The sequence below is a fragment of the Brevibacillus borstelensis genome (assembly GCF_036700025.1).
Classification (GTDB): Bacteria; Bacillota; Bacilli; order Brevibacillales; family Brevibacillaceae; genus Brevibacillus; species Brevibacillus borstelensis.
On sequence record NZ_CP144922.1, the window covers coordinates 5,172,501 to 5,229,381 of the forward strand.

Genomic DNA, 56,881 nt, shown 5'->3' on the forward strand with positions numbered 1-56,881 from the left:
CGATGGGAAGCTCGCTCTCTTGGCTGTAAAACTCGCAACTCTTCCGAAAGGTTGCGGCAAACAAACACGGACAGGCAGCCATGCAGGTTAGCGAGCTGAACGTCATGATCCAGGCGATCTCCCACATGGGCAATGACCTTGCCTTCCACCATTCGCAGAATAGCGGGATCCGGCTTCCCCGTTCCCGCCCTCTCCGGTGTAACGACAACATCAAAAAGCTCTGCCAGTCCCAGCTTTTCCATTACCGGGTATTGATACTTAAAAAAACCGTTTGTAACGGCCGCGACTCCTAGGCCCCGATTCCGAAGCTCTCTTAAAGCAGGAAGAATGCCGTCTTCAAGCAAGTGGATTTTCGGAACGACACAGTGCTTGATTACGATCTCTTCTATATTTAGCCGTTGGGTAATGTTCCTCTGCTCCAACCATTCAGCCAGCATTCCATCCCAATCGTAGGCCTCCACGTATCGTTCCATTTTCATTCGCTTGTTATGCTCCATTGCGAGTTCGCGTGTCACATCGAGCGAAACGCCTGCCCATTTCGAAACCGTTTCATTAATCTCGGGAAACACCCATCCGCCAAAAGGGTTTTGCATCAACGTTCCGTCAAGATCAAAGGTTACCCACTCTTTCTTCATCACTTGATCGCCCCCGAAGTTAATCCCTCAATAAACTGCCTGGACGCAAACAGAAACGCCACGATCATGGGCAGCGAGGAAATCGTCAAGCTGGCAAACAGCATGTTCCACTCTGTATCGTATTCTCCAAAGAGTGCAAGGACCCCTAATGGAATCGTGCTGAGCTCTTCGCTCTTCAAAAAAATGAGCGGATAGAAGAAGTCGTTCCACACACCAATCAGGTGAACAATGCCGACCGTTGCCAATGCCGGCTTCATCAAGGGCAGGATGATTTTGTAGTACACCTGAAAGCCGTTGCATCCATCCAGACGCGCCGATTGATCAAGCTCGGTAGGCAGCGTACGGAAAAAGCCGTAAAAAACGAATACGGCAAATGGAATCCCGCCGGCCACATAAAGAATCACCAGTGATGTGAGCGTGTCCAGCAATTGCAGCTTGAGCATGATCATATAGAGAGGAAGAATCGCCAGCTTCATCGGAAGCATCAACCCCAGCATAAAGAAGAACAGAATGTAGGGATTCCAGCGAAACTTGTACCGGGACAAATAGAACGCCGCCAATGAGGATAGAAAGATGATCAGGAATACAGACAAACCGCTCACGTACACACTGTTCCATATATAAGCCCCGAAGTTGACTTTGTCCCAGACCATCGTGTAGTTGTCAAACGAAAAAGACGTGGGAAGTGCCAGCGGTGATGTGAGAATCTCCAGGTTCGTCTTGAATGAGGAGCTGATCATCAAGAAGATGGGATACAACGCCAGAAATGAAAAGAACAGCAATACCAGATACTTGGCCACTCGCCCGATCTTTATAGTCATGGATGTCCTCCTACTGTTCGAATTCCTTTCGTTTGAAGAAGAAAAGAAGTACAGCCGTTGCGCTGGAGATCATCAAAAACAGCACAACTGCCAGCGCGGAGCCAAGTCCGATCGACTCTCCGCCCTCTACCGATCCAAAGGCCAGCCGATAAAAATACGTTGCCAGCACATCTGTGGAATAGTACGGCCCCGCCTGAGAGCCTTGCATGGCAAAAATCAGTTCAAATGCCTCGAAGGCGCCGATAAATGTCAAAATGGTCATTACCATCACGGATGGCATCGCCATTGGCAATGTAATCCGAAGCAGCATAGTCAAACCGGATGCCCCATCCATCTTGGCGGCGTCATAGATTTCCGAGGGAATCGCCTGCAAGCCCGCCAAAAAGATTAAGACAGCAAACCCGAGGCCGTACCAGCTGTTCACAAGGATGATCGTATACAAAGCCGTATCCGGGCTGCCCAGCCATGGTTTGGCCAATGCTTCCAACCCGATAAAGGAAAGAAAGGTATTGAGCGCCCCGTATGTAGGGTTCAGAATCAGGCTGAACAAAAACCCGACAACGATAACGGACAAAAGCTTCGGCATAAAAATAACGGCCTTGAAAAATTCCTTTCCGCGAATCTTGCTGTTAATCAGCATCGCCAGGAAAAACGCGACGATCAGTTTGGAAACAACTGTTAGGATAAAGAAAATGACGTTATGTCCAAAACCGCGGTAAAACATCTCTTTAAACGGAGACTCCGTAAACAGGCGGACAAAGTTTTCCAATCCGGCAAACGAGCCCCGCTGCATTCCGTTCCAGGAGTAAAAGCTGTTCCAAAACGCGGAAAAGATCGGGAACACCTGAAACCATACATAGAATATCAAGGCAGGCAGCAGAAACAGATGAACGAGATGCTTTTTCCAGTTCACTCCCCGTTTGACCGACGTTTGTCTCTTTGTTTCCAGTGTTTTTTCCAATTCAGGCACGCTGTTTCAACCTCCTCCTAAGCTGTACTCATCAAAAAGGGTACAGTCAAGCAAGTCGGCCTGACTGTACCGCTGCAATCAACAATCCGTACGCTTTCTGCCTTACTTGGCTGGCTTAAACCATTTATCAGCGGAAGCCTGGGTCTCCTCAGCTACCTGCTCGACTGTCAGTTTGTTGATGTACATCCCTTGCAGAGAGTTCTCAAACAATGTTTTCGTGGTTGGAGTCCCATCGCCGAAGTGGACCAGCATCAGGAACGGCACCATGCTCTTATCACTGAGCTGCGTCATTTTTTGAACGAGCGGATTCTTCGGCTCTACCCCTGGGATCGCGCTGAATCTGTTTAATTCGTCGCTGAACAATTGCCCGAACTCTTTGGAAGCAAGGAACTCCATGAATATTTTTGCTTCTTCCGGGTGTTTGGTCGACTTGAAGATGCCGTACGAGCCGTCCACCCAGTTTACAATCGGAGTATCTCCTCCCTTTTCCTTGGCCAGAGAGGGAATGATGTCAAGCGGCATATCCGGATTTTGCTTTTCGAACGTTTCCAGACGATAGCTGCCGTTGATATACATCGCAGCCTTGCCGGTGTAGAACAGCGCCTGGACATCCTTGTCGTCGAGCGCGATGAAATCCTGCGGGAAGTACTGCTCCAGTTCCTTCATCTTTTTGATCGAGTCAATGAAAGCCGGGTCTTTGAAATTGACCTCGCCCTTCAGCATTTTCTCGATGTACTCGTTTCCGCCGATTGAGCTGGGCGCAAAAACGCTGTGGGTAATGGACAGCAGATAAGCTGCCTTGCCTGATTGCGCAATCGGGATAATGCCTTTCGCCTTCAAAGCATTGCACACCTGGATAAATTCGTCCCACGTTTGCGGAGCCTCCAAGCCATTCTCCTCAAACAGCTTTTTATTGTAGAAGATGACGGCTGAGTTGATCGACAACGGTACGCCGTAGACTTTGCCATCGCTGCCGCGAGCGGCATCCAGGTACGCCTTCGGAATATCGCTTACCCCTTTCAGATCATCGATGGGCATCAGGTAGCCTGCATCTGCAATAGAGGTAGCTCCCTGGTAAGGACGAAGCTGCAATATGTCCACTCCCGTCCCGGATGTCAGCGTATTGGTCAAAATCGTGTTGTATTCGGTTGACTTGAACGGTTTGAACTTTACCTTGATGTTTGGATGCTTCGCTTCAAACTCGGCGATAATCTTGTTGTACGCTTCTTTGTCTTCTGTACGCCAGCTGTACATCGTCAGCTCAACCTGTTCCCCTTTTGGCGCTTCAGCCGCAGGTTGAGTCTTTCCCCCTTCTCCGCCGGAAGTCGTTGCCGGAGGACTGCCGCTACAGGCAGCCAGGAAAAATACCAGCAAAAGAGAAAACAGCCAAACCCCTACTTTTCTCATCGCGAAAATCTCCTCCACGTTTTCCATTTGTCTGTCCTTCTCGTGCACGCTTGCTCTTGAAGTATTATTTTATAATCTATTATAAAATTAGGAAATATTTTTTCAATATAAATATTTACACTTTTCAAAAAACATTTGAGACGAGGAGACGCTTTCCGAAAAAAAGAAGGACGACAACAAGGATGTGCCCCATGGAGAGCACATGCCTTGAACGCACAAAAAAGAGACAGACCCGCAAGTCTGTCTCTTTGCGAAACGGATGGCCGTTTCTTACATCATGCCCATGCCGCCCATGTCAGGCATGCCGGCAGGCGCTTTGTTTTCTTCTGGTTTGTCTGCCACAACTGCTTCGGTAGTGAGCAGCATAGCCGCTACGGATGCAGCATTGGACAGAGCGGAGCGAGTAACTTTCGCAGCGTCTACGATACCTGCTTCGAGCATGTTTACCCACTCTTCAGTAGCAGCGTTGAAGCCGATGCCCACAGGTTCTTTCTTCAGGCGCTCAACGATAACGGAGCCTTCCAGACCAGCGTTGGCAGCGATTTGGCGAACTGGCTCTTCCAGAGCGCGCAGAACGATCTGAACACCAACCGCTTCTTCGCCTTCAGCTACAACTTTTTCTACCGCTTTGATAGCGTTGATCAGGGTAGTACCACCGCCAGGCACGATACCTTCTTCCACAGCAGCGCGAGTGGAGTTGAGGGCGTCCTCAATGCGGAGTTTCTTTTCTTTCAGTTCGGTTTCGGTAGCTGCACCGACCTTGATCACTGCTACACCGCCAGCCAGTTTTGCCAGGCGCTCTTGCAGTTTTTCACGATCGAACTCGGAAGTGGTGTCTTCGATTTGTTGACGGATTTGAGCAACGCGTGCATCGATATCAGCCTTGTTGCCTTCGCCTTCCACGATCGTAGTGTTTTCTTTGGTAACAACAACTTTGCCAGCGCGGCCGAGTTGCTCCAGCTTGGTGGATTTCAGTTCGAGACCCAGCTCTTCTGTGATGACTTCGCCGCCAGTGAGGGTTGCGATGTCGCCCAGCATAGCTTTGCGGCGGTCGCCGAAGCCAGGAGCTTTTACAGCAACAGCTGTGAAGGTACCGCGCAGTTTGTTTACTACGAGAGTAGCCAGCGCTTCGCCTTCTACATCTTCTGCGATGATCAGGAGCGGTTTGCCGCTTTGTACAACTTGCTCCAGAACAGGCAGAATTTCTTGGATGTTGGAGATTTTCTTGTCAGTGATCAGGATGTAAGGGTTGTTCAGAACCGCTTCCATCTTGTCGGTATCAGTGATCATGTAAGGAGAAGCATAACCGCGATCGAACTGCATACCTTCTACTACATCCAGCTCAGTAGTGAAGCCTTTGGACTCTTCAACGGTGATTACGCCGTCTTTGCCCACTTTTTCCATCGCTTCAGCAATCAGGTTGCCGACTTCTTGGTCGTCAGCGGAGATCGCTGCTACTTGTGCGATAGCGGATTTGCTTTCTACCGGCTTCGCGATGGATTTGATTTCTTCAACAGCTGCGCGAACAGCTTTCTCCATACCGCGGCGGATTACCATCGGGTTAGCGCCGGCAGTTACGTTTTTCAGACCTTCGCGAACCATGGCATAAGCCAGAACAGTTGCAGTTGTCGTACCGTCACCAGCGATATCGTTGGTTTTGGTCGCTACTTCTTTAACCAACTGCGCACCCATGTTTTCGTATGCGTCTTCCAGTTCGATTTCCTTTGCGATGGTCACACCGTCGTTGGTGATCAGCGGGGAACCGAATTTTTTCTCCAGAACCACGTTGCGGCCTTTTGGACCGAGGGTTACTTTAACGGCATTTGCCAGTGTTTCAACACCGCGAAGCATCGCGCGGCGAGCATCTTCAGAGAACTTGATTTGTTTTGCCATCAGAACTCAACCTCCTGCGTTATGTGTTTACGGTTCGTACCGGTCTTGCCTTATGTGAAAGAGCCTTAGCCGATGATCGCCAGGATATCGGATTCGCGAAGCACGAGGTATTCTTTGTTATCCACTTTCACTTCGGTGCCGGCGTATTTGGAGAAAATAACCTTGTCGCCTTCTTTTACTTCCAGAGCGATGCGCTCTCCGTTGTCGGAAACGCGACCAGAACCGACTGCGACTACACGACCTTCTTGCGGTTTTTCTTTCGCAGTGTCAGGGAGAACGATACCGCTAGCGGTCGTCTCTTCTTTGGAAATTGGTTCGAGTACTACACGGTCACCCAATGGCTTCAGCACAAAAAACACCCTCCTCAAAAATGTAGGTTCAAGAAGTTTTGCGTTGTTAGCACTCAATCAAAGGGAGTGCTAACACCCAATTCCTATAATAATGAATCGCTATGTACTTTGCAAGTATTTTCCCTCACAAATTTCCAATCTCTTGTTCCAGGCTCGTCACTAGCCAGATATGCCTGGCCCTTCTTCTTTGTTCTATCAATCCGGCTCGTTCATATAAATAGAGAGAACGTAGAATCAGATCCACTCTGAAGGAGGAATACTGCATGCGGAAATGGCTCTGGATCGGCGTGTTCGCTCTCTCTGTGGCAGGAATCGGCCGCCTCTTGTCTCCTGGCTCGCCCTTTATCCTCGCCTCGGTCCAACCGGTGAAGCTCTACTGGGATGGAAAGGAAGTAACCGATGCGGACAAGCCCGGCTACTATCGGGACAAAACCGGATACCGGCCCGCTACGCTGGAATACAAAGGCACCACCTATATCCCTTTGTCGCTTGCCGGCTATCTTGAAGGCAAGCCGGTCCACCTCGATCAAACCAATTCGGCTGCTTTTGTCGGACAAGCTCCGGCCCCAAGGGAAGCTGCTGGCAGCCGGCAGGAGGACAAGCCGCCGCAAAAGCAGCAGCCGGTTCAAACACCTCCGGGTTCTCCGGCTGCAGCGGTGCCAGCATCGGCTGCTGCTTCCGCCCAAACGGCAAACAAGTCCGCAAACAGCCTGTTTGGCATCAAATTGGGCATGCCTGTCGCCCAGGTGACAAAACTGCTCGGCCAACCGGGACGGCAGGAGCCGAGCGGCCTTGGCTATCAATGGTACATCTACAACCAAAATCCGGCTCGCTACCTCCAGGTAGGGATTGCGAACGGAAAAGTGGTCGACCTGTATTCCAATGCCCCGGAAGCAAAGCTCGGCGAGGTGGGAATCGGCACCAGCCTCTCTTCTTTGAGCCGAATGTACAAGCTGCAGCACACTGTCTCTTTCTCTTATCAAAAGGCCAGCGTCCAGATTACCAATCAAAAAAATCAGCGTCCGCTGGTAATTCAGGACGGCACTCCGCGTATCTTTTATCTGGACAACCAGAACAGCGACAAGGTAACGGCCATTCGGCTGATCGATACGCTGATGCTGCTGCGGGGCGGTTTTTACGAAACGCGCTGGACCTATTCCGGGGCAGCCCCCGACTTTGACCCGCCTCCGTTGAGCATCAAGGAGCAGGAACAGGTGGATGCAGCCAGAGAGAGACAAATACTCGACCTGGTGAATGTCATCCGTTACCGCTACAAGCTTTCCCCGCTTCGCTGGAATGAGCAGGCTGCACAGGTAGCCCGAGGCCATAGCGTCGATATGGAAAACCACGACTTTTTCGACCACGTCTCCGCTACGACCGGGATGGACCCGTTTGAACGGCTTCGCAAAGCGGGACTTTCCTACAGCATGGCGGGCGAAAACATAGCGGCTGGCTATCCCGACTCCATCGAAGCCCATGAAAGCTGGATGAACAGTCCCGGCCACCGGAAAAACGTCCTGGAAAAGAACTTTACCCAGCTTGGCGTCGGGGTCGTTGCCGACTACTACACCCAAGCGTTTGTCACTCCCAAGCAATAAAACCGGTAAAATGGCTTTTCAACGCCACAAAAACGCCCGACCAGTCCTTGCGACGGCCGGGCGTTTTGCTTCCCCTTCCGCTTCCTTTCTACTTCGCTGCTCCCCTGTACTGGCACTACGGCAGGAGAAGCAGCTTCTTCAACTTGCCGATCTCCCCCGAAAATTCAACAACCAATGTTTCCGCTTCCTTCGTATGCAGGATCATCCAAGGCCGGCGGCTGCTATCCTTTGGCATGACGACGAACATGTTGGCGATCATCGTATCGATTCCCGCCTGTTTATGAAGCAGCTTTTGCGGCGGCGCCAGCGGGATTTTGACAATCATGGCGTGGGACAGAGCAGGCTGAAGGTCCTGCACCCGCCCGCTGACGCTTTTCAGGAGACTTTGCGCTTCGGTTTGAAATTCGCTCGTATTCTCGAGAGTTTTGATGACGCGCTCCTTGTCCGTATCAAACAGCTCTACCTGCTCGGCTGCCAATGGGTCAGCAGCTTCAGTCCCCTTTTGAATCTCGCCGTTTTCCGCTTGATGCAAAGTAATGGCCCTTTTTACAGAGTCATGCAGGAATCCGATCCCTGCGCCTTCGGCAGAAGCATTTGAAGAAGCGCTTGGCATTGCCGTCAAAAAACTAAATAGCGCCACGATCAAAAAGGCAGCTTTCCACATCTTCCGTCACCTCCCAAACTTTCCCGTTTAGTATGTCCAAGCAAAAAAAAATCTCCCGCCCTGGGGGCAAGAGATTTTTCACGTTCAGCGGACAGCCTCATCCGCTTCCATGTTGTATTCGTTGTTCCACTTCTCTTCTTCCGCAAGCTGCTTACGGTACACGATCTTGGAGAGCCAGATGCTCACCTCGTACAAAAGCAGCAGCGGGACTGTGACCAGAATGTCGCTGACAATTTCCGGCGGCGTCAGGGTAATGCCGACAACCGCAAGTCCAAAGTAGGCAAATCTGCGCATTTTGGCCAAACGCATCGGATTCAATAACCGCAGCCGCGTGAGGAAGATGACGATAATCGGCAACTGGAACAAAATCCCAAACGGAATGACCAGGTTAAACAAAAAGCCGAAGTACTCTGCGATCCCGTAGCTAGGCTTGACGTCCATCCCGAGCGACATGCCTGTCACGAACAGCATGATCATCGGAAAGACGACATAGTACCCGAACAAAACCCCGATGATGAACAAGAAGAAAGCGGCAGGGATAAAATACAGCGTCACCCTGCGCTCATTTACTTGCAGGCCCGGGGAAACAAATCTCCAGATGTGAAACAATGCGACCGGCAGTGTCACCACCGCCCCCACCAGAAAGGCAAACTGCATATAGACGCGCAGCGTGTCGGACGGATGCAGGGAGATAAGCGGAACTCCTTCGGTGATCGGTTTCTCTTTCAAGTATTCGATCAGCGGGCCGGCGCAAAAAAATCCGGCGATCAAAGCAACAAAAAATACTGCCAGCACCCAAATGATCCGTGTACGAAGCTCGGTCAGGTGCTCTACTACCGTCATTTCGCGATCTTCCAACATGGCACCCACCTTGTCCGGCTACGCCTTGTGTTGTGCGTTCTCTGCTTGCAGGCGCTCCTGCTCCAGTTTTTCCCGGATTTCTTTTTCCAGGCGCTCACGTTCGAGGCGTTCGCGAATTTCCCGCTCCATTTTCTCGCGGTCAAAGGCATCCTTCTCTGTGACGACAGCTGTTTTTGCTTGCTGCTGCTGATCTTTAGGCTTAGCCTCTTCTTCCTCGTCATCGTCTCTTGTCAGGCCGCGGGTCGCATTCTTGAACTCCTTCAGGGTATGACCGACTGCCCGTCCGAGCTCCGGAAGCTTTTTGGGCCCAAACAAAACCAGCGCCAGCACCAAAATTAAAATAAGACCAGGAATTCCAATCGTACTCATGCACTTCACTCCTTTTTTCCTGTCATTTGACAGTGTAACCAGCTAACACTTGCGCAATCCGCCATATCCCAAACGGGTCATGTCCTGCTCGACAATTTTTTCCCCGGCCAGAATGCGTGGCAGGAAGACGTCAAATGAAGTAAACGGTTCGTGCATTACCGCTCCCGGCAAACCGAGGATCGGTATGTCTCCTTTGTACGCTACCATCAGCATCGAACCGGGAAGCATCGGCGTGCCGTAGCGTACGACCTTTGCACCGGTTCCCGCGATCGCTCCCGGAGTGCGATCGTCCGGATCCACAGACATGCCGCCTGTCACCAGGATCAGATCGACTCCGCTTTCTAGAAAACGAATAATCTCTTGTTCAATCAGTTCTTTGTCATCGGGAGCAAACCGCTGTTCGACCACGACGGAACCAAGCGCTTCTACCTTGGATCGGATGGCAGGACCGAATTTGTCGGAAATTCTGCCCGAGAAGACCTCGCCACCTGTAGTCACCAATCCGACACGCTTTTTCAGGAACGGCTTCACTTCCACGATCGGGCCGGAAAACTGGCGTGCCAATTCCTCCAATCGCTCAATTCGCGCTTCTTCCATAATCAGCGGGATGATTCGGGTAGCGGCCACCGTTTGCCCCGGTTGCACCACCTGATCGCCGTAAATGGTGGAAAACGCGATGCCCTCCAGCTCATTCAGCGCGTGAACAGCCTCTTCATGTACTTTGGCCAACCCCAGATGCTTGGCTTTCATCGACACTTTGCCTTCGTAGGGCTCCGTCAAGACAAGCCCTCCTCCCGAAACGGCACGGGCAATCCTCAAGCCGGCTTCTTCCTCGTGGATAAACCCTTCCGGCATTTCGAGGACGTAGATATGCTCTTTGCCGATGGAAAGCAGCGGCTCGATATCCGCTTCTGTGACGACATGTCCTTTTTTAAACAAGCGTCCCTTAAACTCTCCCGGGAGAATCTGCGTCATGTCGTGCGGGAGCATCATGCCGATCGCTTCTCGAACAGGCACTTCCTTCAGCTTCGGTTTTTCTACCAACCCAATCCTCCCCAATCTTCATTGGCTCCTCCGGTTCCCTGCAAGATGTGCAAGGCGTCAGACAGCATGTCCCCGATGGCGTTGAAGCAAATCTCGACGCCCTTTGGATTGCCTGGCAGGTTGATAATCAGCGAATTTCCCCTCGTTCCGGCTACTGCACGGGTCAGCATTGCGCGGCGGGATTGCTGCAAGCCGGCGCGGCGCATTTCCTCGGCCAATCCCGGAACAGGTCTGTCGATGACCCACGCTGTCACCTCGGGAGTGACGTCCCGCGGGCTCAAACCCGTGCCTCCTGTCACAATCAACAAGTCGCATTTCTCACGATCTACGCACTCGATCATGTTTTCCTTCAAATCTTCCATATCATCAGACACAGCACGGTAGACAGATACATCAACCTGCAGCCATTCCTTTACAAGCGTGCGGATAATCGGGATGCGATCGTCTTCGCGCTCTCCCCTTGCAATGGAATCGCTTGCGGATATTACACCTATTTTCCAGTTGGTCACAGCCCATTCCTCCAATAGTTCTTGCTACTGTATTGTACACTGTTTTTTTTCACATGTAGATAGGGCAGGGGCAAATGACGCAATCTCGACACAAAGCAGTCACATTTACGAAAGGTCTGGCTGGCCTGTTTCTCTGATCCCTGACTCCGTCGCAAGAAAATCGAGCGAAATGTCGTGAGGTTCCATCGGCACCGCCTTTTGTACCTGCAGGTCAAACGAACAGCCGATCAACAGCGGCCTGTGCGGGAGGGAGGTAAGAAAGCGGTCGTAATAACCGGCACCGTACCCCATGCGCCCACCCCTGCGGTCAAAAGCGACACCGGGAACAAGCACAGCGTCCAGGTCTTCGGCTTTTCCTTCCGCAGCCAGGCCGGGATCGGGTTCGAGTATGCCGTACGTTCCCCGCTTCAGCATATCAGGCCCCGTATAGATGTAGGGAACAATTCGCCGCTCCGCCGGAAGCGTCAGCGGCAGCCATATCTCCTGCCCACGCTCAAGCGCTTTGTCCAGGAACGGGACGATATCCAGTTCTTCGCGAAACGGATAGTACGCCATGACCGTACGGCAGCGGCGCAGTCTGTCAAAGGAAAGCAAATGACGGCACATTTGTTTGGAGCGGGCCTGGCGTTCTTCCGGACTGACAGATGCTCTTTGGGCGAGAATTTCTCTGCGAAGTTCCCTCTTTTGATCGAGAAGCTCCATGTGTTTTTCCCCTCTCTTTTCTCCCGGCCACTCCCATATCGGTCGGGGTTGTCCCTTTCTGGTCTCTAAGCTACACTGATACAGACAGGAGCAGAGCATGCTTGGCCGCTTGCAGAAGCGCCAGGATCAGCAATCTGTGCCACGCAGGCCGACAGATCGTTTACGGTATTGATAAAGAGGTGGAAGCAATGATCTTACTTCAAGCTGAACATATACAAAAAACGTACGGGATTGAGACCATTTTACAGGACATTTCGCTGCAAATTCAAACAGGAGAGCGCGTCGGACTGGTCGGAGTCAATGGGGCCGGAAAATCGACACTAATGAAGATTTTGGCCGGGCAGCTCAGCTATGACAGTGGAACCGTCCGAATTCCGAAGGATGTCACGCTCGGTTACCTGGCGCAAAACGGCGGGCTGGAGTCCGAACGCTCCATTTGGGAGGAAATGCTCTCCGTCTTCACTCATTTTCAAAAGGAAGAGCAGGAGCTTCGCAAGCTGGAGACGCTGATGGGCGATCCGGCCGTTCTGGCTGACGAAAAACGGTACCAGCAGATACTGGAGGATTATTCCCGCCGCTCCGAGGCATTCAAGGAACGCGGGGGGTACGGCTATGAGGCGATGATTCGCGGCGTCCTGCATGGACTCAGATTCGCCGATATGGACTATCAGACACCGATTTTCACCCTGAGCGGCGGGCAAAAGACCCGGCTTGCCCTGGCGAAGCTGCTTTTGCAGGCTCCTTCGATCCTGCTGCTGGATGAGCCGACTAACTACCTGGATATTGAGACGCTCACCTGGCTGGAGGGCTACCTGCAAAATTACCAGGGCGCCATCCTCGTGGTCTCCCATGACCGATACTTCCTGGACAAGCTCGTCACCGTCGTCTACGAGATCGAGCGCACCCGTGCGACCCGGTACACGGGGAACTACAGTCAGTTTCTCGACCAAAAGGCGGCCCGGCTGGAGCAGGAATTAAAGCGCTACGACAAGCAGCAGGAGGAAATTGCCAAGCTGGAGGACTTCATCGCCCGGAACATCGCTCGGGCGACAACGACCAAGCGGGCCCAAAGCCGTCGAAAAACCTTGGAGAAGATCGACCGGCTGGAGAAACCGATCATGAACAACAAGTCGGTCAACTTTTCCTTCGATGTCGCCAAAATGAGCGGCAACATCGTGATGAAGGCGGCCAATGTCAGCATCGGCTACCCGGACGCCGTGCTGTCCCGACACCTCACCTTTGAGCTGGAACGGGAGGAGCGCGTCGCTCTCGTCGGTCCCAACGGAATCGGAAAATCGACTCTCCTGAAGACGATCGTGGAGCAACTGCCAGCTATTACAGGCAGCATCCAGTTCGGCAGCAATGTCACGATCGGCTACTACGACCAGGAGCATCGGAATCTGAATGACCAAAATACGGTGCTCAATGAAATCTGGAACGACTATCCGCTGATGCTGGAGCGGGATGTCCGTACCCTGCTCGGAAACTTTTTGTTCAGCGGCGACGACGTGCAAAAGCGCATTTCCGATCTGTCGGGCGGCGAAAGAGCACGTGTTTCGTTGGCCAAGCTGATGCTGAAGCAAGCCAATTTTCTGATATTCGACGAGCCGACCAACCACCTTGATATTTTCAGCAAGGAAGTGCTGGAAAACGCCTTGTACGACTACCCGGGAACGATTCTGTTCGTCTCCCATGACCGTTACTTCCTCAATAAAATCGCCACCCGGGTACTGGAGCTCTCCCCGGATGGCGTGACCAGTTATCTCGGCAACTACGATTATTACGTAGAAAAGAAGCAGGAGCTGGCCGAGCTGGCAGCTGAACAGCAAGCGCAAAGCACGAAGAAACAAGCCTCCTCTGCTGCAGACCTGCAGGAGAAATCGAGCTATGAGCGCGACAAGGAGGCCAAGCGCCGCGAGCGTCAAAGACTGCGCCGCCTGGAGGAAATCGAAGCGGCGATACAGGAGCGGGAGGCCGCCATTTTGACCTGGCAGGAGGAGCTGTGTCTCCCGGAAATCTACAGCGACCACGTCCTGGCCAAGGAGCGCAACGACAAGATCGAGCAGGCAAAGGTGGAGCTGGAGCAGTTGTACGATGAGTGGAGCGAGCTTTCAGAGAGTTAGCCTGCTCCCGGCTCCCGTAAAAGCAAGACGTTCTCAAGAGCTGGAATAGCGTTCCTCGACTGGCTCGCACAAAGCGGTGTACAGAGTCGGTACGACCAGGTAGATGATGCATGTGGCTGCGGTAATGATGCCGGAATCATTCAGGAGCAGGCCGGCCAGCGAACCGGCGATCACTCCGGAGAAGCCTTTGACCAGCAACGGATAATCGCTGGCGAAATGGCGCAGATACTTGTCACTGCGCAGCGCCAGCAGCCCCAAAACGAGCAGGGACACGACAAAAACCCGGCTCCACACGGAAATACGAATCAGCCTGAGATTCATCTCCAGCTTGCGTTCCACGATATGCATCACTTCCGTCCAGTCACCGGACAAAAGCTGGCTTGCGACTCTCGTAATATGAGTCGGCGGCTGGCTGGACAAGAGACTGACAGATGCGAGCAACGCAATACCGACCAGCATGCCTCCTGCGAGCAGCAGGAGGCTTTTTTTGCCTGGGCGCCACCCCTGCAGCCGAATGAGCACGACAGCAAAACCGATCAGTCCCGCCAAGAAACCGCCCGCGTCCGCCCCCCACGCCGGAGCGGCCATATAGGCAAGGACGAGCAGAAAGAGAGGCACGATTACCCACAGAGCAGACTTATTCTCCCGGCCTGGCGCTTTTTCGGCTGTTTTCGAATCGCTCCACTGGTACAAGGCGGCTGCAAAAAGGATGGTGCATCCGATCAGCACTCCTTCGTATTCATTCCCCAATCCGTAAAAACGAGCGCCGATTACCGGGTCATACCCCAGATACGAGCGGCGCATCGCCGGGGCGCCGCTCCAGCCATCGATCAACAGCAGGGCGACTGTCAACCCGGCCACGACCGCAAGCGCTGCCGGCAGCGGCCTTCCCTCCATCAGCCAGGCACCCGCCATCGCTGCCAAAATGAGCTCGCCGAGAATGACCGGCGGAGATACCCGCCAACCGGCCAAGCCTTCGAGCAGGAACAGCAGGGGAAACCACAGCATGGAGAGGAGAGCAAGACGCATAGCCCTGCGCCCCCATTGCAGGCTCTCTCCGCTTTTCCCCCTTCCCCAAACCCAGAGAGCGGCCGCTGCCGCCAAAATGACGATCTGCAGCATGACGTAGGTGTAAAGCACAGAACTGCGATTGGCGTAAATATGGTGGATTTGTTCCACCTCATAGGCGAGCTCGCCGATCCCTTTTCCCGTTTCCTTTTTCATGACATGTCCAGCCAGCCCATCCGGCACGGAAACCTGCAGAAAGGCAAGCACTGTCGGGAGAATATCAAGCCCGCTGACCAATCCGGATTGCCTCGTTGTCGCAGAGGTGAGCAGCCCTGCCTCTCCCCCCTTCCAAACAAACACAGGCGGCAGCAGCATTTTGGCTTGTACCGCTTTCTGGTTGGGGACCGGCGAGAGCAGCATCACCATTTGTCCGGGCTTGCGCGACGAAAGCAGCCGGTCAAGAAACCCGCCCAAGTCCTTCAGCACCTGCTCGTACTGTTTGGCAAACCGCTCCGGCGCCATATCGTCGGCTACCTGATACAAGCGCGCCAAATCAGCCAGTTGGATCGAGATCAATCCAGAGGCCGTCTCCCTGTCGATGCTCTGGAGCAAGTAATCGTAGTTCGTTTTAACCCCGTAAGGATAAGAAGGCGCTTGTATCGCCGTTTTGTCCGAAAGATTTCCAAACGGCACCCCACCGCGCTCGTCCATCGCGAACAGAACGGCGTGCCGGGTCCTGATGTCATCGTAGTCTCCGCTCCCGTAGCTGATTACAGACAGATTGTGCCGAGCCAGTGTCTCTCCCAGCAAGCCGATTCGGGAGGTAAACGGCTTGTCTCGATTCTCTGCCTGCAGCCGGTAAATGCCGGGAAAAACGATGCGATAGCGCGCTACAGGCTCCACCTCAGGCGGGCTTACTTCCACCATCCGCTCGCCGGCTGTTTCGTACTTGGAAAGATACTCTTCCGGGTGGTAGGCTGTGCCGCTCCGGTCCGTGTAAAGAGCCTGTCCGCCGCTGCCCATCAACAAATAGGAGTTGGCTGCCGATCTCGCTCCGGGCGAACGGATAGACAGCGCTCCGGCCTCGGCTTTTCTCAGCCAATTATCCACATGTGGATACTTCCTGAGCCGCTCAACATCCTGAAAGGAGAGCCCCTCCACAAACAGCGCTATCACCTGCCGCTTTTGGAGATTCTTCTTTGACTCCACAGCAGCACCTGCGTAATCCTGTCCGAGCTGCGACGACCATAGCAGGACAAATAGTGCGGCGAGCAGCAACCATTTTTTCATCAATCTTCCCCCACTGTTGATAAAATTTTCTGTTTATCCACATATTCCACAGATTCATCCACAGAAAAAACGTGATTTTCCCGGTAAATGCCTCGTGTTATCACCAGTATTCACAGGTGTGGGGAAGACAAACCTCAAAAATTATCCAGAAGCTGTGGATAACGATGAGGAAAAGAAAGACTGCTCCCCCAAGTGAGCAGTCAGGATTATGCGTTTTATGACAAGGGCAGGCCCGGCACACCGTTTAAGTCCAGCCGTGCAAAGCGCCTCTTTTGATACGAAATGTATCCCGCTGCGGCAATCATCGCCGCGTTGTCGGTACATAGGGAGAGCGGCGGGATGACAAGTGGAAGGCCTTCCTCCCCGCATCTTTTCGAGAGTCTTTCCCGCAGCCCGCGATTGGCTGCTACTCCCCCTGCAAGCAATACTTGTCTCGCTCTGTATTCCTTTACCGCACGGATTGTTTTTTCCACAAGCACCTCTGTCACAGAGTCCTGAAAGCTTGCAGCGAGGTCTTGCGGACTGATGCTTTCTCCGCGCTGTGACGCATTGTGCAGCGTGTTGAGTACAGCCGATTTGAGACCGCTGAAGCTGAAATCATAGGAATTCGGCTCCAGCCACGCGCGAGGAAGCGGAATGCTGGGAGTTCCTTCGTGTGCCAAGCGGTCAATGTGCGGACCGCCCGGGTACGGTAGCTGGAGGGCGCGCGCAACCTTGTCGTACGCCTCCCCGGCAGCGTCATCCCGCGTCTCACCTAAAATTTCGTAATGTCCATGCTCTTTCATCCAGACGAGCTCTGTATGCCCCCCGGACACGACCAGAGCGATCAAAGGAAACTCCATCTCCGTGACCAGCCGGTTGGCGTAAATATGGCCGGCAATGTGATGCACCCCGATCAAGGGGATTCCGCGGGCATACGAGATCGCCTTTGCGGCAGCTACCCCTACCAGCAGGGCGCCAACCAGGCCCGGTCCGTAGGTGACGGCGATGGCCTGGATGTCATCCAGCGTTTTCCCCGCCTCCTGCAAGGCTTCCTCAATCGTCAGGGTAATGTTCTCCACGTGCCTGCGCGAGGCTACCTCCGGCACGACACCGCCAAACCGCTTGTGTATATCTGCCTGCGAAGCGATGATGTTGGACAGGACTGTCCGGCCGTCCTGAACGACGGAGGCCGAGGTTTCGTCGCAGCTTGTCTCGATCCCCAAAATGTTTACCGGACGACCAGACTGCTGCTGAGCCAGATACGCCTGCTGCACCCGTTCTTCATAGCGTGATGGTTTTCTATTCTTCATGCAATGTCACCCACATTATGAGAGCATCTTCATCGTTATCGGAATAATAACGCTTCCGACGTCCTTGTTCTGTAAAGCCCAGCTTGGTATACATATTCCGCGCCACGGTGTTGGACGGGCGCACTTCCAGCGTCATGCTTCTCGCTCCGAATACATAGGCGAGCCCCATCATCTGCCGCATCAACCGCTCTCCTACCTTTTGCCCGCGGCAATCGGGATGGACGGCCACGTTTGTAATGTGAGCCTCGTCCAGTACAATCCACATCCCGCAATAAGCGATGACCTGGCCATTCATCACGGCTACGACATAGCGGGCATTTGGGTTGATCGTCAGTTCATTGACAAAGGCATCACGCGGCCAAGGTGTCGGAAACGCCAAACGCTCCAATTCCCAGACCGCGTCTACGTCTTCTAGTGTCATAAAGCGGAATTCTATATCGATCTGCTCAGTCATTGCTATTCCTTCACCCCGCATGCGGGGTTTTGGGCCAGCCACTTGGCTTCGGCCTCTGCCAGCTGCAAGTATTCGGGAACCATTTCGTGCGGATGACCACCCTCTGCGAGCTTGCCCAGAGCAGCAAGACCGATGTGGGCAGCTCGCGGATGATTGTGGGTTGCAGGCGCAAAAAGGGCTTGTTCACCCAACTGCTCCGCGATCGTCTCCCGGTGAATGCGCAAATCCTCTCCCATAAACAGAACGCGCTCATTCCCAGCCTGTTCCTTTAACGAAGCGAGCCAATCGCGAAGCAGCACCAACCGCTCTTCGGCTACTACAGACAGTTCCGCCCAGTCTTTTGTCCGGAAGGCCCCTGTATAGACCTGTCCGCGCCTCGCATCGAAGAGCGGGACGATCAAGCCGGAGAAGCCTCGCGCATTCATAGCGACAGCCTCAAGGCTGGAGACGCCGATCACCGGTATTTGAAGCGACCAGGCCATGCTTTTTGCCGTGGCCACACCGATCCGTACACCCGTATAAGAGCCTGGCCCTTTTGCAACTCCGATGCCAGCCAGCTGTTCCGGCAATGTTCCCGTTTCATCCATCAACTCGGAGATCGCGTCCATCAGGCGGACAGAGTGGTTTTTCTGCTGATTCGTCGTCAATTCAGCCAAGATCCTGTCCTCTTCGACTACGGCCACGCTCAACACGAGATTGGATGTATCCATTGCAAGTACCCGCATCACCAATCAATCTCCTCACACAATTTCACATAGCGATCCCCCCGGGGAATCAGTTGAATCCGCCGGGCATCATCGCCTTCCGACCGCAGGATGACAGTCAGCCGTTCCGGCGGCAGCACGTCCTCGATCAGAGAAGCCCACTCCACCACAGTGACGCCTTCCCCAAAAAAATAATCGTCCAGCCCGAGCGAGTCCACGTCCTCTCCCACCCGGTAGACGTCCATATGATACAGCGGCAAACGCCCTTCATATTCCTTGATAATCGTAAAGGTGGGGCTGTTGACTGTTCCTTTCACCTCAAGGCCGCGAGCCAGTCCCTGGGTGAAGGTCGTCTTGCCCGCCCCCAAATCCCCCTCCAGGGCGAGAAAGTCGCCGGGGAGCAAGCGGACACCCAATTTTTCCGCAAAGCGCAAGGTCTCTTCTACGCCTGACGCATTCCATTCGTACTTCATCCTGTCACCCTTTCCTGGCATCGGCCTTGCCAAAATGGTTAAATCCCGCTTTCGCAACCGGCTCCCAGCGCGAATTGCGGTTCATCACTACCGATGGTCCGCCCGCTTCCACCCGCCCGATCACGGTAAACGGGATCCCCTGCTGCGCAAACAGCGCTCCGATCCTTTCTTCTTCCACCGCTTCAATCGTTCCTGCAAGCTGATAGTCTTCTCCTCCGTACAATGCCCAATGGAGAGGATCTTTTCCCTTGTGAGACGCATACATGCGGGTTGTTTCCGCTACCGGGATCAACTCCGCTTCGATCCGCAGACAAACACCGCTGGCTTCGGAAATCTCCCACAATTCAGAAGCAAGTCCGTCACTGACGTCGTTTAGCGCTCCTGGATTCGCAGAGGCTGCCAAAATGCGTCCTGCGGCAACCTGGGCCACCGGTCTCTGGTGAAAAGCAACCAACGGCTGCCACATCTCCTCTACAGCTTCTCCCGTTTTTGCCGTTTGCAACAACAGATCCAGGCCGGCTGCCGACCCGCCTACATGCCCTGTCACAAATACAAGCTGACCAGGCTTCGCTGCTGACCGGAGCAACGCCCGTCCCTTTTCCACCTCACCCATCACCGTAACAGACAGTGAAAGAGCGGCGGGGCTGGACACCGTATCGCCGCCAATCACACGTACGCCGTAGGCCTCGCACGCAGCGTAAATGCCGTCGTAAATCTGCTGACACTCTTTTGCTGTCCAATTTGGCGAGACGGCAATGCTGATCAACGCGTATTTGGGAATGCCCCCCATGGCGGCCACGTCGCTGATGTTGCTGATGACGGCTTTGTAGCCGATGTCGCTCGGGTTCATCGTCTCCTTGAGGAAATGGACAGTCTCTACCATGGCGTCGCAGCAGGCTACCACTTCCCTGTCTGCTGGCAGCGAAAACACCGCCGCGTCATCTCCGATCCCTACGCTGAGCCCGTCGCCTGTTTGGCCGGCGGAGCGGCTCGTCCACCGCCTGATGAGGGAAAACTCGTCGTACGTCACTACTACCGCTCCTTTAGTTTACAGTGCCTTCATTATACCGCCCTGCTTTCAAAGCACGCAAGGAAACGGGCGCACAGCCCGGACAGGCTTTTCCGTGCTGCCGCTGCTCTCCGGCTGCCATCAGCCCTGCTGCTTTGCCGCTGTTTCCAGCTCATACAGCCGCAGCTTTCCTGAACAACGGCCGCAGCGGTAACGGGCCGGATTGATTTTTCGCTTTCGTTTGTACCGCATCTGGCAGGCTTCACACACAAGCTCATAGCGATACGGAAGCCGGGTTCTTCCGCCGCCGACCTCCTGGCAGTAGCGACTTCCCCCCACTTGCTTGAGCAGCTCCTGAAAGTCGCGATCTTTATGCTGGTACCCCTTCTTTTCCAGGTGCAGATGATAGTGGCACAGCTCATGCTTTACGATCCCGATCAGCTCTTCCTCTCCGTGCTGCTCCAGATGGCGAGGGTTGATCTCGATGTCGTGGGAACGAAGCAGGTAACGTCCCCCTGTCGTCCGCAGCCTGCTGTTGAACCTGGCCTGGTGACGGAACGGCCTGGCAAAATACTGTGCAGAGACCGCTTCGACCAGTGCTTGCAACTCCTGATCTGTCATTGTTTTTCTCTCCCCAGCTGAAGCTTGTACCTCGACGATAGCAGTTTTGGTTGAAAAGTGCCAGAGCAATACAGTACACTTATTTGATGAGATCATGAGATTGGTGGGGAAACTGATGCGCTATTTAATCTTGCAGGAACAAACTGGGCTGCGCTTTGTCGCCATGCCGGAATCCCATATGTATCAACTGGTCGCTCTTCTGAAACGGCTTCAAAAGGAGATCGACAAGCTGACCATTGCAGAGCGTCCGCAGCTTCCGACGGTCATCGCGGAATGCGCCGAGCTAGAGCTTCTCTCCGATGCGTTTCAAACAGAAGATGGTCTGGCGTACGTCAGCCGGCTGGAGAGCCATTTCTCCTCTTTGCAGGAAACGGTTTATCCGCTGATCTCGTTGTTGACGGAGATTCGCGCTTTGCAGGCACAGCTTGAATTCCTGCTGGAAGATGAGTAATCTCTTTTCGAGGGCTTTGCAAAGCCTCTAGTACCCAGAGGCCGAAAGTTCCGCTTTCTCACGTGCTTTCACAGTTCTGCTTTGTAGCCATATACGAACAACTGCAAGTTGCCTTTCCGAGTCGTGCAAAGAAAATAGGTACCTCCTGTGTGTTTGCCGCATACATTGCCAATATAGGAATGACACCAGGAGGTACCCTTCATGCCACAATGGATGCGCAGGCAATTGCAGCGTGCCTTCTTCGGGAAGGACGTCCGGCAAATTCGATTGCTCAACAGCTGTTGGTTTTTATACTGGGAAAAACACGGCGGCCGCCCTCAATAGGGTGGCCGCCTTTTATATGCTTACAACAGCTTGTTCTATAAATCCTGTGGCGGGATTAAAGTCAATCCGACCCGTTGCCGTTTTTCATCGATATCGACTACCCATACATCCACAATGTCTCCGACGGTCACCACGTCCAACGGGTGTTTGACAAACCCTTTCCGCAAGCGGGAAATGTGGGCCAGGCCGTCATTTTTCAAACCGATATCGATAAACGCCCCGAAATCGACCACGTTTCTTACCGTTCCCTGCAGCTTCATCCCCGGGCTGAGGTCAGAGAGCTGAAGCACGTCGCTGCGCAAAAGCGGCTTGGGCAGCTCGTCGCGCGGGTCACGGCCCGGGCGCAGCAGACTGTCGACGATATCTCGCAGCGTCGGTTCCCCGATTTCCAGCTGCCGGGCAACCGTCGGCACATCGAGTCCCTGCAGCCGTTCTCGGCAGGCTTCGCTGCCAATCTCTTCGGCAGACAGCCCGATCAGGTCCAGCAGCTTGTGTGTAGCCGGGTATGATTCCGGGTGAATCGGCGTTTTGTCCAGCGGATTTTCCCCGTCCATAATCCGCAAGAAGCCTACGCATTGCTCGTAGGTTTTCGCTCCCAGTCTGGGAACTTCCTTGAGTCCGGCCCGGCTCGTAAATTTTCCGGTCTCTTCCCGCTTTTTGACGATGTTCGCCGCCACCTGCTTGCTGATGCCGGACACGTATTGCAGAAGCTGCGGCGACGCCGTATTGACGTCTACGCCTACGTGGTTGACCGCCGACTCGACGACGAATTGCAGGCTTTCCGCCAGGCGCGACTGGGAAACGTCGTGCTGGTACTGTCCGACGCCGACCGACTTGGGATCGATTTTGACCAGTTCGGCCAGCGGGTCCTGCAGTCTGCGGGCGATGGAAATCGCGCTTCGTTCCGCGACGTCCAGATCGGGGAACTCCTCCTTGGCAAGGGCAGAAGCGGAGTACACGGAGGCCCCTGCCTCATTCACGATGATATAGGACAGTTCGCCCTTCACTTCCTTCAACACGCCGGCGATAAACTGTTCCGTCTCGCGAGACGCCGTTCCATTTCCAATCGTAATGATCTGTACCCCGTACCGATTGATCAGTTCCTTTACCTTGGCAGAAGCTTCGGCTACCTTGTTTAACGGAGGAGTCGGATAAATGACGCCTACCTCCAAAAGCTTGCCTGTCTCATCGACGACAGCCAGCTTGCAGCCTGTTCGATAGGCCGGGTCTACCCCAAGCACAACCTTGCCCTTCACAGGCGGCTGCAGGAGCAGATTGCGCAGGTTTTCCGCAAAAATGTGGATCGCCCGCTCTTCGGCGACTTCTGTCAGCTCGTTTCTTACCTCCCGCTCGACAGAAGGCTGGATCAAGCGCTTGTAGGCATCCTCCGCCGCTGTCTCCAGCCACGGCCGCGCTACCGTCTCCCGCGGAATCAGCTTCCTTTTCAGATAGAGCAGAATCTCATCGACAGGAGCCTCAACTGATACCTTCAGGATACCTTCGTTTTCTCCGCGGTTAATTGCCAACACGCGATGAGGCGCGGCCTTTTTCAACGGTTCACTGTATGCGTAATACATCTGGTAAATGTTCTTCTCGTCTGCTTCGACCGCCTTCTGCTCCGATATGATCGTCCCCTTTTGAAAGGTACGCTCGCGGGTCCACTGGCGAATCTGGGGATCATCCGACACCTGCTCGGCGATGATGTCCATCGCTCCTTGCAGCGCCTGCTCCGCCGACTCCACCCCTTTTTCCGCGTTTATGTACGCTTCCGCTTCCGCCGCCGGATCTCCTGATTTCGGAAGGGTCAAAAGGTAGGCAGCCAATGGCTCCAACCCCTTCTCTTTGGCCATCGTCGCCCGCGTTCTACGCTTTTGGCGATATGGCCGGTACAGGTCTTCCACTTCCTGCAGCTTTGCCGCCCGTTCGATCGAAGCCTTCAGCTCTTCGGTCAGCTTGCCCTGCTCCTCGATCAGCCGGATTACCTCTTCTTTTCGCACTGACAGGTTGCGCAAGTAGCGAACGCGCTCCTCAATCGCCCGTATCTGGGTCTCATCCAATTGTCCGGTCATTTCCTTGCGGTAACGGGCAATAAAGGGCACTGTATTTCCTTCGTCCAAAAGGGCGATGGTCCGCTCTACCTGATGCCTTTTGATTTCCGTCTCCTGAGCGATCGTCTGGATCATCAACGTTAGGTCCATATTCTACCTCCTGCGCTCATCTACGTGGTTATTGTACCACAACACCCATCTCGCCACCGGCAAAAATATGTCTGGAACCAAGCGGGCATCTCCGCTCTTCCCGGCTCTCGGGAGGACAGGTGCCCCTTTTACATTCACCGGCTATTCCGGGCAGCGCAATGCAAAAAATCCCGGGATGTGAAGCTGACAAAAAAAGCGGAGGATGCATGCACCCCCGCTTGTCATTTACGTTGTATATTCCTGCTGATCGGTCCGAAGAACTTCCCGCAGCTTGCCCAGCGCTCTCCGCTGCAGCCTGGAGACGTGCATCTGGGACATGCCGAGGAGTTCTCCCGCCTGCTTTTGACTCAAATTTTGATAAAAAGTAAGATGTATGATTTCTTTTTCCCGATGGTCGAGTGCATGAAGCGCCCGGTCGAGCAGCATGTGCTGATCGATGCGATCATAGCCGCTGTCTTCCGAACCGATCAAATCAAACAGGGTAATGGTATTGCCGTCGCTATCCGCCTCCAGTTCGCTGTCCATGGAAAGGGAATGATAGCTCCGTCCCATCTCCAGCGTTTCCAGAACCTCTTCTTCGCTGACGCCCAAATACGCCGAAATATCTGCAATCTGCGGGGAGCGCTGGAGCTTGATGGTCAATTCGTCCACCACCCGCTTGATTTTCGGGCTCAGCTCTTTTACCCTGCGGGGAACATGGACACTCCAGGTCTTGTCCCGTATGAATCGTTTCATTTCTCCGACAATAGTCGGCACAGCAAAGCTCTCGAAGGAGCGGCCAAACGCGGGATCAAACCGCCTGAGAGAAGCTATAAGTCCGATCATCCCTACCTGAACCAGATCTTCATAAGGGATCTGTCCCCGAACAAACTTTTTGGCAAGGGACTCTACCAAAGACGTATAGGCTTCGACCAATTCTCCTTGAAGGACACTGTCTCCCGTCTCGCGATATTCATTGACCAGCCTGACCAACTCATCTCGACTATGCTTAGGCTTCCGAGACTGCCCGGTCATCGCAAGACACCTCATCCCGCTGCAAGTACTTGGTCATTGTCACTGTCACTCCATCATTGCTGCTCACTTGCACTTCGTCCATTACGGAGTGAATCAGATATAGTCCCAAGCCTCCCTCCCTCACTTCGTCAATATCCACGTCAGGACGGATCGGTGCCGGCGCTTCCTGTCTATCCTCCAACGGGAGGCCCTTTCCTTTATCCCTTACTTCCACCACAAGCCGATCAGCAAGGAGCCAGCATGAAAGGCGCAGTTGGTCATTTCCTTGCGGGCAATCGTAGGCGTGTTCGACTACATTGGTGCACGCTTCCGCCACCGCGAGCTTGATGTCTTCGATATCTTCATACGGGAATCCCATCCGGTTGGCAATCCCCGAAACAGTTAGGCGGGCAATGCTGACATACTCCGCTCGAGCTGGCAGCGTCAATGTAATCACATCTGCCTCCGGTCTCTGACCCATTATTCGCTCTCTCCTTTGTGAGGCACCATTCTTTCATACAAGCCGGTTATACGAAAAAGCCGTTCCACACGAGGCGACAGATTCTGCACAGCAAGCTCACAGCCTGTCTGCTTGCAGGCCTTCATTGCAGCAACAAAGGTACCGATTCCCGTGCTGTCGATATACTCTACCGCACTCAGATCAACAGCAACCCGCTTTACCTCTGGCCGATTTACCAAACAGAGCAGCAAGTCCCTCAGCTTCGATACGGTATACGCATCGATTTCCCCTTCCAGGTACAGCAAATGTTGGCCGTCCTGGCTGTTCTCTCTGATCATAAGCTCCATTCTGTTTCTCCTCCCTTGCTTGCCTTACGTTCTCCGAAGCACAATCATGGTGTAATCATCCGGCAGTTCAAATTGAGAGAGAAGCAACAGTCTGCGGTACAGATGGTTAGCCATCTCCTGTGCAGACGCACTCGTTTCCTCCTCCAGGAGAGAGACGAGTTCTTCTCTTTGTATGTAATATCGGCCAATCTTTCGTTCCGTTACACCATCTGTCAGAAGGATCAGAAAATCTCCGGGCTCCAAATAAATCTCACGTTCTTCGTATTCGCTGCCCGCCGCAATGCCTAAAGCCGTCCCGCAACCCTCCAGATCGAAAAATCGGTTCTCCCGAGCCCGATACAAAAATCCGGGCTCCTGGCCCGCTGTAGCGTAGCGAAACACGTGCTGAGCCGTGTTATAGCGGCCAAATTGCATGGTTACAAACATGCATGGGTCGATATTTCGTTCAACAACGCTGTTTAAATGTCTCAGCATGTTGCCCGGAGCAAGCTTCATCTCTCCCAGGCTGTCCATCGCGTACCTGAGCATCGACATACACATCGCAGCGGGGATGCCTTTTCCGGTGATATCCGCAATGGCAACAGTGAACTCACTTTTGCTTTCACAGAGGAAATGATAAAAATCTCCGCTCATTTCCTTGGCCGGAATACTGATCATGCCAATGTCTACATTCGGATATTGCGGAAGCGTTTCTGGCAGCAGCGTCTGCTGCATTGCGGTCGCGATGGCGATTTCAGCCTGCAGCTGTTGATGGCGGCTTCGCCAGCTGTCAAAGGAGCGGTAGGCATTGCCGTACTCGATCATGATTTCGGTGAGAATTTGAAAGGAATCTTGTATAAACTCCGGTACATCTCCCAAATGCTCCAGAACGTTTGCGTGCATATCGGTTACTTCCTCAGGAGAAATATTCCGTGAGAGCAGCCACTTTCCCAGTTGTTGAGCCAGGTATAGCTGGTCTTCTCGCTTTCCTTTCAGATAATCGCGCACGATCCGCGTGTATATGTCCTCATTTTCCTGACTCATGAACAGGCGTCATCTCCCCTCGTTCCCTTACCGCCATTTAATGACGACAACCTGTGTCCCCTCTCCCGGACTGCTCTCCAAAGAAAACTCGTCCATCATACGTTTCACGCCTGGCAATCCTGCTCCAAGCGCCCCGGAAGTGGAGTACCCGTCCTCCAGCGCTTTTCGCACGTCTTCTATGCCAGGTCCAGAGTCAGATGCGATGATCCTAAGTCCGACACGTTCGCCCTCCTCAAGAGGCTCTATCAATACGTTTCCGTGACCGGCATAAAGGAAAATGTTCCGTGCCAGCTCGGAAATCGTAGTGGCAATCCGCGATTGCATGATCGTCCCAAACCCCAGGCTTTTCGACAAGTTTCGACCTATTTGTCTAGCTGTGACTATATCTGCCTCTGAATATATCGTTATGTTATATGAATGAAGCCCTGTCACAACAAGAAACTCCTTCCATCGACGAGCTTTTCAGCAGTCGGTTAAACATGCAAAACGTGTCACTTTTTGTCTTTTTTCTTGTACACCATTCGATGCCAGGGCGCAAAATCCCTGCAATCACAGCAAAAAAACCACTGGCTATCCAAGTGGTTTTTCTTTCCTGCTCGTAATATTACCATTCCTTATTTAAAAGTCAATGATTCCCAGGCTAATTTGCAGCGATTCATTGACTCGATCCATCATCTCGTCGTCCAGATGAGTGATCTTATCGGTCAGTCTTTGCTTGTCAATGGTTCTAATCTGTTCTAACAAGATGACGGAGTCACGATCAAATCCATACATTTTTGCGTCAATCTCTACATGCGTCGGCAGTTTTGCTTTTTGAATCTGCGCTGTGATGGCAGCGACGATGACCGTCGGACTAAATCGATTGCCAATATCGTTTTGGATGACTAATACGGGTCGCACGCCTCCCTGCTCGGAGCCGACGACCGGTGACAGGTCAGCGAAAAATACATCGCCCCGTTTGACAATCACATGTCACACCCCGCTAACTAAGCGGACAAGAGTATGGTCAGCCTCTTCTTCAGCGCCGAATGCCTCCGATGCCATTTTCAAGTTGATTTTCGCCATTTCCATGTACCCTTTTTGCATGGTTTCGCGAATGACGCGCTTTTTGCGCTCCTTCAGATACAGGTGCATCGCTTGGCGAATAAACTCGCTGCGATTGGATTTTTCTTTTTGAATTACGCCGTCCACTTCCTGAAGCAAGTGTTGTGGCAGGCTGATCATGATGCGTTTCGTGTTTGACTTGGACAAGACAAATCCACCTCCAACCATGACCGTAACATCCGCAGTGCTTGTTACCACTTACCAGTATGGGTCACTACCATTATGTCGAACCATTTGCAAAAATATACCTGTCCGGTCGCTTCGGGAATAACCCGATTTTGCGCTTTACTAGTATTCGTGCTTTGCTCCAAAATTCCTGCCTGCTTTTTGCTGCTAGTTATTGACACTTTGTGCTGGCGCATGTGTCATCGTCAACGGATGAAACACCTCCGACACTTTCCCGTCTTTGCGATAAACACGCGGAAGCCGGTAATTCAGCATGCACGGAATCTCATAATTGATGGTCCCCACGAGCTCAGCTACTTCGTCCAATGAAATTTCTTCCGTTCCCAGGCGACCGTAGAGCACTACTTCGTCGCCTACCTTCGCGGAAGCGCCATTCAGCCTGACCATGATCTGGTCCATGCACACCCTGCCGACAATGGGAGAACGTCTGCCCTCGTGCAGAACAAAGCCGCGATTGGACAACGACCTGGAGAAGCCGTCTGCATAGCCGATCGGGAGCGTGGCGATTGTTTCACCTGGCTTGGCGGTGTACGTAGCTCCATAGCTTACCGTCATTGCTTCCGCTGCCGTTTTCACATGGGAAATGCGAGTTTTCAGGGACAACGCCGGCACCAGCTTCACCTGTGCCCGCTGCTTCAAAAACGGAGAAGGATATAACCCGTATAAACCTATGCCCAAACGGATCGTATCATACCCCCATTCAGGAAAGACAATCGCGGCGGCCGTATTGCAGCAGTGCACGCGCGGAAGCGTTTTTCCCGCCTCGCGAAGGGCGGCCAGCAGCTCCTGAAATTGCTGGTGCTGACGTCTGACATGTGTTGTATCTTCTTCATCCGCACAGGCGAAGTGGGTAAATATTCCTGTCCAATCAAGGAACGGACTTTGCTCCAAGGCTCTCACGACGTGAAGAAGCTCCTCGGCTGTACGCACTCCGAGTCTTCCCATGCCGGTATCCGTTTTGATATGGATCCCGATCGGCTTTGCACCGGCTTGCTCGATCCGCTCGTTCGCCTGTATGATCCAGTCGGCATGGTAAGCGGTCAGTTCAATTCCGAGCCGGCTGGCAGTTTCGACAGAGTCGACCGGGGTATAGCCGAGAACAAGGACAGGGGCAGTAATTCCCGCCTCGCGCAACACGACTGCCTCGTCCAGCATGGCTACCGCCAGTGAATCGGCGCCGCTCCGCAATGCCTGCTGGCCTACATGCACGGCCCCGTGCCCGTATCCATCCGCTTTGACTACGGCCATAATCCCCGTTGTTTCAGGAATATGCCGACGAAAGCTTGCTACATTGGCCGAAATGGCGTCCAGATCTACCTCTACCCACGTGTCGCGACAAAACGGTTTCATTTGCTATCTCCTCTTTTTGCCCTTTTGGTATAGATACAAGCGTTCATTCAAGTGATTGAGAAACTGCCTGGAAACCATCAGCGACTGGCGCTTTCCGCCCACTCTGTACAGATGGCGCCCTTCAAAAATCGGTTCCACCTCGGAAAGCGGATAACTGGTTTCCTGTCCGCTCATCCGAATGATCAGGTGAGTCTTTGTCAGTGTATACGAGGGACGCAGCGTGAATTTGTACAGGAACGGGGCCAAGCCAACCACCGCAATCGCGATGGCAAAAGCAAAGATCTTGAATGCGTCCGTTCTGGAGTCAAAGAACTGCGACAACAAAAGCATTCCGATGACAAAGGCTAGCGTTTCCATAATCCGCATCTTCATGCTTTTCCGCAAAAGAAGGTCTTTATACCCCGATTCCTCTTGATACAAAATGTCGTTCGACTGTTTCTTCATGAATACCGCTTCACCTCATAGCATAGTTACTCTGACTTTATCTCTTTTGGACAGAAGGTGTCAATTCGTTAAGCACAAATGTATGGTTTTTTTCATATAATACGGACACTTTGCGATTTGGAAAGGGGCCCAATAACGTCAGGCGAAGAGGCCCCTGTCCCTTCCCCTGCCCCGCTGAAAATCCATAGAACTAGGCTGTGATCACAATCGGATACAGGGACTTTCCTAGGAAAACACTACCGTAAGAATTTAAAATCGAGTAGGAGGGGGCGACTAACCCCCGTCCTCTCACACCACCGTACGTACCGTTCGGTATACGGCGGTTCACCAAGCTTGACGAATTTGAGAATATCGTTGCACTAAGCTTTTCAGCCCTTGTTGTTGCCAGTAGGCAATGCCGAGGGCTTTGTGTATATGCGGAGATTTTGTGGTACGCCATGCACCCTTGCGGGTATTTGCAATTTCAATGGCTTTTACGTGAGATATGCCAAGAGAACGAAGTTCTCGATATCTGGTTCTCACGCGTTTCCACTGCATCCACAAACAAAGACGGAGCCTGCGCCTTGTCCATTCCTCAATGGATTGTAGAATGCCCTTCGCGTCTGCAAGGGCGAAATATCCAATCCAGCCCATGAGGTACTGATTTATTCTTTCAATCCGCTTCTCCATCGAGATGCTCCACACCGGATTCGTGATCGTGCGGATTTTCTCTTTTAGCTTGAGGAGGGATTTGGGGTGGATGCGAATCCTTGTCTGTTTTGCAAAGGTAAAACTAAAGCCCAAGAATTTTCGTTTCCATGGTCGGTCTATCGCGCTTTTCTCCTCATTTACTTTTAGCCTTAGTACCTTCTCCAAGTGGTTTTGAATACTCTTCTTTACTCGTTCCCCTGCCCGTTTTGTTTTCACGTAGATATTACAATCGTCTGCGTAGCGGCAGAAACGGTGGCCTCTCTTTTCGAGTTCCTTGTCCAAATCATCAAGTAGGATATTTGCCAAAAGTGGGCTTAACGGCCCACCTTGCGGTGTTCCTTCACTTGATGTTGTACAGACGCCATTTATCATGATCCCCGCATTCAAGTAGGAACGAATCAGTCTTAAAATTCTCTTGTCCTGAACTTTTCGAGCCACACGGCTCATTAGAATATCATGATTTACGCGATCAAAGAATTTCTCTAGATCGATGTCCACCACGAAACGATATCCTTCGGAGATATACGCTTGCGCTTTCCTTACTGCCATGTGAGCGCTACGTTTTGGACGGAACCCATAGCTAGATTCCGAGAAGGTGGGGTCGAAGATCGGCGTTAACACTTGGAGGATGGCCTGCTGAATAAAGCGGTCTACCACGGTGGGAATGCCTAATAACCTTACACCACCGTCAGGTTTCGGGATTTCGACTCTGCGAACAGGTGAAGGTCTATAGGTTCCCCTTTCCATCTTCTCGCGGATGGCTTGCCAGTGTTCACGTAGATAATCGCGTAGTTGTTCGGTTGAAACACCATCGACTCCACCGACACCTTTGTTTTCCTCCACTCGTTGGAGTGCCATCCGTAAGTTTTCCCGTGATAAGACTTTTTCCAGCAAATCCATAATGATGTTCCTTCCTTCGCACATGCGGACTCCGTGCTTGCTGTACGATACTCAGCCCTCTTTTGTACCCTCGGGGCTTCACCCCTGCTCTTCAAAAGTAGTTCCTTGACAGAATTCTGCTTCGACGTACCGTATCAAAAGACATGGATCGCATGCTGACTTGATGTTCGGCCCTTCCCCATTCAAGCGTCCTCTACTCGGGTACTATGGCCTCTGCTGACTTGTGCATGTTCAGCGTCTCCTTACGGAGACGGTTACCAACAGTTGAAGGCGTTTCATGCAGACCTCCCCAGGTAAGAACGATAACTTTCATCCCATGTACCTGCCCAAGTTTACTACTGTATCCCTTGGCTGTATGGGGCTTTGTCTTGTTTGGCAGACTCGCCCGGATACAACAGCCTCAAATTGGGTTCGTGTACCTCAGGTCGGGATTTTGCCGCCGGCTTCCTTCAGATTCGACCTCGCGGTCGACACCCTTGCCTTGAGCTAACGGTTGGTACAGCCAACCCCCGTTCGGGACTTTCACCCTATAGCTATCGCCCATGCTGGGCGCACCAAAAACACGCCTGATCCTGCATAGGACCGGGCGTGTTTGTTGCAACATCTTTGATTTGCGAGAAAGGAAAACGGAATCTCAGTGTGATGCGGACATTTCTCTTGCGCTCAAAGCTGAAACTGCGGCGGCTTGGCTTCGTCCTTATTTCCCACCCAAACCGTATGTGGATTGAGCTACCTGAACCATTTCAACCTCCGGGAGGTCTCCCGTCAGTGTAAACTCGACGCCGTCCAGCTCCCAGGTCAGATAACGCTGATTATCTGCCGTTTGGGTCAGCACCCCGATCGTAAATCCGAGGTCGACAGGCATTCCCTGTTCATATGAAACGGTGGCCTCGGTCGGACGGGACTCGATCAGCTTGTAGTTATACGCTCCGTTGTACTGCAGGACGATCGTCTTTTGACCATTCCGGGTAACCGGCTCAATGTCTCCCTGTTTCACACCTTCAGGCATGTACGTTGGAACGATGACCCCGAACTGGCTGTTCGGCTGCTGGCTTGGCTGAGATACCTGTGCCATCGTCGGGATGACAGACATCGAGCTGGTTGTCATGTTGCGATCTTTGTCAAAGGCATCTTGATCAAATGTCGGATTAAACACAAATTCCGTGAAGTTGATCTTGACCAGCGTATCCAGATTGGAATCCATGATCTCTGCGCGTTTTGGTTTCAAGTCTTCTGTCAGCCAAATTTTTTGTTTCGTGAGCGAGCGGTTTCCACTGTAATTCGCTTTTACTTCAAACACGTAGTCTTTGTTGTCCATGTTCATTTTACGCTCGGTATCGTCGATAATGCTGCGGGCGAGCGTTTCGTAGAGATACAGCGGCCCATTGTTTTCCGGCCATCCGCTTTGGAAACGGAAGCTTTTTTTCAAATGGGGCGTAAGCACAAACACACCTTCGTTATTTCGCAGGATGATCTGTGTGATTCCCCGCTGCTTGGAGGTGAGGGCTACCCGGTAGTTGGTCGGCTTCTCGTACCAGACCTCCACATCGTACTCCATGGGAGTCGAGCTGGTTTGCATGGTCAAAACTGCTTGTGATTTGTAGCCCCCCATTTTGTCCAGCGTACTGCCTAGATCATCGACAATGTCCTCCGGTGTCTTTTGACCGAAGCAGCCGCCGAGCAGCAGAGAAAAGACCAACAAGAGCGCCAATGGAAGTGCTGCCCGTTTCATTCAAAGAACTCCTCCTTGTCTGCATTTTTCGACGAAGAAGGGCTCCCCTGTCTATTTCCTGGGAAATCTGTCATTCTTTCATCCGATCAGCGCATATCTTGTCATCCTCTGATGGGCCGCAGGTGTTAGTCTATCGCTGATTTTCAGCAAACTTCCCATTCTGGCTAGAGCAGGTAGTCCCTCCTAATCTACGCGATATAAATCTATGTCCCATCTCGTCCCAATATGCAGACAAGTTGCAGTTGTCCTCTATTCTTTCGATTCGATGACCACCTGCGCTACTGCGTACTCTTTGCTGTGGGAAATGCTTACATGGATTCGCAGCTTGGAGGGGTCATGTCCGATCCGGTTGCATGCCGCCTCGGTAATCGTCAGTTCCGGTTTTCCTGTCGTCCCTGGGGCGATCTGAAGGTCATGCAGACCTACAGCCCCACCGATGCCGGTCCCGAGCGCCTTGGCTCCTGCTTCTTTGGCTGCAAAGCGCCCTGCTACGTACTCAGCCAGCCTTCCCTCTGGTTTCCCCTCTAGCAGCTTCCTTTCCGCTTCCGAAAAAATCCGGTGAAGCAGCTGCGGCTGGCGCTTTAAAATCGCTTGAATGCGATGAATTTCAACGATGTCAATGCCGATGCCAACTATCATACCAATCATTTCTCCCCGACTTATTTTGCTGCCAACATAACACTTACGATCCATTATTGGCAAGCACACAAATAAAACACCCCCCGCAATCGCTGCGGGGGGAGAGGCGCTCTTAAAGGGTTTGTTATTCAGTCGGTTGTTGCTGCGCTTGTTGAGCCGCATTCGCAGCGGATTGCTGGTTTTGGCGGCGTACTTCCGACACGTTGGTTTCGCTCGCAAACTCAGTTGCGTTCGTAGCGGTTTGGTTGCGCATCGCTTGGTTCATACCTGCTTGCTTGTTTTGTTTCGGCATGGTCTTTTCACCTCCTCGACGTCACTGAATATAATGTGTGCTGAGCAATGCCCCCGTATCCCCGCCTGTTTTTTCCTCACCTCGACAACAGGGGGTTAAATCCCAGCCGCTAATCAAGCCGCGTTTGGTTATGCTATAACGAGAAGCAGGAAGAGCTGCCGCCTGCCGCGAATATGTACGTTCAATGTAAAAGCATGAGAGGAGCAAATGGACTATGGCTCAAACCGTTATTATTTATACACAAAAAACCTGCGGCCCTTGCCAGGAAGAAAAAATGTGGCTGTCGCAACAAAACGTTGCCTTTGAGGATCGCGACATACGTGAAAATGACGCTTATTTTCAGGAAGCGATTGGACTCGGGGCCAGCATGACACCGGTTACTCTGATCGAAAAAGATAGCGGCGACCGTATTGTCATCCACGGATTTGACAAGGAACAACTAAAAAAAGCGTTGGATCTTTCCTGATCCAACGCTTTTTTCCTATACGTCAACCTAGCGAATGCGCTGCTGTAGCCTTTTTGTCCTTTACGATTGGCGACATATCCGGCAAATGCTGCAAAATCTGCCGAATGGCGGGTGAACACTCCGTGTTAAGGGAATAAAACACCCAAGGTCCCTTGCGTTTTTCTTTAACCAAACCGTGTGTCTTCAGTTTGGCCAAGTGTTGAGAGACAGATGGTTGGGACGTTTGCAGAATCTCCACGAGATCTCGTACACAAAAGGATTGTACCTGCAAGAGAGCCATGATCGTCAAGCGTGTTTTGTCGCCGAGCAGTTTGTAAATCTCAGACAAATACAACACCTGCATCAAATCTGTGTCCATAAAAACCCACCCTTTGCCTTGCGTTTCTGATTACAAGTATACTACACGGACATAAGGCAGGGAAGATATGATGTCGACAGATCGGTGAACGCTTGTCTTTTTCCCGGTCAATTCGCTCCGGCCGTGATCGGAGCAAGCACTTGAAATCAGCGCCATTCGTGGATGTATCCGACTGTTTACCGCAGTGAAAAAGAAAAGCGCTCTCTTGGAAGCGGTTTTTGCAGTTTTTTCCATTGCCCGACGTCCATTTTTTCATCCAAATATCCGCAACGTCAAATACAGACCGGTCAATGTGATGAACAGCGTAGGGACAGTCAGGACGATGCCCGTCCGAAAATATTGCCCCCACGTAATCCTGACACCTTTGTTGTTCAATACGTGCAGCCACAAGAGCGTCGCGAGCGAGCCGATCGGCGTAATTTTTGGCCCCAGATCGCAGCCGATGACATTGGCGTAAATCAGCGCTTCCCGGACGATTCCTTCGGCCCCTGACCCTTGAATCGCCAGAGCGTCGAACATGACTGTCGGCAGATTGTTCATGAGCGAAGAAAGTGCTGCAGCGACAAATCCCATGCCCAATGTGGCGGCGTACAGTCCGTGGGCCGCAAACAGTTCCAGCCATCCTCTGACGACTTCAGTCAGCTGCGCATTGTGCAGCCCCCATACGACCACATACATGCCAATGGAGAAGATGACCACTACCCACGGAGCCCCTTTCAAGATACGTTCTGTCTCGATGGCGGGACTTCTCCTCGCCGTCAGGTAAAAGACAAGGGCGGCACCGGTTATGATCAGCGATACGGGAATATCCAGCCACTCGCTCGCGAAGAAACCGGTCAGAAGCACAGCCAAAATCAGCCAGGACAGCCGAAACATCCTCACGTCCCTGATCGCTTCTCGCGGCTCCCTTAGCACACTGGTTTCATAGCGACGCGGGATGCTTTTACGGAAATAAAGAAACAGAACAAGCAAGCTGCCGGCAACAGAAAACAGATTGGGCAGCAGCATCCTGGCGGCGTATTCGGCAAAGCCGATCCCGAAGTAGTCGGCGGAGACGATATTGACCAGATTGCTTACCACAAAAGGAAGAGAGCTGGTATCGGCAATAAAGCCGCTCGCCATGACAAAAGCAAGCACCATTTGCGGCTGCAGCTTCAACGCTCTCACCTGCGCCAGCACAATCGGGGTCAAAATCAGCGCAGTCCCGTCATTGGTAAACAGCGCCGAGACAAGCGTGCCGAGCAAAATCACATACATAAACATCAGACGGCCATTTCCTTTGGCCAGCCTCGCCATGTGCAGGGCTGACCACTCGAAAAAGCCGATTTCGTCCAAAATCAGGGAAATAACGATGATGCCAACAAGGGAAATCGTGGCGTTCCAGACAATTCCCGTCACCTCGCCGACATCCGCCATCGTGACGATGCCTGTCGCCAATGCGAGCAGTGCACCTCCCACTGCCGGGTAACCGATCGACAATCCTCGGGGCTGCCAGACCACGAGGATGAGTGTCACAGCAAAAATGAGTAATGAAAGCCAGACCACGGTTGTGTTTCTCCTCTCTGTTCTGCACATGCTAAAGTCGTGTATTCATTACATGGCGAAAAGCTCTCCTCTTTTTGGCGAAGACAGCTGGCAGAAGCAGCCGCCAAAGACCTTCCCTGTCAGGACACACCAAAAAGAGCGGACTTTTGTGTCCGCTCTCTTACGATACTACAGATTCTCTTTAACCGAAACGTCCTGTAATGTAATCCTCGGTTCTCTTGTCACACGGATTTTGAAAAATGACCGGTGTGGAATCGAATTCAACCAGCTCTCCATTCAGGAAAAAGGCAGTCTTGTCGGAGATGCGGGCTGCCTGCTGCATGTTGTGCGTAACGATGACGATGGTGTAGGTCGTTTTCAGCTCATCGAGCAGTTCCTCGATCTTTGCCGTAGAAATCGGGTCCAGGGCCGATGTCGGTTCATCCATGAGCAAAATTTGCGGATTCACGGCCAGAGCGCGAGCAATGCAGAGGCGTTGCTGCTGGCCCCCGGACAAGCCATAGGCCGGTTTCTTCAAAACATCCTTTACTTCCCCCCACAGGGCTGCTGCTTTCAAGCTGCTCTCCACGATCTCGTCAAGCTTGTTGCGGTCTGTAATGCCGTGCAATCTGGGGCCGAAGGTAATATTTTCGTAAATGCTTTTTGGGAACGGATTGGGCTGCTGAAAAACCATGCCGATATTTTTGCGCAAAATCTCTACGTCCACCCTGGACTCGTAGATGTCCTCGCCGACGACCTTCACACTGCCGTCGATTCGCACGCCCTGAATCATGTCATTCATCCGGTTCAACGTCCGCAGGAACGTCGATTTACCGCAGCCGGAAGGTCCGATAAAAGCAGTGATGCTGTTCGCTTCAATCTCCATATTGATATTGTGCAGGGCTTGGTGTTGTCCATAATACAGGTTCAGATCGCGTACCTCGATGATACTCACGGTTGCCAGACCCCTCTCTTTGTAAAAGTTCCTCTATTAATAGCGCTTCTGATATTTATTGCGAAGGTAAACCGCGGTCGCATTCAGTGTAAACAGCACGATCAACAGCACGATAATACCGGCGGCGGCAATCGCCCTAAACTCATCCTGCGGCTTGGATGTCCAGCTGTAGATCTGGATCGGCAGGACCGTAAACTGGTCGAGCGGAGAGCTCGGTACAAAAGCGATAAACGTAACCGCTCCGACTACGATCAAAGGCGCCGTCTCTCCGATCGCACGGGACAGGGCCAGAATAAAGCCGGTCAAAATGCTCGGAAATGCAGCGGGAATCACGACGCCCCGAATGGTCTGCCATTTGGACGCCCCCAGCGCATAAGAAGCATTTCGCAAATGCTGCGGCACGCTCCTGATCGCTTCCTGGGAAGCGACGACGATGATCGGCAAGACCAGGAGAGCCATCGTCAGCGCACCGGACAGAATCGTGCGGCCAAACAGAAAGCCTTCCACGAACAAACCGAGACCCAAAATCCCGAAGACAATCGACGGTACGCCGGCCAAATTGTTGATATTGACCTGAATCAGGTTGGTGAACCAGCCCTTTTTCGCGTACTCTTCCAAATACAGCGCCGTTCCAATCCCCAAAATAAAGGCGACTGGCGCGGTTATGCCAATAATCCACAAGCTGCCGAACAGCGCGGACAAGATACCCGCCTTTTCCGGAAAACGGGAGGCAAAGCTGGAGATAAACTGCCAGTCCAGCCAGCCAAGACCATCTGAAAGGATGCGATATAGCAATATGCCCAGGGCAGCTACACCTAGCAGCGTAGCGAGCAAAAACACTACGCGGGAGGCCCTGTCATAGATTTTTCGACGAGTCAGATTTCCTGCCGACATCAATACTCCTCCTTGTAGCGGCGCGTAATCCACTGCGCAATGATGTTAATGCCAAGAGTAAGAAGGAACAGAGTCATGCCAACAGCAAAAATGGTGCTGTACTCAATCGAGCCATGCTCGATGTCTCCGCCGCTGACCTGAACGATAAAGGATGTCATCGTCTGGATGCTTTCCAGCGGATTGAGCGTCAGCTTGGGCGTAGCTCCGGCCGCAATCGTCACGATCATCGTCTCTCCGATCGCGCGGGAGCAAGCAAGTACAAATGATGAAATAATCCCCGACAGGCCTGCAGGCACGACGACTTTGGTCGCTACCTCCAGCTTGGTCGCTCCCAGCGCGTAGGCGGCATCCCGAAGCGAACGGGGAACGGCCACCATCGCGTCCTCACTCAAGGAAGCAACCATGGGGAGAATCATGATACCGACCACGATACTGGCGGAAAGGGCGTTGAACACCCCGGTATCGGGAAAAATGCTGCGGATGAGCGGCGTGACAAACGTCAAGGCAAAGTAGCCGTAAACGATTGTCGGAACACCCGCGAGAACCTCCAAAATCGGTTTAATCGTTCGACGCACTTTTTCATGCGCATATTCGCTTAAATAAATCGCTGTCATCAGCCCAAACGGCAGGGCAACGAGACAAGCCCCCAGCGTAATCAGCAAAGACCCGGACAAGAGGGGCAAAATGCCAAAGTGCTGCGGTATAAACAACGGCGTCCACTTGGTGTCCGTTAAAAAGGAAAAGAGCGACACTTCTTTGAAAAAGCTGATCGTTTCAAACAAAAGCACCATGACGATGCCGACTGTAGTCAAAACGGATACGAAGGCACACGCGATCAAAAACGTGCGGATGCCGAATTCTCTATTTTTCTTCTCGTTTTTGACGACAATCTGGCTTTTTTTCGAGCGTACTTCCTGATTTAATGTTAGTATTTCTTGTCTACCCAACGTGAACATCCCCTTTCCTCTCGCGGACAGAGGGAAAAGTGGCGTTATCTCGATCATAACGCCACATTCCTCGTGCACCCGCTGTCAGGATTACTGGATCTTGGCAAGCGATTCTTTGTATTTGTCATCGGTCAGCGGTACGTAGAATACCGATTTGACCAGTTCAGGAGCGTTTTCCAGATAGAACTTCACAAACTCTTTTACTTCCGGTTTTTCCAGGGACTTTTTGTTTGCATAGATAAAGATCGGGCGAGCCAAAGGCTTGTAGGTACCGTCTTTGATCGTGTCAAAAGTAGGCGTTACCGCATTGCCATCGCCGTTGTCGATCGGAACCAGCTTCAGCTTGTCTGCATTTTCTTCGAAGTACGCATAACCGAAGTAGCCCAAGCTGTTTTTGTCGCCGGCAATACCTTGTACCAGCACGTTGTCATCTTCACTGGCGGTGTAGTCAGGACGGCTCTTTTTAGCCTCGCCTACAATCGCTTCTGTGAAGTATTCGAATGTTCCGGAATCCGTTCCCGGCCCGTACAGCTTGATTTCTTCAGCTGGCCATTCCGGACGAACGTCTTTCCATGTTTTCACCTTGCTGTCCGGCTCCCAAATCTTTTTCAGTTCATCGACTGTCAGCTTGTCAACAAAGCCGTTTTCCTTGCTGACGACGACGGAGATACCGTCATAGGCAACCGGGATTTCAACGAAATCAATTCCTTTTTCCTTCGCTGCTGCCGCTTCTTTTTCTTTAATGGGACGGGAGGCATTGCTGATGTCCGTTTCGCCGGCTGCAAACTTCTTGAAGCCGCCGCCTGTACCCGATACCCCGACCGTTACCTGTACGCCAGGGTTTGCTATTTGGAACTCCTCCGCAGCCGCTTCCGTGATCGGGAATACGGTGGAAGAACCATCTACTTTAACAGTTCCCGACAGATTGCTGGCTGTTTTGTTATCAGCTGCAGGAGTCGTTGCCTCCGTGCCGCCGGTAGAACCTGTAGCGCCATTGGAGCTTGGAGCAGATGTTGCGCTGTTGCTGCCGCATCCGGCGAGAATGGAACCTGCGAGAGATAGTGCCAGCATCAAACTACCGAGTTTTTTCACGATGAAAATCCTCCTTAAAATCGGTTTGTTTTCCTCTTTCCACTTACAGATGATACAGGCGGAATGTTGTTCTATTGTTTTGGCTTTGTAAAGCTTTCTTAAAGATTGGCCATTTCGTTGAGTAATCGCTTGATAAAGTGGGCAGACTATTACTACTTTTTTCAAGGAGTGAAACATACGATGGATAAACTGGCATTGATTCTCGTTATTATCGGTGCTCTCAACTGGGGATTGATCGGCTTGTTCCAGTTTGACCTCGTCGCTACCCTGTTTGGCGGAGAGAATTCGCTTGTCAGCCGAATCGTATATACTCTGGTTGGGCTTGCTGGCATCTACTCGATCAAGTTTTTGGTAGGCGACCGGGAACGGGCTTGACAGAGTGAAGCTTTCCGGAACAATAAAAAAGGCACATCCTGACCATCCAGGACGTGCCTTTTTTACGATTTATCGGTTTATTGTCTGGTTAACGGCTCATCGATGCTTACATGACCCATCAGCGATTCAGTCGGTTTTCCATCGACCAGGATGACGATTTTCTGTACCTCGTCAAACTGGAAGAGCGTATCCTTCAACGCATCAATCGCCATTCCTTCCCCGCTGGAGCCAAGGTTGTAGACGTTTTTGCCGTCTGCATCAATCGTCAGCGTGCCTTTGTCGAATGTGACAGAGTGGTAGTGAAAGTCCTTCCACAACGGCGCGTGAGCTTCATCCTTTGGCTTTTCCAAAAGGGCTATCGCCTGCTTGTACTTGTCCAGATCATCTGTGTAAGCAATCTCCTGCTCTTCTTTCTTCAATTCCATCAGATTGTCATCGGTGTAATAAAGAGCGATCGTTTGCTTCGTTTTCTGCTGCTCTGTTTCCGGCTGAGCAGCGGAGCCGGGCGTCTCCGTTTGTTCCGCGGGCGGCTGCGCTTGCGGCGCCTTTCCCTGACCACATCCTGTGACCAGAAGGATCGCTGCAGCTGCTGTCACCCAAAACGTCATGCGTCTTTTCATCGGAAACCTCCCTTTCTCATCCATGCCCTTCGCAATTTCTTAGTGGTAGGACTGATAGTATTCACGGATGGCTGCCGCGAGTGCTTCCGCCACCTTTTGCTGGAACGCCGGGGACGTCAATTTGGCATTCTCCCCCGGATTTGAGAGGAACCCTGTCTCCGTCAAAACGGCAGGCATCGTCGTATGCTTGATGACATAGAAGCCTGTCTGTTTCACCCCGCGATTCGGGAACTGTGTCGCCCCTTGCAGGTGACGGTGAACGACCTCGGCCAGATTCTTGCTGTTGGCGTTATAGTAAAAGGTTTCCGTCCCGCCGGTGGTCGGCTTCGTAAATGAATTGGCGTGGACCGACAGGAACAGATCGGCGTGCCGCTCATTGGCAAAAACAACGCGCTCGTCAAGTGTCAAATACACATCTGTAGAGCGTGTTGCTTCTACCTGAAACTCCGGATACTGCTTCAAAAGCTGTACCAGCTTGTTGGCGACAGCCAGCGTGAAGTCTTTTTCGATATTTCCGTTCACGCCCTTGGCGCCTTGATCCTTGCCTCCGTGACCGGCATCCACTACGATGAGGAATCCCGTCTTTTTCGGAACAGGCGAAAGCTTTACTTCAATGCCGTCTTCCGTATACTCCAGATTATACTTGCTCTTCTGGTTGAGCTCAATGACGACACGCACAGTTTGCGGCGATGCGCTGTACTGACTGTAGCGCACGTCTTGCACCAGAGTGTCCTTTTTGCTTTTTTCTTCGTCTTCGTGCTCAGCAGCTGCGGATTGGTCATCTGCTTCGTCCGACTCCCGTGAAGCGTCCGTGTGGCGATTTTCTTTGTCGTCGTCATCCTGATCGCTGCCTTTCTTTTTCTCGTCAGCGTCAGCATCCTGATCTTCATCGTCCACACTTGTTTCCCCGCCCTCGTAGTCGTCAGAGTTGCTGCTTTTCTTCAGCTTGTCCAACAAATCCTGATCCAACTCTGTCTGGGGCAGGTCCAGGACAATCCGATGCGGTCCTTGCAGGACGAACGCATTGGCCGTCACAGGAAGGCTTGTTTCAATGCGCACAACCTCATCATCATGGGTAACTCCCGTGAAGTAAGCGAGCCGTTCAATCTCCACCCGGTTTTTCCCCTGATCCCAGGTGAAACGTCCACCCAGCTCAGCCTCCAGCTCTTCCAATGGCAGAGCCAATTCGCCGTCGATGGTGAGTCCGCGGTCCGGATGCTTCCATACCTGTCCCTTTTTCCCTACCTGTTCGGCTGCGGCTTGGGCAGATATGTACAGCTTGTCCCCGTACTGGAAGCCTTTGAGAGACAGTGTTGGCTTATTGCCATTGTAGCGCATTTCCGGCGTTTCATTGGCAATGACCGTACGCGAAGCGTTGTCCCACCCTACCGTCACTCCAAGCGATTCCCCGACGAATCGCAGCGGCAGCAGCATTCGCTGATTCCGCATGACAGGAGGAGTATCCAGCTGCACTTTTTTTCCGTTCACCAGTGCATTTTTGGATCCGACCGTAAGCTGCAATGTTTGCGGGCCTCTTGTTATCACGGCCGTTCGCGTGGCCTGATTCCAGTCCACCTTGGCTCCGAGACCTTCCGCTATGACTCTGACTGGCACCAGAGTACGGCCTTTTTCAATGATCGGCGGTACATCCGGCTGTACGGCTTGTCCCCCAATCATCAGATGAACCGATGGGGCCGCAGAGCTTCCTGCAGCTGACGCCCACCCGGGGATGATGAGCAGGAACAACAATACAAACAGCGGTAACAAACGTGTTTTCATCCTGACCTCCTTCATGTTGTGTTTTCCTCTGGCAAAAGAAGCCGAGCGAATGAATTGCCCCGTATAGTTAGACGCAGCACCACCTGCAAAGTTTGTAGTCTTTTGGTACTAAATTCGGTCGAATACTGAAAAAAAGTGCCGAAATTCGGCACTTAAATACACAAATAGTCTTCGCATGATGTTTCCAAGTAATAAATGTCAGCTTTTTTAACAGGGGGATTTGACCTTGTCAATAAAACGATTCGATTTGTTTCCACATTTCCTATCCGATTTGTAATGGTATTGAGTCATCTGATGTTTGAGGAATAACAGTATCCACTCGATAGCCTTTGTTTCTGTAAGCAGAGTGAGCATTCATTTGTTCCTCTAACCTATTGTATACCTCCAAATCACTATATTCTTGGTTATTGTCCACGAAAATCTTTACTGTCTCGCCATTATTCAAATAACGTGTCATACCATAAAAGAGGCGCTCAGGTATCTTTACGTAAAATAACTTTCGCAGTTCTGTAATGGTCAGAGCCATTGGGCTACCAATACGTTTTGCATCTTCATTATTTACAATAAAAATGTTTATATGGATATCATAGTTTATGACACAGTTCATCGATTTAAAGTATTTTCCAAAGTCCTTATCGTTTGTATACTCTGCAAAATGCATTTCTCTGGTAGTTCCAAGTTGTGTTTTTATTCGTTCGATCTGCTCAACAACCTCATTCATTGTCGCTTCATTAGTCCCAAATGCCCCGTAATAAGAGTAAGCACCATTAGGTTGATCGAGCTTGTTAGATTCGTCAAAAAAAATATAGTATCCCATTTCTTCTCCCCCCTACTGATACATTTCATCTATTTGGAAATGTCAACTTGACGTTATTCCTCAAGGATATTATAATTGATTTAAGCTTAAAATACGGATGAGTGTTCACTTTCTCCGCCACCATTACGCAGGGCTGGTGTCACTCAAAAAGAAAGCCTTTCCCCGCCACCATTGTGCAGGGCTGGGCTTTTTTCGTTTACCCTTGTAATCTTTTTTAGCGGTCAGCTTGTTTATTCTTGACGATGCATCTCAATCGCCTCTTTTCATCTAAAAAACTACGCGCTTCAAACTTTTGTCCTTTTTTCACAAAAAAACACTCTTTAAAGTATTCATCGTTTTTTAACAGCAGAGCGTTTTCCGATGGCTACTTTTAAAAGAGTGCAAACTAAGTATTTTCGTGGTCCCGAGTGATGTTTTGGACGAATACGTGATTCGTTCGTTATAGTCCAAAATACTGTTTCAACAGCTCTTTGAATCTCGCATCGTCAATCTTCTCCTTCGTCACGACTCCATCCCGCCATTGTGTAAATGAGGTATTGGTTAAGGTTATATTTCCTTGATCTGTAATCTTTGTGATCAACGGAGATTTGTTAAACGGGGAATCCTCGTGCTCGGCGATGATCCTTTGAATCTCATTCCATTCCGATACGTCGGTGACAGGATGCTTGGAATCGAAAGCGTATCCGATCCTCCAGTCGGCATCCTTATGCTTCAATTTCATCTCAAGAACGTAGTCTCCGTGTTCGCTATCTACTTGTCTGATCCGAAACTCTCCATTGTCGGAGGCTACAGTCTCTCCGGTCAAAGGAACCGGTGTTAACGGCAAATTCGCTCCAAAGCCCGTATCCACCAGATACGTCTGTTCCTCGTGAACGACCAGGATGGTTACATGCGTTCTTCCAATCGTCTGGTACTCTCGCGTCTCGTTTTTGTAAACAACTCCGCGGGCCAGGACTGCATCAAAGCCATTTTCAAGCAAAAAGAAGTACAGAATCGAATTGAGCTCGTAACAAAGGCCGCCTTCTTTTTTTACGAGCATTTTGTTTACCAGGCTTTCTCTCGTAATCTCGCTCGTTTTATTTCCAATGATGCAAAAGTTTTCAAAGGGGATGTTTTTTGCCGTTTTTTCGAGAACGGTGTCCAAGTGTTCAAATATAATCTGTTCGTCCTCCGGAATACCGATTCTTTTGCGAAACAAAGCATTTAGCCCACTCATTGTGTATTCCTCCAAATAGTAGTTGTTCCTTGATTATTTTTCGACCTGGTTGTCCCGCAAATATTTGAAGCCAAAAACGTGTTTTTCTTCTATTCATATTCCCGAAACGGGAACAGATCCCTTTTCGGAAAGAGACGAACAAATCCTCTCCATCGTCAATTCGACTGCTGAACGGCAAAAGCAGTCATCGATTAGACGAAACAAGGCTGCCGAAAGATTCCGGCAGCCTGATGCGACGAGTCATCTACCTATTCGAGCTCTCTTTCCTCGAAATCATACTCAACCTTTTTCGGAGCGACCCGGGCGTTTTCCAGGGCAGGCGTATCTGGGCGGGCAATCTGGTAAACGGCTGCTCCCACGATTTCCGCTACCTCCTGGAGCTTGTCCTTGCTGATCTTGTCAATGCTGTCCTCTGGCGTATGATACCATGGCTCAACCGGAGCGTGGATGAAGAGCGCTGCCGGGATGCCTACCTCAGCAAACGGAACGTGGTCGCTGCGGCCTTCCCGTCCATAGTTAACGGTTTCCGACAGGCGTGATCCGGCCGCTGCACCCAGGTCGGTGACGATGTTTTTCTCGCCATCCACTGTGTACATGATCAGCTTGCCTGCATCGCGGCTGCCGACCATGTCCATCTGGAACATGCCGACCGTGCTTTCGATCTCTTCTTCTGACAGAGACTCCACGTAGGCGTAAGACCCGAGCAGCCCATTCTCCTCCGCTCCAAACGTAACAAAACGGAGTTCCGTATCGATCGGCATGTTGGCCATCACTCTGGCGAGCTCCAGTGTAGTCGCCGTACCGGAGGCATCGTCATTGGCTCCAGGGGCACCCTCAACAGAATCGTGATGGGCTCCCACCACAATGATCTGACCCGTGCTTTTCTTCTTGTCCGGCTTTTTCGTGGCGATTACATTGTAGGAGGTGCTGTCCTCGATCCTTGCTCCCTCTACCTCGACAGCAGCGGTCAAGGACTCGCCCGCTTCCAATTTTGCAAGCAGCTCCTCCCCCTGTGCCTTGGTCAGGGCCAACACAGGAACGAAGTCGTCGTTTGGACCTCCAAGCGTGCCGTTGATCACCCCTGAGCTGTTGTTAAACAGGAGTACGGCCTCAGCTCCTGCCCGAGCGGCATTCAACACCTTGTCACCGAAGCTGATTTCGCCGCGCTGGATGAGAGCGATTTTCCCGGTCAAGTCCACGCCTTCCAGATCGCTCTCGCGGCCCAAGCCTGCATACACCAATTCCCCGGAGGCTTGTCCGCTCACTCCGTATGTAAAGTTGCCCAATTCCCATTCGGTATCTTCATAGCCGCTGACAGACAAGGATACCCGGTCCGGCTCCTTGTAGCTGGAAAACTCAAATGGCTGCAGTTCGGTATCATACCCATAAGATTTGAACTGTTTCTCGATGTATTTGGCAGCATCATGCTCCGCTTTTGTCCCGGCTACCCGGGGCTGCTTGGAAAGGTAGTCGATTGTCTCATAAATGTTGTCAACCTTGATTCGCTTTACAATTTTGTTGTCAAAAGCGCCATCAGACGGATGCGGTGCCGCATAAACAGGGAGACTGCATGCCAAACTTGCCAGTAAAGCAATCGGAATGACCTTGTGTTTCAGCATAATTCTCCTCCTTGTGGTAATGAATTCACGAACTATGTCCATTATCTTGGCTATTGCGCAAAATGTGTAGACTGAATCGTCAGACAATTTCACGCAACATCCGACATAAAAATAGCCGCTTTTTGCAAAAAAAAGAGACGTTCTTAGTTCGAACGTCTCTTTCGCTATCCCCAAATTCTTCTTTCCCTGCGACTTACGGGTGTGACAGTCCTGCCTTTTAAACCGCCGTTTGTCAGAAATTGTTGAATCATGGCGATTACAGCCGGGTTGGACAACACCTTCACCGATTCGGCCACCTTGGGATTCTTCAGCTGGGGAATAACATTTCCCAATTGGGGCAAGAGCGGCAGCAGGTCTTCCAAAGGCAGTGCGGGCTTTGGCTTTGGCGGTTCCAGTTCAACGGGAATGGAACGCCTCCTGCCAAACAGTCCCCCTCTTCGCCTCTGTGAGGGCTGCCTCACTTTCAAACGGTCCAGCGTAGCTTTCATTTCCTGGATTTCCTGGCGTACCTGATGCATCTCGCGCATCACTTGCTCGTTGCTTGTCGTATGAGCTTCAGCGATTCGATGGATCGCTTCTGCCATTTTCGCTTGTGAAAAGCTGTTCTTTGGTTTTTGCTTTGCCTTTGTTTTTGCAGCGATCGTACCCACCTCCCCCTTCCTTTTGCACCGTCGTTATTTCTTGAATTTCTTCTTTAAGGCACCGAGATCGTTGGGATTGACGCCTTTTTGCGCCAGCTTGTTCATCAGGCTGCCGACGTTCTCCGTTTTGGCCATTTTCCGGAACTGGGACACGTAGCTGTTCAGCTCCTGGTCGGAAAATTTCTTGCCCGACTTTTTGCCGAGTTCACGGATGACCTCCTTCAGACCTGCGTCTGTCTTGAGCTTATCTTTTGGAATCGATTTGACAATGCCGAGCAGTTTTCCAATATCCACGCGCTTTTCCCTCCCAAAGTGGTGGTACTCCTTTTTACTCTATGTTTGCGGAGGGCTGGGGGTTTGGTCATTTGTCCATGGTTGCAAAAAAAAGAAGAGAGCACGCCTGTGCCCTCTTTTTATTTGGAAATCTTTTATTCGACATCTGCCCATTTCCAGTCGACGTCGCCGAGACCGGAAATAACTACGCCTTTGACGTTGTCCTTTTGTACCCAGGATTGGGTATAGAAGTAGATCGGCATGATCGGCATTTCGTCCATCAGGATTTTTTCAGCTTCGCCGAGAACCTTCAAACGTTCCTCGTGATTTTGGATGGTTGCGGATTTGTTCAGCAGTTCCTTGTACTGCGCATTTTCCCAACGAGTATCGTTGTTGCCGCCGTCTTTTTCCTTGTACAGCTCCAGGAAGTTGATCGGATCGTTGAAGTCACCCAGCCAGCCCATGCGGCCTACCTGGTAGTTTCCTTGATGCAAGTCTTCGATATATACTTTCCACTCTTTGTTTTCCAGTTTGACATCTACGCCGAGATTCTTTTTCCATTGGTCCTGGATTGCCTCTGCAATCTTCTTGTGACCTTCGGACGTATTGTAGGACAGGGTGATCGGTGGCAGCTTGCTCATGCCGAGCTCTTTCAGACCTTCTTCGAGCAGCTTTTTCGCTGTCTCTACATCGTTGTCTTTGAAGTAGCCGTCTTTGTTGACAGCCATCGACATTGGCAGAGCGCCCATCGCCGGAAGCTGACCGGTTTGCAGGATGTTATCGATCAGTGATTGACGGTCGATCGCGTAAGCAAACGCTTTACGGATTTTTACGTTGTTAAACGGCGGCTTTTCCGTGTTGAACTTGTACCAGTACGTACCCGCGATCGGCTGGGTTTTCATTTTGCCAGACTCTTTCAATGCAGGAATCGCATCGGTAGGCAGAGCGCTGGTCGGAGAACCTGCCCAGTCAATTTCACCGTTGTCAAACATGGACAACTCGGTATTCTCGTCCTCTACCATCGCAAACTCGATTTTGTCCAGTTTTACGCTGTCTTTATCCCAGTAGTTTTCGTTTTTCACGAGAACCAGCTTGTTCTTGTGCTCCCAGGATTCCATTTTGTACGGACCGTTACCCACGTGGGTTTTTGCTTCTCCAGCCCATTTTGCATCCGCTTCGACTACTTTCTGGTTAACCGGGAAGTAGGTCGGGAATGCCGTCAGCTCCAGGAAGAACGGAGTCGGGTTCTCCAGCTTTACTTCCAGTGTTTTTTCGTCGAGCGCTTTTACGCCTACTTCATCGGCGCCAACTTTTCCTTTGTTGAACGCTTCCCCGTTTTTCACATAGTAGAGCTGGTATGCGTAGTTGGAAGCAGTCTTCGGATCGAGCGCTCGTTTCCACGCGTATTCAAAATCCTTTGCGGTCAATGGATCGCCATTGCTCCACTTGGAATCGCGAAGTTTAAATGTATAGGTCAAGCCATCCTCAGATATTTCAATCTTTTCTGCCACTGATTCATGAGGTTGTCCGTCTGCGCCAACACGAGTCAGACCGTCAAAGGTCGCACGGATGATCGCTGCGGAAGTCGTATCCTCAGAGAGGCCAGGGTCAGCCGTAGGCGGTTCGGAATGAAGGTTCAATTTCAGAACTTTCGGACCGGTTTTTTCCGGAGCAGCCGCTTGCGGGTTTTCTGCTGGCTTTTGTCCGTCAGCCGGTTGAGCGGTATTTCCGCCGCCGCAGCCTGCAAGTGCAGCGCCAAGCACGAGAATGGAACTCATTGCTACAAAAATATTCTTTTTCATGCCACTTGTCCCCCTTGTCTAAATCTTTAATCAATATACATCCTTTTATATTCTTTTTAAATAAGTTTTAGATTGATTTAATAAAATTTTATTTGTTTATAAAGAAATTTATAAATTAATAAAAAAATATTTATTGATCAAAAATGAACGATCCGAAGCAGCAACGGTATCGGCTGGGAATATTTCCGTGAAAACAGCCAATGAATTGGCAAATCTATTGAGAAAAAGCTGGAGATACAGAAAAAAGCAGACCGCTTTCGCTGCGATTTGCACGCAACAAAAGAGTCTGCTTTTTAGCAGCAATTGCTGTGTTGTCGTAAACCCTCTACTTTAACAGCGCGTTGCCGATAAAGGCGTGAATTTCTTTTTTATCATTGCCGGCTACCTTGCGAATTTCCAACTCCAAGGTTTTGACGCCCGCTACATTTACATTGATTAACTGGCTCTGTCCAGCCTTCATTCTTTCGCTGTCGAAAAGAACTTTTCCGTCTCCCTTGATCCTCCAGATGATCAAATCCGTTTTATTCGGCGAATTGTCATCTGCTGCTACAACACCGGACAGCGCTTTGTATTTTCCATTCAGCTCGATTTTAAACACTTGTCTGGTCGTGTTGGGCAGCTTGTCATTTGCGATCTTATCGACATTCGTATAACCCAATCCGTGATCGTAAACCGTTCCCCCTGCTGAAAAAGAGCCCTTATCCCAGTTGTCGACATAGGATTTTGTGTTAATCAGTCCATACGGCATGGAATACTTCAGTGAGGACAATCTCGTCTCGCTTCCGACTGATGCCGCGGGGCCGCCGATCGTCACCGTACTTGCATTTGCATCCCATGAGACATTTTTGCCTGCGGCTGTACCTACAAATGCGACCGGCGCATAAGGTACTCCCTTATATAAAAACGCGTCGTTGGTCTCACGCAGCTTGCCGTCTACCATGAACTTGATCGGCTTGAAATCGACCGGAATAGATTGCGTAGCTGCATAGGTCAGGCTGGAAAAGAAGATGGACCCCAACAGAAATCCTGACAAAAATCCCAATTTCGACTTTTTCTTCACGATTACTTTCTCCCCCTATATCTTGCCAAATCTACCCAGATCATAACACTACTTGCTGTATTTGGCGGTGAGTCAAAGGGTGGATTTTTTCGACATTTTTTCAATGCTTTCCCGAGACTATCCTCCTAAAACGACAAATTGCCGCTTTGGACAATAAAAAAGAAGGACGCTCGGCCCTTCTTTTTTGATCTCAGACCAGACAGATCCAGTCGGAGCGATTATTCGATTGTTGCCCACTTGTAGTCGACAAAGCCGAGACCGTCGAGTACGACACCTTTTACCTTGTCGTTTTTCACGTAGGAGTGTGTGTAGTAGTAAATCGGTGCTGCCGGCATTTCGTCCATGAAGATTTTCTCGGCATCTGCAAGGATTTGCTTGCGTTTCGCTTCGTCCTTCTCCAGTGCGGATTGGTTCAGCAGCTCTTGGAACTTCGGATTTTCCCATTTCGTATCGTTGTTTCCGCCGTTTTTGAACTTGAACAGCTCCAGGAAGTTGATCGGGTCGTTGAAGTCTCCGCTCCAGCTGGAACGTCCGATCATGAACTTTCCTTGGTGCAGGTCGTCCAGGTATACTTTCCACTCTTTGTTTTCCAGTTTGACATCGATGCCAAACGCTTTTTTCCACTGGTCTTGAACAGCTTCCGCGATCTTTTTGTGACCTTCGGAGGTGTTGTAAGAGAGCGTGATAGTCGGCAGCTTGGTCAGGCCTTCTTCTTTCATGCCTTCTTCCAGCAGCTTTTTCGCAGTTTCGATGTCGTTGTCCTTGAAGTAAGGCTCAGACGCTACAGCCATTGTCGGCGGCACGAGACCCATAGCCGGTTGTTGGTTTGCCTGAGTCACGTTGTCAACGATGGATTGACGATCGATCGCATAGGCAAACGCTTTACGGATTTTTGCATTGTTAAATGGCGCTTGCTCCGTATTGAATTTGTACAAATAGGTACCGGCGATGGCATGCACTTGCATCTTGCCGGATTCTTTCAGCGCAGGGATCGCGTCTGTCGGAAGCGCGCTCAGCGGTGCGCCGGCCCAGTCGAGATCGCCGTTGTCAAACATGGACAGCTCGGTATTTTCGTCCTCAACCATGGAGAAGTCGATCTTGTCCAGCTTTACTGCATCTTTATCCCAGTAGTTTTCGTTTTTCACGAGAACCAGCTTGCTCTTGTGCTCCCACGTTTCCATTTTGAACGGACCGTTGCCCACGTGAGTCTTCGCTTCGGTCGCCCATTTCGGATCTGCCTCGGCTACTTTCTTGTTAACCGGGTAGTATGTGTAGAAAGCGGTCAGCTCCAGGAAGAACGGAGTCGGGTTCTCCAGCTTCACTTCCAGCGTTTTGTCATCCAGCGCTTTTACGCCGACATCTTCCGCTTTTGCTTTATTGGTGTTAAATGCTTGAGCATTTTTGATGTAGTACAGTTGGTAGGCGTAGTTGGCTGCTACGGAAGGCTCCAGCGCGTGCTTCCAAGCGTACTCGAAGTCGTGGGCGGTAACCGGGTCGCCATTGCTCCACTTGGAGTCGCGCAGGTGGAATGTATAGGTAAGTCCATCTTCGGAAATGTCGATTTTTTCTGCTACGGATTCATGCGGCTTTCCGTCTTCGCCGATACGGGTCAGACCGTCGAAGGTAGCGCGCAGCAGTGCACCAGAGGTAGAATCTTCAGCCAATGCAGGATCTGCTGTAGGCGGCTCAGAGTGGAGGTTCAAGCGCAGAACCTTTGGACCTGTGCTCTCTTCTTTCGTTGTTGTATTTCCTTGGGCATTGTCAGCTGCCTTGTCGCCGCCGCCGCAACCGGCCAGCGCCGCACTCAGTACGAGAATAGAACTCATTGCTGCAAATACACTTTTCTTCATACGATTTGTTACCCCCTTATAACCTATAACTCACCTCATTTAATATACCGTACTTTTAGTAATATTGAAGCGATTTTAACTAAGTTTAATTTTACTTTATTTAAACATTTATTTACGTAAAAGAAAATAAAAACCGTCCCATTTTTGGAACGGTTCTGACATTTCACGTCACGATTTCAGCCCATTTCAGGTCGATAAAACCAAGCGGATCAACCTGGACGCCTTTTACCTTGTCGTTTTGCACCCAGACATCCACATCCGTGAACATCGGTATGACCGGCATCTCATCCATAATAATTTGTTCAGCCTCAGCAAACATTTGCTTCCGCTTCTCCGGGTCCAGCTCCGCTGCAGCCTGCCTGATCAGCTGTTTGTATCTGGCATTCTCCCACCCGGTGTCGTTGTTCCCGCCGTCTTTGTCGCGATACATTTCCATGTAGTTGATCGGGTCATTGAAGTCGGCGCTCCAGCCAATTCGCCCGATTTCAAAATTGAGCTCGTGCAAGTCCTGCTGGTGGACCTTAAACTCCTTGTTTTGCAGCCTGACCTCGATCCCCAGCCCTTTCTTCCATTGATCCTGAAGGGCCTCGGCGATTTTCTTGTGACGATCGGTCGTATTGTAGGAAAGTGTCAGAACAGGAAGCTTGCTTAGCCCCAGTTCTTGCAGTCCTTCTGCCAACAGCTTTTTGGCCGTTTCTACATCATTGTCCTTGAAGTACCCATCCGGCTTCAAGATCATGGTCTGTGGCAGTATTCCCATCGTCGGCACCTGTCCTACCTGGGTGACGTTATCCACGATATCCTGCCGATTGATCGCATAGGCGAGCGCTTTGCGGATTTTGGCGTTATTGAGCGGCGGCTTGGTCGTATTCAGTTTGTACCAGTACATCGATGCCTGCGGATGGATCACCAGTTTGCCCGATTCTTTCAACGAGGGAATCGCATCGGTCGGGAGTCCGCCGAGTGGCTGCCCTGCCCAGTCGAGCTCGCCCTTTTCAAACATTGCCAGCTCCGTGTTGTCATCCTCGATCATGGCAAATTCGATGCGGTCCAGCTTCACCGCTTCTTTGTCCCAGTAGTTTTCGTTCTTTTCGAGCACCATTTTGCTCTTGTGCTCCCAGGCTGTCATTTTAAAAGGGCCGTTTCCAACGTGCGTGGCTGCTTCCAGCGCCCAATCCGGATTTGCCTCCACCACCTTTTGATTGACTGGATAATAGGTGTAAAAGGCTGTCAGCTCCAGGAAAAAAGGAGTCGGATTTTCCAGCGTGACCTGCAGTGTCTTGTCGTCCAAAGCTTTTGCGCCCAGCTCATCCGGCGAAGCCTGCCCTGCATTTATCTTTTGCGCATTTTTGATGTAGTAGAGCTGATAGGCGTACTCGGAAGCCAGCTTCGGATCGAGCGCCCGCTTCCAGGCGAAAGCAAAGTCGCTTGCCTTGACTGGATCGCCGTTGCTCCAGAGGGCATCGCGCAGCGTAAAGGTGTACGTCAGGCCATCCTCCGAGATTTTCACCTCTTCGGCCATGGAGTTCATCGGCTTGGCATTTTGATCCAGACGAGTCAACCCGTCAAATGTCGCCCGTACCACGGTACCCGATGTCGTATCCTTTGCCAGCCCCGGATCGGCTGTCGACGGTTCGCTGTGCAGGTTCGCACGAAAAACGCTAGGTTCAGTTGATGGAGCAGGTGTATTCTGGTTGGTCTGACCTGCAGATGGCTGCGGCTGCCCGGTGTCAGCGGATTCTCCCCCTCCGCCAGTACAGCCTGCGAGCACTGTCGTCAATACCAGGACCATGCCGGTCAAAAGAGCGCCTATCCTTTTTTTCATGATGGACTTCCCCCTAATCGTTATCTTTTGCTTAAACGATACGCAAGCGATAGTAAATTCGAGACCGGTATCGCGTTTATTTAATGAATTTTTAGAATATTTTATATAAAATGGAAGTGCAAAGGATGTTACTCTGCCGTTTGGAGGATGAATTACATGCTGGAGAAAGAAGAACTGATCTCCCATTTTGAAGGCGTGCGGAAGCGAACTTTGAAGTATCTGGGACAGTTGCCTGAAGGGGTAATCGACTGGCGTCCCGACGAGGGCAAGTTTTCGATCGGCGATATCATTCGGCATCTGGGCTCAGCCGAGCTCATGTTTTTCCATGCAATCACGCAAAATGAATGGAAGTACGATGGGCATGGGCCTGAGAAAGGCAAAACGTTAGCGGAAGCAATTCACTATTTGGAGCAGTGTCATGCTACTGTACTTGCCGGTCTTCGCCAGTTGGAGCCAGAGATGCTGAAGGGAAAAGTGAAAAATGTCCTCGGCTACGAAGTCAGTGCATGGAGAATGATCATGGCCATGACAGAACACGAGATTCATCACCGGGGCCAACTCTCTGCCTATATGCAAGCCAACCACATTGACCCTCCGCAAATTTTCGGCTTGAAGATTGAGCAAATCCCGAAGGACGAAAGCCGCCGGTACGGGGAAGCCGAGGAGGATGCCAGGCATCAATAGGGTGAGATCATATCTGGAAAGTCTGTGATGGGCGGACAAAATGGCAGCAGAATGGCAGACAGAATGGTGGGCGGAATGCTGGGCAGAAGGTGGGCAGAAGGTGGGCAGAATGGCAGTCTGGAACCCGCTTTCCCTGTTCTGGACTGCCATTCTTAGTTTTCTGACCGGGACGCTGATCTGGCAGTAAGGCCCTTTTTCTTTATTCGCTAATCTCTGCCCATTTCAGGTCGACAAATCCGAGACCGTCCACCTGCACGCCCTTCACCTTTTCTTTTTGCACCCAGACGTCTACGTCAGTGAACAGCGGAATGATCGGCATTTCATCCATAAAGATTTGCTCCGCTTCCGCAAACATTTGCTTGCGGGTCTCGGCGTCCTTCGCTGTAGCAGATTGGATCAACAGCTCCTTGTAGCGGCTATTTTCCCAGCCTGTATCGTTGTTTCCGGTATCCTTTTCGCGGAACATCTCCAGGTAGTTGATCGGATCGTTGAAGTCGGCATTCCAGCCGAGGCGGCCAATGTCGTAATTGAGCTCGTGCAGGTCTTGCAGATAGACCTTGAATTCCTTGTTCAACAGCTTCACATCGATGCCCAGCGCCTGTTTCCACTGATCCTGAACGGCCTCGGCGATTTTTTTATGGCGGTCAGACGTGTTGTAGGAAAGGGTGATCGGCGGGAGCTTTGTCACGCCCAGCTCCTTCATGCCTTCTTCCAGCAGTTTCTTCGCGGTTTCAACATCATTGTCTTTGAAATAGCCATCCGGCTTCAGAATCATCGATTGCGGCAACAGACCCATCGTCGGGACCTGGCCAACCTGTGTCACGTTGTCCACGATGGCCTGCCGATTCACTGCGAGCGCCAAGGCTTTGCGGATCTTCACGTTGTTAAGCGGAGGTTTCGTGGTGTTGATCTTGTACCAGTACATGGTCGCTTTCGGATGGACGACCAGTTGGCCCGATTCCTTCAGTGCCGGAATGGCGTCCGTCGGCAGTCCGTTGAACGGCTGACCCGCCCAATCCAGTTCATCGTTTTCGAACATGGAGAGCGCCGTATTGTCGTCTTCGATCATGAAGAACTCGATTTTATCCAGCTTGACGACGTCCTTCTCCCAGTAGTTTTCGTTTTTCTCCAGCACAATTTTGGCCTTGTGCTCCCAAGCGGTCATTTTGAACGGTCCGTTCCCCACATGCGTCGCCGCTTCCATGGCCCACTTCGGATTGGCTTCCACGACCTTTTTATTGACCGGATAGTAGGTATAAAAAGCGGTCAGCTCCAGGAAGTACGGAGTCGGATTCTCCAATGTGACCTGCAGCGTTTTGTCGTCCAAGGCTTTTACGCCCAATTCGTCAGGGCCAAGTTTGTTGGCGTGCACCTTTTCCGCATTTTTGATGTAGTAGAGCTGGTAGGCATACTCCGCTGCCAGCTTAGGGTCGAGCACGCGCTTCCAGGCGAATTCGAAGTCGTGTGCGGTGACAGGGTCGCCATTGCTCCATTTCGCATCTCGCAGGGTAAACGTATACGTCAGCCTGTCATCGGATATTTTTACATCCTCTGCGATCGAATTCATCGGCTTGGAGTCTTTGTCCAGGCGGGTCAAGCCGTCAAAGGTGGCGCGAACGATCGCCCCGGAGGTTGCATCCTTGGCCAGGCCCGGGTCCGCTGTGGACGGCTCGCTGGTCAAATTGGCCCGAAACACTTGCGGTCCTGATTTGGCCGCCGGTGCCGGTTCCTGGGAAGCATTCGGGGCCGACTTGTTCCCGGATGCTGACTGGCCGCCGCCTGCCGAACACCCGGCGAGAGCCGCGCCGACTACAAGCGACAACCCCAGTGCCAGTACTGAGATTTGCTTCTTCATCTGAAAATTCCCCCTTGTCTATCAATAGCAATGCAACCAAAATATACCTGCAAAATACCGTGTTGGGAATGGGTTTTGTTTAGATTTAATTAAATTTTACGAATATTTTATCTATTAGTAAAAAAATATAAAGATAGATATGAAAAAGAAAAAATACCGGTAATTCTGTATGCCAGATTCCCGGTATTCTTGTTTGCACGGAATAAAACGGGTTCATATACTTCGCATTGCGAACCTTTGCCACAGCACTTAAATGAACGTCGCCCTCCCGCTTCACGCCTCAGGTGAGGACCAGTGCA

General features: G+C 51.6%; 60 protein-coding genes (2 of these 60 only partly in view). 8 read left to right on the top strand and 52 right to left on the bottom strand.

Annotated elements, in window-relative coordinates; all coding sequences use genetic code 11:
• The 6 genes from V5G20_RS24800 to groES form a co-directional block, all read right to left on the bottom strand.
• Nucleotides 1-635, bottom strand: the 5' portion of a protein-coding gene (locus tag V5G20_RS24800; RefSeq protein ID WP_024985078.1) for an HAD family hydrolase. It extends 151 nt beyond the left edge of the window; 635 of the gene's 786 nt are visible here — the first part of the coding sequence; it begins with the start codon at nt 633-635; the stop codon falls past the left edge of the window.
• The gene (locus V5G20_RS24805) at nt 635-1,456 is read right to left on the bottom strand and encodes a carbohydrate ABC transporter permease (RefSeq protein ID WP_003389753.1); all 822 of its coding nucleotides are present in this window, start codon (nt 1,454-1,456) and stop codon (nt 635-637) included. Before V5G20_RS24805 ends, V5G20_RS24800 begins: the two co-directional genes overlap by 1 nt.
• Nucleotides 1,457-1,466: 10 nt before the next feature.
• Entirely contained in the window at nt 1,467-2,426 is a 960-nt protein-coding gene (locus tag V5G20_RS24810) for a carbohydrate ABC transporter permease (RefSeq protein WP_003389754.1), read from the bottom strand.
• A gap of 102 nt (nt 2,427-2,528) precedes the next feature.
• Nucleotides 2,529-3,860 (bottom strand): ABC transporter substrate-binding protein, encoded by a 1,332-nt coding sequence (locus V5G20_RS24815; protein WP_003389755.1) that lies wholly within the window; start codon nt 3,858-3,860, stop codon nt 2,529-2,531.
• Nucleotides 3,861-4,103: 243 nt separating this feature from the next.
• Nucleotides 4,104-5,726 carry a chaperonin GroEL gene (gene groL, locus V5G20_RS24820; RefSeq protein ID WP_003389756.1) on the bottom strand — a complete coding sequence of 541 codons (1,623 nt, stop codon included), beginning with the start codon at nt 5,724-5,726 and terminating at the stop codon, nt 4,104-4,106.
• Between the two features lie 65 nt (nt 5,727-5,791).
• On the bottom strand, nt 5,792-6,076 hold the full coding sequence (groES, locus tag V5G20_RS24825; protein ID WP_003389758.1) for a co-chaperone GroES: 285 nt from the start codon (nt 6,074-6,076) through the stop codon (nt 5,792-5,794).
• A 263-nt stretch (nt 6,077-6,339) separates the two neighbouring features.
• On the opposite strand from groES, the gene V5G20_RS24830 reads away from it, so the two are divergent.
• Nucleotides 6,340-7,674: a CAP domain-containing protein gene (locus V5G20_RS24830; protein ID WP_003389760.1), complete on the top strand. Its 1,335-nt coding sequence runs from the start codon at nt 6,340-6,342 to the stop codon at nt 7,672-7,674.
• A gap of 115 nt (nt 7,675-7,789) precedes the next feature.
• Here the strand turns inward: V5G20_RS24830 and V5G20_RS24835 are convergent, their stop codons facing one another.
• From V5G20_RS24835 to V5G20_RS24860, 6 genes are all read right to left on the bottom strand, one after another.
• Complete coding sequence (locus V5G20_RS24835; RefSeq protein WP_238986216.1) at nt 7,790-8,338, bottom strand: hypothetical protein; 549 nt, start codon at nt 8,336-8,338, stop codon at nt 7,790-7,792.
• An 84-nt stretch (nt 8,339-8,422) separates the two neighbouring features.
• On the bottom strand, nt 8,423-9,196 hold the full coding sequence (gene tatC / locus V5G20_RS24840) for a twin-arginine translocase subunit TatC (RefSeq protein WP_024985082.1): 774 nt from the start codon (nt 9,194-9,196) through the stop codon (nt 8,423-8,425).
• A gap of 21 nt (nt 9,197-9,217) precedes the next feature.
• Nucleotides 9,218-9,568 carry a twin-arginine translocase TatA/TatE family subunit gene (locus V5G20_RS24845; RefSeq protein ID WP_003389763.1) on the bottom strand — a complete coding sequence of 117 codons (351 nt, stop codon included), beginning with the start codon at nt 9,566-9,568 and terminating at the stop codon, nt 9,218-9,220.
• Between the two features lie 42 nt (nt 9,569-9,610).
• Nucleotides 9,611-10,612, bottom strand: coding sequence for a molybdopterin-binding protein (locus tag V5G20_RS24850; protein WP_338462611.1), 1,002 nt, complete (start codon nt 10,610-10,612; stop codon nt 9,611-9,613).
• A complete protein-coding gene (locus V5G20_RS24855; RefSeq protein WP_003389765.1) occupies nt 10,606-11,121 on the bottom strand; it encodes a MogA/MoaB family molybdenum cofactor biosynthesis protein in 516 nt (171 codons plus the stop codon). The genes V5G20_RS24850 and V5G20_RS24855 overlap by 7 nt, the downstream gene beginning before the upstream one ends.
• A 105-nt stretch (nt 11,122-11,226) precedes the next feature.
• Nucleotides 11,227-11,823, bottom strand: a complete 597-nt coding sequence (locus V5G20_RS24860) for a 5-formyltetrahydrofolate cyclo-ligase (protein ID WP_327955885.1) — start codon at nt 11,821-11,823, stop codon at nt 11,227-11,229.
• A gap of 188 nt (nt 11,824-12,011) precedes the next feature.
• Between V5G20_RS24860 and V5G20_RS24865 the strand changes: the two genes are divergently transcribed.
• Nucleotides 12,012-13,946: an ABC-F family ATP-binding cassette domain-containing protein gene (locus V5G20_RS24865; RefSeq protein ID WP_003389767.1), complete on the top strand. Its 1,935-nt coding sequence runs from the start codon at nt 12,012-12,014 to the stop codon at nt 13,944-13,946.
• 33 nt (nt 13,947-13,979) lie between these two features.
• On the opposite strand, the gene V5G20_RS24870 is transcribed toward V5G20_RS24865, so the two are convergent.
• The 7 genes from V5G20_RS24870 to V5G20_RS24900 all read right to left on the bottom strand — a co-directional run bounded on the left by V5G20_RS24870 (nt 13,980) and on the right by V5G20_RS24900 (nt 20,797).
• A complete protein-coding gene (locus V5G20_RS24870; protein WP_172920590.1) occupies nt 13,980-16,244 on the bottom strand; it encodes a hypothetical protein in 2,265 nt (754 codons plus the stop codon).
• Between the two features lie 215 nt (nt 16,245-16,459).
• The gene (gene tsaD, locus V5G20_RS24875) at nt 16,460-17,536 is read right to left on the bottom strand and encodes a tRNA (adenosine(37)-N6)-threonylcarbamoyltransferase complex transferase subunit TsaD (protein ID WP_003389770.1); all 1,077 of its coding nucleotides are present in this window, start codon (nt 17,534-17,536) and stop codon (nt 16,460-16,462) included.
• A complete protein-coding gene (gene rimI / locus V5G20_RS24880) occupies nt 17,526-17,990 on the bottom strand; it encodes a ribosomal protein S18-alanine N-acetyltransferase (protein ID WP_003389771.1) in 465 nt (154 codons plus the stop codon). Before rimI ends, tsaD begins: the two co-directional genes overlap by 11 nt.
• 2 nt (nt 17,991-17,992) lie before the next feature.
• The gene (tsaB, locus tag V5G20_RS24885) at nt 17,993-18,715 is read right to left on the bottom strand and encodes a tRNA (adenosine(37)-N6)-threonylcarbamoyltransferase complex dimerization subunit type 1 TsaB (RefSeq protein WP_003389772.1); all 723 of its coding nucleotides are present in this window, start codon (nt 18,713-18,715) and stop codon (nt 17,993-17,995) included.
• Nucleotides 18,715-19,167: a tRNA (adenosine(37)-N6)-threonylcarbamoyltransferase complex ATPase subunit type 1 TsaE gene (gene tsaE, locus V5G20_RS24890; RefSeq protein ID WP_081924360.1), complete on the bottom strand. Its 453-nt coding sequence runs from the start codon at nt 19,165-19,167 to the stop codon at nt 18,715-18,717. The genes tsaB and tsaE overlap by 1 nt, the downstream gene beginning before the upstream one ends.
• Nucleotides 19,168-19,171: 4 nt before the next feature.
• Entirely contained in the window at nt 19,172-20,197 is a 1,026-nt protein-coding gene (gene thiL / locus V5G20_RS24895) for a thiamine-phosphate kinase (RefSeq protein ID WP_122958044.1), read from the bottom strand.
• Between the two features lie 120 nt (nt 20,198-20,317).
• Nucleotides 20,318-20,797, bottom strand: a complete 480-nt coding sequence (locus V5G20_RS24900) for a SprT family protein (protein WP_024985088.1) — start codon at nt 20,795-20,797, stop codon at nt 20,318-20,320.
• Between the two features lie 115 nt (nt 20,798-20,912).
• Here V5G20_RS24900 and V5G20_RS24905 point away from each other — a divergent pair, with 115 nt between their 5' ends.
• Both V5G20_RS24905 and cmpA read left to right on the top strand, forming a co-directional pair.
• Entirely contained in the window at nt 20,913-21,248 is a 336-nt protein-coding gene (locus V5G20_RS24905; RefSeq protein WP_003389776.1) for a hypothetical protein, read from the top strand.
• 201 nt (nt 21,249-21,449) lie between these two features.
• Nucleotides 21,450-21,572 (top strand): cortex morphogenetic protein CmpA, encoded by a 123-nt coding sequence (gene cmpA, locus V5G20_RS24910; RefSeq protein ID WP_122958045.1) that lies wholly within the window; start codon nt 21,450-21,452, stop codon nt 21,570-21,572.
• Between the two features lie 35 nt (nt 21,573-21,607).
• Here the strand turns inward: cmpA and V5G20_RS24915 are convergent, their stop codons facing one another.
• The 14 genes from V5G20_RS24915 to V5G20_RS24980 all read right to left on the bottom strand — a co-directional run bounded on the left by V5G20_RS24915 (nt 21,608) and on the right by V5G20_RS24980 (nt 33,930).
• On the bottom strand, nt 21,608-23,770 hold the full coding sequence (locus V5G20_RS24915) for a Tex family protein (protein WP_122958046.1): 2,163 nt from the start codon (nt 23,768-23,770) through the stop codon (nt 21,608-21,610).
• 225 nt (nt 23,771-23,995) lie between these two features.
• Entirely contained in the window at nt 23,996-24,784 is a 789-nt protein-coding gene (sigB, locus tag V5G20_RS24920; protein WP_338462621.1) for an RNA polymerase sigma factor SigB, read from the bottom strand.
• Nucleotides 24,759-25,244: an anti-sigma B factor RsbW gene (gene rsbW / locus V5G20_RS24925; RefSeq protein WP_024985090.1), complete on the bottom strand. Its 486-nt coding sequence runs from the start codon at nt 25,242-25,244 to the stop codon at nt 24,759-24,761. The genes sigB and rsbW overlap by 26 nt, the downstream gene beginning before the upstream one ends.
• Nucleotides 25,244-25,570, bottom strand: a complete 327-nt coding sequence (locus tag V5G20_RS24930) for an STAS domain-containing protein (RefSeq protein ID WP_003389782.1) — start codon at nt 25,568-25,570, stop codon at nt 25,244-25,246. Before V5G20_RS24930 ends, rsbW begins: the two co-directional genes overlap by 1 nt.
• A gap of 24 nt (nt 25,571-25,594) precedes the next feature.
• Nucleotides 25,595-26,593 carry a PP2C family protein-serine/threonine phosphatase gene (locus V5G20_RS24935; RefSeq protein ID WP_003389783.1) on the bottom strand — a complete coding sequence of 333 codons (999 nt, stop codon included), beginning with the start codon at nt 26,591-26,593 and terminating at the stop codon, nt 25,595-25,597.
• A 27-nt stretch (nt 26,594-26,620) separates the two neighbouring features.
• Nucleotides 26,621-27,025 (bottom strand): anti-sigma regulatory factor, encoded by a 405-nt coding sequence (locus V5G20_RS24940; RefSeq protein ID WP_003389784.1) that lies wholly within the window; start codon nt 27,023-27,025, stop codon nt 26,621-26,623.
• Nucleotides 27,026-27,211: 186 nt separating this feature from the next.
• Complete coding sequence (locus V5G20_RS24945) at nt 27,212-27,562, bottom strand: type II toxin-antitoxin system PemK/MazF family toxin (RefSeq protein ID WP_003389786.1); 351 nt, start codon at nt 27,560-27,562, stop codon at nt 27,212-27,214.
• A gap of 3 nt (nt 27,563-27,565) precedes the next feature.
• Nucleotides 27,566-27,865, bottom strand: a complete 300-nt coding sequence (locus V5G20_RS24950) for a CopG family ribbon-helix-helix protein (RefSeq protein ID WP_024985091.1) — start codon at nt 27,863-27,865, stop codon at nt 27,566-27,568.
• A gap of 165 nt (nt 27,866-28,030) precedes the next feature.
• On the bottom strand, nt 28,031-29,233 hold the full coding sequence (gene alr / locus V5G20_RS24955; protein ID WP_024985092.1) for an alanine racemase: 1,203 nt from the start codon (nt 29,231-29,233) through the stop codon (nt 28,031-28,033).
• Between the two features lie 3 nt (nt 29,234-29,236).
• On the bottom strand, nt 29,237-29,677 hold the full coding sequence (locus V5G20_RS24960) for a hypothetical protein (protein ID WP_003389791.1): 441 nt from the start codon (nt 29,675-29,677) through the stop codon (nt 29,237-29,239).
• Between the two features lie 324 nt (nt 29,678-30,001).
• Complete coding sequence (ltrA, locus tag V5G20_RS24965) at nt 30,002-31,267, bottom strand: group II intron reverse transcriptase/maturase (RefSeq protein ID WP_024985202.1); 1,266 nt, start codon at nt 31,265-31,267, stop codon at nt 30,002-30,004.
• A gap of 697 nt (nt 31,268-31,964) precedes the next feature.
• Nucleotides 31,965-32,999 carry an outer membrane lipoprotein-sorting protein gene (locus V5G20_RS24970; protein ID WP_122958048.1) on the bottom strand — a complete coding sequence of 345 codons (1,035 nt, stop codon included), beginning with the start codon at nt 32,997-32,999 and terminating at the stop codon, nt 31,965-31,967.
• 249 nt (nt 33,000-33,248) lie between these two features.
• A complete protein-coding gene (gene acpS, locus V5G20_RS24975; RefSeq protein ID WP_003389793.1) occupies nt 33,249-33,638 on the bottom strand; it encodes a holo-ACP synthase in 390 nt (129 codons plus the stop codon).
• Between the two features lie 124 nt (nt 33,639-33,762).
• Nucleotides 33,763-33,930 carry a gamma-type small acid-soluble spore protein gene (locus V5G20_RS24980; protein ID WP_003389794.1) on the bottom strand — a complete coding sequence of 56 codons (168 nt, stop codon included), beginning with the start codon at nt 33,928-33,930 and terminating at the stop codon, nt 33,763-33,765.
• A gap of 214 nt (nt 33,931-34,144) precedes the next feature.
• On the opposite strand from V5G20_RS24980, the gene V5G20_RS24985 reads away from it, so the two are divergent.
• Nucleotides 34,145-34,396: a glutaredoxin family protein gene (locus V5G20_RS24985; RefSeq protein WP_024985093.1), complete on the top strand. Its 252-nt coding sequence runs from the start codon at nt 34,145-34,147 to the stop codon at nt 34,394-34,396.
• A 22-nt stretch (nt 34,397-34,418) separates the two neighbouring features.
• On the opposite strand, the gene V5G20_RS24990 is transcribed toward V5G20_RS24985, so the two are convergent.
• The 6 genes from V5G20_RS24990 to V5G20_RS25015 form a co-directional block, all read right to left on the bottom strand.
• On the bottom strand, nt 34,419-34,754 hold the full coding sequence (locus V5G20_RS24990) for an ArsR/SmtB family transcription factor (RefSeq protein ID WP_003389796.1): 336 nt from the start codon (nt 34,752-34,754) through the stop codon (nt 34,419-34,421).
• 252 nt (nt 34,755-35,006) lie between these two features.
• The gene (locus V5G20_RS24995; protein ID WP_338462628.1) at nt 35,007-36,299 is read right to left on the bottom strand and encodes an arsenic transporter; all 1,293 of its coding nucleotides are present in this window, start codon (nt 36,297-36,299) and stop codon (nt 35,007-35,009) included.
• Nucleotides 36,300-36,480: 181 nt separating this feature from the next.
• A complete protein-coding gene (gene pstB / locus V5G20_RS25000; protein ID WP_024985095.1) occupies nt 36,481-37,233 on the bottom strand; it encodes a phosphate ABC transporter ATP-binding protein PstB in 753 nt (250 codons plus the stop codon).
• Nucleotides 37,234-37,269: 36 nt separating this feature from the next.
• Complete coding sequence (pstA, locus tag V5G20_RS25005) at nt 37,270-38,127, bottom strand: phosphate ABC transporter permease PstA (RefSeq protein ID WP_003389799.1); 858 nt, start codon at nt 38,125-38,127, stop codon at nt 37,270-37,272.
• On the bottom strand, nt 38,127-39,083 hold the full coding sequence (gene pstC, locus V5G20_RS25010) for a phosphate ABC transporter permease subunit PstC (RefSeq protein WP_003389801.1): 957 nt from the start codon (nt 39,081-39,083) through the stop codon (nt 38,127-38,129). The genes pstA and pstC overlap by 1 nt, the downstream gene beginning before the upstream one ends.
• Before the next feature lie 81 nt (nt 39,084-39,164).
• Nucleotides 39,165-40,166, bottom strand: a complete 1,002-nt coding sequence (locus V5G20_RS25015; RefSeq protein ID WP_172920114.1) for a phosphate ABC transporter substrate-binding protein PstS family protein — start codon at nt 40,164-40,166, stop codon at nt 39,165-39,167.
• Between the two features lie 180 nt (nt 40,167-40,346).
• On the opposite strand from V5G20_RS25015, the gene V5G20_RS25020 reads away from it, so the two are divergent.
• Nucleotides 40,347-40,541 carry a DUF378 domain-containing protein gene (locus tag V5G20_RS25020; protein WP_003389804.1) on the top strand — a complete coding sequence of 65 codons (195 nt, stop codon included), beginning with the start codon at nt 40,347-40,349 and terminating at the stop codon, nt 40,539-40,541.
• A gap of 77 nt (nt 40,542-40,618) precedes the next feature.
• Here V5G20_RS25020 and V5G20_RS25025 read toward each other — a convergent pair whose 3' ends face one another.
• The 11 genes from V5G20_RS25025 to V5G20_RS25075 all read right to left on the bottom strand — a co-directional run bounded on the left by V5G20_RS25025 (nt 40,619) and on the right by V5G20_RS25075 (nt 54,043).
• Nucleotides 40,619-41,161, bottom strand: a complete 543-nt coding sequence (locus V5G20_RS25025) for a GerMN domain-containing protein (protein ID WP_024985096.1) — start codon at nt 41,159-41,161, stop codon at nt 40,619-40,621.
• Nucleotides 41,162-41,200: 39 nt separating this feature from the next.
• The gene (locus tag V5G20_RS25030; protein ID WP_039070421.1) at nt 41,201-42,940 is read right to left on the bottom strand and encodes an N-acetylmuramoyl-L-alanine amidase; all 1,740 of its coding nucleotides are present in this window, start codon (nt 42,938-42,940) and stop codon (nt 41,201-41,203) included.
• A 262-nt stretch (nt 42,941-43,202) separates the two neighbouring features.
• A complete protein-coding gene (locus V5G20_RS25035; protein WP_172920680.1) occupies nt 43,203-43,757 on the bottom strand; it encodes a DUF3800 domain-containing protein in 555 nt (184 codons plus the stop codon).
• Nucleotides 43,758-44,196: 439 nt separating this feature from the next.
• A complete protein-coding gene (locus tag V5G20_RS25040; protein ID WP_172920681.1) occupies nt 44,197-44,973 on the bottom strand; it encodes an arylamine N-acetyltransferase family protein in 777 nt (258 codons plus the stop codon).
• A gap of 248 nt (nt 44,974-45,221) precedes the next feature.
• Nucleotides 45,222-46,592, bottom strand: a complete 1,371-nt coding sequence (locus tag V5G20_RS25045; protein WP_003389808.1) for a M28 family peptidase — start codon at nt 46,590-46,592, stop codon at nt 45,222-45,224.
• Nucleotides 46,593-46,756: 164 nt separating this feature from the next.
• Nucleotides 46,757-47,242: a hypothetical protein gene (locus tag V5G20_RS25050; protein ID WP_327970542.1), complete on the bottom strand. Its 486-nt coding sequence runs from the start codon at nt 47,240-47,242 to the stop codon at nt 46,757-46,759.
• A gap of 24 nt (nt 47,243-47,266) precedes the next feature.
• On the bottom strand, nt 47,267-47,527 hold the full coding sequence (locus V5G20_RS25055; protein ID WP_003389810.1) for a hypothetical protein: 261 nt from the start codon (nt 47,525-47,527) through the stop codon (nt 47,267-47,269).
• Nucleotides 47,528-47,661: 134 nt separating this feature from the next.
• Nucleotides 47,662-49,308, bottom strand: a complete 1,647-nt coding sequence (locus tag V5G20_RS25060) for a peptide ABC transporter substrate-binding protein (RefSeq protein ID WP_003389811.1) — start codon at nt 49,306-49,308, stop codon at nt 47,662-47,664.
• Between the two features lie 325 nt (nt 49,309-49,633).
• A complete protein-coding gene (locus tag V5G20_RS25065; RefSeq protein WP_003389812.1) occupies nt 49,634-50,368 on the bottom strand; it encodes an NPCBM/NEW2 domain-containing protein in 735 nt (244 codons plus the stop codon).
• 218 nt (nt 50,369-50,586) lie between these two features.
• Nucleotides 50,587-52,218 (bottom strand): peptide ABC transporter substrate-binding protein, encoded by a 1,632-nt coding sequence (locus V5G20_RS25070; RefSeq protein ID WP_003389813.1) that lies wholly within the window; start codon nt 52,216-52,218, stop codon nt 50,587-50,589.
• 163 nt (nt 52,219-52,381) lie between these two features.
• Nucleotides 52,382-54,043, bottom strand: a complete 1,662-nt coding sequence (locus tag V5G20_RS25075) for a peptide ABC transporter substrate-binding protein (protein ID WP_227277993.1) — start codon at nt 54,041-54,043, stop codon at nt 52,382-52,384.
• A 156-nt stretch (nt 54,044-54,199) separates the two neighbouring features.
• Between V5G20_RS25075 and V5G20_RS25080 the strand changes: the two genes are divergently transcribed.
• Nucleotides 54,200-54,727 (top strand): DinB family protein, encoded by a 528-nt coding sequence (locus tag V5G20_RS25080; protein WP_024984015.1) that lies wholly within the window; start codon nt 54,200-54,202, stop codon nt 54,725-54,727.
• Between the two features lie 40 nt (nt 54,728-54,767).
• Entirely contained in the window at nt 54,768-54,914 is a 147-nt protein-coding gene (locus V5G20_RS25085; protein ID WP_227277992.1) for a hypothetical protein, read from the top strand.
• Between the two features lie 12 nt (nt 54,915-54,926).
• On the opposite strand, the gene V5G20_RS25090 is transcribed toward V5G20_RS25085, so the two are convergent.
• Together V5G20_RS25090 and V5G20_RS25095 are read right to left on the bottom strand one after the other, a co-directional pair.
• On the bottom strand, nt 54,927-56,582 hold the full coding sequence (locus V5G20_RS25090; protein WP_024984014.1) for a peptide ABC transporter substrate-binding protein: 1,656 nt from the start codon (nt 56,580-56,582) through the stop codon (nt 54,927-54,929).
• Nucleotides 56,583-56,855: 273 nt separating this feature from the next.
• A protein-coding gene (locus V5G20_RS25095; protein WP_003389819.1) for a pentapeptide repeat-containing protein crosses the window boundary here: on the bottom strand, nt 56,856-56,881 show its final stretch. 853 nt of this gene lie beyond the right edge of the window; only the last 26 of its 879 coding nucleotides appear in the window; its start codon lies off the right edge, out of view; its stop codon occupies nt 56,856-56,858.

Coding starts and splice junctions, on each gene's coding strand:
- rimI (WP_003389771.1), bottom strand. CDS start 17,990: ATGACTGAGCAGATCGATATAGAATTCCGCTTTATGACACTAGAAGAC.
- V5G20_RS24930 (WP_003389782.1), bottom strand. CDS start 25,570: ATGGAGCTTATGATCAGAGAGAACAGCCAGGACGGCCAACATTTGCTG.
- V5G20_RS25070 (WP_003389813.1), bottom strand. CDS start 52,218: ATGAAGAAAAGTGTATTTGCAGCAATGAGTTCTATTCTCGTACTGAGT.
- V5G20_RS25035 (WP_172920680.1), bottom strand. CDS start 43,757: ATGGGATACTATATTTTTTTTGACGAATCTAACAAGCTCGATCAACCT.
- V5G20_RS24830 (WP_003389760.1), top strand. CDS start 6,340: ATGCGGAAATGGCTCTGGATCGGCGTGTTCGCTCTCTCTGTGGCAGGA.
- tsaE (WP_081924360.1), bottom strand. CDS start 19,167: ATGAAGTACGAATGGAATGCGTCAGGCGTAGAAGAGACCTTGCGCTTT.
- tsaD (WP_003389770.1), bottom strand. CDS start 17,536: ATGAAGAATAGAAAACCATCACGCTATGAAGAACGGGTGCAGCAGGCG.
- V5G20_RS25030 (WP_039070421.1), bottom strand. CDS start 42,940: ATGAAAACACGTTTGTTACCGCTGTTTGTATTGTTGTTCCTGCTCATC.
- V5G20_RS24935 (WP_003389783.1), bottom strand. CDS start 26,593: ATGAGTCAGGAAAATGAGGACATATACACGCGGATCGTGCGCGATTAT.
- V5G20_RS24865 (WP_003389767.1), top strand. CDS start 12,012: ATGATCTTACTTCAAGCTGAACATATACAAAAAACGTACGGGATTGAG.
- V5G20_RS25040 (WP_172920681.1), bottom strand. CDS start 44,973: ATGAGTGGGCTAAATGCTTTGTTTCGCAAAAGAATCGGTATTCCGGAG.
- V5G20_RS24900 (WP_024985088.1), bottom strand. CDS start 20,797: ATGACAGATCAGGAGTTGCAAGCACTGGTCGAAGCGGTCTCTGCACAG.
- ltrA (WP_024985202.1), bottom strand. CDS start 31,267: ATGGATTTGCTGGAAAAAGTCTTATCACGGGAAAACTTACGGATGGCA.
- rsbW (WP_024985090.1), bottom strand. CDS start 25,244: ATGGGTCAGAGACCGGAGGCAGATGTGATTACATTGACGCTGCCAGCT.
- V5G20_RS25045 (WP_003389808.1), bottom strand. CDS start 46,592: ATGCTGAAACACAAGGTCATTCCGATTGCTTTACTGGCAAGTTTGGCA.
- V5G20_RS24905 (WP_003389776.1), top strand. CDS start 20,913: ATGCGCTATTTAATCTTGCAGGAACAAACTGGGCTGCGCTTTGTCGCC.
- V5G20_RS25025 (WP_024985096.1), bottom strand. CDS start 41,161: ATGAAAAGACGCATGACGTTTTGGGTGACAGCAGCTGCAGCGATCCTT.
- V5G20_RS25060 (WP_003389811.1), bottom strand. CDS start 49,308: ATGAAAAAGAATATTTTTGTAGCAATGAGTTCCATTCTCGTGCTTGGC.
- V5G20_RS24960 (WP_003389791.1), bottom strand. CDS start 29,677: ATGAAGAAACAGTCGAACGACATTTTGTATCAAGAGGAATCGGGGTAT.
- V5G20_RS25085 (WP_227277992.1), top strand. CDS start 54,768: ATGGCAGCAGAATGGCAGACAGAATGGTGGGCGGAATGCTGGGCAGAA.
- V5G20_RS25020 (WP_003389804.1), top strand. CDS start 40,347: ATGGATAAACTGGCATTGATTCTCGTTATTATCGGTGCTCTCAACTGG.
- V5G20_RS24870 (WP_172920590.1), bottom strand. CDS start 16,244: ATGAAAAAATGGTTGCTGCTCGCCGCACTATTTGTCCTGCTATGGTCG.
- groL (WP_003389756.1), bottom strand. CDS start 5,726: ATGGCAAAACAAATCAAGTTCTCTGAAGATGCTCGCCGCGCGATGCTT.
- pstA (WP_003389799.1), bottom strand. CDS start 38,127: ATGTCGGCAGGAAATCTGACTCGTCGAAAAATCTATGACAGGGCCTCC.
- tsaB (WP_003389772.1), bottom strand. CDS start 18,715: ATGCGGGTACTTGCAATGGATACATCCAATCTCGTGTTGAGCGTGGCC.
- V5G20_RS24970 (WP_122958048.1), bottom strand. CDS start 32,999: ATGAAACGGGCAGCACTTCCATTGGCGCTCTTGTTGGTCTTTTCTCTG.
- V5G20_RS24860 (WP_327955885.1), bottom strand. CDS start 11,823: ATGGAGCTTCTCGATCAAAAGAGGGAACTTCGCAGAGAAATTCTCGCC.
- V5G20_RS24990 (WP_003389796.1), bottom strand. CDS start 34,754: ATGGACACAGATTTGATGCAGGTGTTGTATTTGTCTGAGATTTACAAA.
- V5G20_RS24805 (WP_003389753.1), bottom strand. CDS start 1,456: ATGACTATAAAGATCGGGCGAGTGGCCAAGTATCTGGTATTGCTGTTC.
- sigB (WP_338462621.1), bottom strand. CDS start 24,784: ATGACCGGGCAGTCTCGGAAGCCTAAGCATAGTCGAGATGAGTTGGTC.
- pstC (WP_003389801.1), bottom strand. CDS start 39,083: ATGTTCACGTTGGGTAGACAAGAAATACTAACATTAAATCAGGAAGTA.
- V5G20_RS25075 (WP_227277993.1), bottom strand. CDS start 54,043: ATGAAAAAAAGGATAGGCGCTCTTTTGACCGGCATGGTCCTGGTATTG.
- V5G20_RS24985 (WP_024985093.1), top strand. CDS start 34,145: ATGGCTCAAACCGTTATTATTTATACACAAAAAACCTGCGGCCCTTGC.
- V5G20_RS24950 (WP_024985091.1), bottom strand. CDS start 27,865: ATGGTTGGAGGTGGATTTGTCTTGTCCAAGTCAAACACGAAACGCATC.
- V5G20_RS24915 (WP_122958046.1), bottom strand. CDS start 23,770: ATGGACCTAACGTTGATGATCCAGACGATCGCTCAGGAGACGGAAATC.
- V5G20_RS24835 (WP_238986216.1), bottom strand. CDS start 8,338: ATGTGGAAAGCTGCCTTTTTGATCGTGGCGCTATTTAGTTTTTTGACG.
- alr (WP_024985092.1), bottom strand. CDS start 29,233: ATGAAACCGTTTTGTCGCGACACGTGGGTAGAGGTAGATCTGGACGCC.
- cmpA (WP_122958045.1), top strand. CDS start 21,450: ATGCCACAATGGATGCGCAGGCAATTGCAGCGTGCCTTCTTCGGGAAG.
- V5G20_RS24815 (WP_003389755.1), bottom strand. CDS start 3,860: ATGGAAAACGTGGAGGAGATTTTCGCGATGAGAAAAGTAGGGGTTTGG.
- V5G20_RS24845 (WP_003389763.1), bottom strand. CDS start 9,568: ATGAGTACGATTGGAATTCCTGGTCTTATTTTAATTTTGGTGCTGGCG.
- acpS (WP_003389793.1), bottom strand. CDS start 33,638: ATGATAGTTGGCATCGGCATTGACATCGTTGAAATTCATCGCATTCAA.
- V5G20_RS24980 (WP_003389794.1), bottom strand. CDS start 33,930: ATGCCGAAACAAAACAAGCAAGCAGGTATGAACCAAGCGATGCGCAAC.
- V5G20_RS25090 (WP_024984014.1), bottom strand. CDS start 56,582: ATGAAGAAGCAAATCTCAGTACTGGCACTGGGGTTGTCGCTTGTAGTC.
- V5G20_RS25080 (WP_024984015.1), top strand. CDS start 54,200: ATGCTGGAGAAAGAAGAACTGATCTCCCATTTTGAAGGCGTGCGGAAG.